The sequence below is a fragment of the Pseudomonas sp. BIGb0558 genome, from assembly GCF_024807515.1.
Classification (GTDB): domain Bacteria; phylum Pseudomonadota; class Gammaproteobacteria; order Pseudomonadales; family Pseudomonadaceae; genus Aquipseudomonas; species Aquipseudomonas yamanorum_A.
On the sequence record NZ_JANUEW010000034.1, the window covers coordinates 1 to 54,919 of the forward strand.

Sequence of the window (54,919 nt, forward strand, 5' to 3'; positions counted from 1 at the left end):
GCGGCGGCCCGCTTCGTGCTGCCTGCGTTCGGGCACACCGAGCATTAGCGAGGTGCCGAGTGGTGGGGCAAGAGCGTTTTGCTTACTTTTGCGCTCTTCAAAAGTGAGCCGCTGTAAGAGCGGAACCCATTTCAGCAACACCCGAAAAAACGGATATGTTCCCACTCCCCCGACAAAATCAAACCATACCTCTGATCAAGCCGGCCAACGACGGTGCAGATCATCAATAACATAATCATGCCCGTGCACCCCGCCATGGTGAAGTGCCAAATGCGGGTGCCCCACCGGCAGATCATCGTGGCGATGCGATACATGGACTTGCTCATGAGCCGGCCGCCACAAAACTACACAAGCCATCAGCGCCAACACCGCAATCACCGCCATCGCGCCAAACGACGCCACTAGCCCGACATTGGCACTCAACCAACCCACCAGCGGATACGTGACCAACCAGCACACATGTGACAGCGCAAATTGCGCAGCAAACAACGCCGGGCGATCCTGCGCATGAGCAGAACGACGCAACAAACGCCCTCCCGGGGTTTGCGCCAGCGAATAGCCAACCCCCAACACACCCCACACCACCAACAACTGGCCGTAACCCGACAGCTGGGTACCGGCACTCAACCCCAGGATCAACAGCCCGACACCCGCCAACATCGCAACCCGGTCACTGACGTTCTTCAGGAGCCCCGGCAACGCCAATGCCGCAATCATCGACCCCGCACCAAACGCCGCCAGCGCCATGGCCGTAAACCGTTGCGGCAAGGCAAAGCGCGACTGCACCAGCACCACGGTGTTGACGATGACCATGGAGCTCGCCGCCGCCACCGCCAGGTTCAACGCCAACAGGCCGCGCAAACGTGGTGTCGCAAGGAAGATCCGTACACCACGGGTGGTGCGCTCATAGATACTGCGGGGCACCGCCGCCCGCGCCTGGGGGAGCAGCACCGAAGACACCAACAGCGCCGACACCACAAACCCCACCGACGTACCGGCAAACAGGCTGTGGAAGCTGATCACCGTCAACAACGCGGCCGCCAGCATCGGGCTCACCACGCTTTCCATGTCGTACGCAAGGCGGGCCAGGGACAGTGCCTTGGTGTACTGCACTTCATCGGTGAGGATGTCCGGGATGGTGGCCTGGAACGTCGGGGTAAACGCCGCCGAGGCCGACTGCAGCACAAAGATCAGCAGATAGATCTCCCACACCTGCGTCACAAACGGCAACGCCAGCGCCACCAGCGCCCGGGTCAGGTCCAGGGTTACCAGCATCGCCCGACGCGGCAGGCGCTCGGCAAAGGCCGCGGCCACCGGGGCAACGCCGATATAGGCGGCCATCTTGATCGCCAGCGCCGTGCCCAATACCACACCCGCCTGGGCTCCCGCCAGGTCGAACGCCAACAAGCCCAGCGCAACCGTGGTCAAGCCGGTGCCGATCAGCGCGATGATCTGTGCCAGGAACAAATGGCGATAGGTTCTATTGCCGAGAACATCGAACATGGGAAGTTGCCTCGTGCGCACACACATAAGAAGTTGTTGCGGCATTGTGACTCCGCGTTATCCACCCAGTACAGATCATTTATCAATAAGTGCACTTGATACTAGAACTTCCCTCCCCCTTTTGTCTGAACGAACTCTGAACCGGTAACAAATTAAGTCATTAAACGTTGACATCCGGCAACTGCCTGAGTAGATTGCCCGTGCCTGCAACTCAGGGCCATTTTTTAACCTCACAAAAGAAGCCAATGGACACAGTATCTAGTCGCTGTCCGATCACCGTGAATGCGGCGAATCGGGCGCAAAACCCAGAGAATATGACGGGACTCGCCTTTCCGGCCGAGTAAGCTGCGCTAGAGCCTGACGCTCCAACGTAACTGCCTCACCGGATACCAGTCCGGTCCCGAGGTGTGTTATGACCTTTCAACTGATTGCTTTGCCTGATCTGCGTACGCTGGCTTCGGCCCTGCGTGCCAAATTGTGCCGCGAGCCCGTTGGCTTTTCGCCTACCCGCAGCGCTTTTGTTACCTCCTCGCCCCGCGCGTGCCCGGCGCCCCTGGCCCACTGGCGTATCTGCCCCACCACCGGCCACCTGGTCCAGCAATGGGACCATGCCGACCCTCAAGACCCGCAGAGACGGAACGTTTCCAGCCTGGTCGCGCAAGCGAGCCTGATGCTGAGCCTCTACGTGGACGCTCGCGCGGCGTAAGCCGGCTGGAAACAGCAACTTTCTGATAACTCGTTAATTATTCAGCTGGAGTTCTCAATGGACGAAGCCAGTAGTAGCCCGCTGCGCGCTAGTTAACTAATGCGCTGTTAGCGGGCCTGTAGAAAGTTACCCAACACTTTATTTAAACCGATCGCGAAGTCAGCGACTCGGCATGCTTTCGCTCGCCTGTCATCAGGTAAGTACCGGGTATGTTTTGTCGAAAAATTGGCGACAGGAGTACACACAATGAGCGCAGTAAAAAACCCGAAACTGCACAAGAAAAACGGCACCGACACCGACGCCAAACTGTCGATGCGTGCCGCCCGCGAAGCCCAGAACGGCCTCTCGGCAACCCTCGCCAATGTCCGGGCAACCAAGGATGGCCTGACCGAGCTGGATGCCCTTGCTCGCCTGCAACGTGAAGGCTACAACGAAGTGGCGCACGACAAGCCGCCTCACGCCATCGTGCAATTCCTACAGGCACTGAACAACCCGTTCATTTATGTGCTGCTGACCCTGGGCGGCATCAGTTTCGTCACCGATTACTGGCTGCCGCTGCAGGCCGGTGAAGAGGCCGACCTGACCAAGGTCATCATTATCATGACCATGGTCATGCTCAGCAGCCTGCTGCGGTTCTGGCAGGAACACCGTTCGGCCAAGTCCGCCGAAGCGTTGAAGGCCATGGTACGCACCACCGCCACGGTGCTGCGCCGTGAGCAAGTGGGCTCCAAGCCGACCCTGCGGGAAGTGCCGATGCGCGACCTGGTGGCCGGCGATATCGTGCAGCTGTCTGCCGGCGACATGATCCCGGCCGACATCCGCCTGATCGAATCCCGCGACCTATTCATCAGCCAGGCGGTGCTGACCGGCGAAGCCTTGCCGGTAGAGAAGTACGACACCTTGGGCGATGTGACGCAAAAGTCCGCCACCTCCACGGCGGCCGACCAGGGCAACCTGCTGGACCTGCCCAACATCTGCTTCATGGGCACCAACGTGGTCAGCGGCCGGGCGCAAGCCGTGGTGGTTGCCACCGGCCCGCGCACCTACTTTGGCTCCCTGGCCAAGGCGATTGTCGGCTCCCGGGTGCAAACCGCGTTTGACCGCGGGGTGAACAGCGTCAGCTGGCTGTTGATCCGTTTCATGCTGGTGATGACGCCGATCGTGTTCTTCCTCAACGGCTTCTCCAAAGGGGACTGGAGCGATGCCCTGCTGTTCGCCCTGGCGGTGGCGGTAGGCCTGACCCCGGAAATGCTGCCGATGATCGTCAGCGCCAACCTGGCCAAGGGTGCAACCGCCATGGCCAAGCGCAAAGTGGTGGTCAAGCGCCTCAACGCGATCCAGAACTTCGGTTCGATGGACGTGCTGTGCACCGACAAGACCGGCACCCTGACCCAGGACAAGATCATCCTCGAGCACCACGTCAACGCCTTCGGCAACCGTGATGACTCGGTGCTGACCCTGGCCTGGCTCAACAGCCATCACCAAAGCGGCATGAAGAACCTGATGGACCAGGCGGTCGTACAGTTCTCGGAACAGAATCCGAAGTTCCAGGTGCCGTTCGCCTACAGCAAGGTGGATGAGCTGCCGTTCGACTTCATCCGCCGTCGCCTGTCGATTGTGGTCAAGGACGCGCAGAACGATCACCTGCTGGTGTGCAAGGGCGCGGTCGAGGAGATGCTGAGCATTTCCACCCACGTGATGGAAGGTGACGTGGCCGTCGAGCTGGATGATCGTCGTCGCAACGAGTTGCTGGCGATTGCCCAGGACTACAACGAAGACGGCTTCCGGGTGCTGGTGCTGGCCACCCGCAACATTCCCCAGGCGCTTGCACGCAAGCAGTACACCACGGCGGATGAACGCAACCTGGTGATCCGCGGCTTCCTGACCTTCCTTGATCCACCAAAGGAAACCGCCGGCCCCGCGATTGCTGCCCTGCGCGAAATCGGCGTGGCGGTCAAAGTGCTTACCGGCGACAACGCCATCGTCACCAGCAAGATCTGCCGCCAGGTCGGCCTGGAGCCCGGCGTACCGTTGCTGGGCGTGGAAATCGAGGCGATGGACGACGCCACCCTCAAGCTGCGGGTTGAGGAACGCACGGTCTTCGCCAAACTGACGCCGCTGCAAAAGTCCCGGGTGCTCAAGACCTTGCAGTCCAACGGCCACACCGTGGGCTTCCTCGGCGACGGCATCAACGATGCACCGGCCCTGCGGGATGCCGACGTGGGTATCTCGGTGGACAGCGCGACGGACATTGCCAAGGAATCCGCCGACATCATCCTGCTGGAAAAGAGCCTGATGGTGCTGGAAGAAGGCGTGCTGAAAGGCCGTGAGACCTTCGGCAATATCATGAAGTACCTGAACATGACCGCCAGCTCCAACTTCGGCAACGTGTTCTCGGTGCTGGTGGCCAGTGCATTCATCCCGTTCCTGCCGATGCTGTCGATCCACCTGCTGCTGCAGAACCTGATGTACGACATCTCCCAGCTGGCCTTGCCGTGGGACAAGATGGACAAGGAATATCTGGCCAAGCCACGCAAGTGGGATGCAAAAAACATTGGCCGCTTCATGATCTGGATCGGGCCGACCTCGTCGATCTTCGACATGACCACCTTTGCCTTGATGTGGTACGTGTTCTCGGCCAACAGTGTGGAAATGCAGACCCTGTTCCAGTCCGGCTGGTTCATCGAAGGGCTGCTCTCGCAAACCCTGGTGGTGCATATGCTGCGCACCCGCAAGATCCCGTTCTTCCAGAGCAACGCCGCATGGCCGGTGATGATGATGACCTGCATCGTGATCGGGCTGGGCATCTACGTGCCGTTCTCGCCGCTGGGCGCGATGGTGGGCCTGGAGCCGCTGCCACTGGCGTACTTCCCATGGCTGGTGGGCACCCTGGTCGCCTACTGCTGCGTGGCACAACTGATGAAGACTATCTACATCCGCCGCTTCAAGCAGTGGTACTGATCAACCGCCCCTGAAAACGCTGGCTATCAGTGGATAGCCAGCGCTCGCGGAGACAGACAATGAAATCACTCATGAGCTACCTCGACAACGCCGCACGCGCGGCGCTGGTGTTCGGCCTTGCCCAGGCCGCCAAGACGGTGATGGTGCTGGGCGTGCGGCTTTACGCACGCAACGTGCTCAGCGCCGTGGAAATGCGCTTCATGCTGGGGCTCTCCAGCACCTTGAACAGCACCTGCATTCGCTTGCTGCGCCCGCGTCGATAAATCGCAATACGCAATACAAGGAACCCTCACCATGCGCGTCTTGATCTGTGCAGGTCGTCATTACGCCGATACAAAAATGTCCCGCCAGGTGCTGGATGCCTACCACCGCCTGCGCCCCGTGCAGGTATTGATCCACGGCGGCAGTCAATTCCTGGGCAGCGACGTGGAGGACTGGGCCCGGGAAACGGGAGTGGACGTGGTGCGTTACCCACCCAACTGGCAACGCCATGGCAAGCAGGCCGAGCGTCACCGCAACCAGTTCATGCTCACCGACAGCCGTCCCGACGTGATCATCGCGCTGCCCGGTGGCGACGACACCTCGGAACTGGTGAGCCAGGCCAAGGCCAGCGGCATCCATGTGCTGAGCGTAGACAGCTGAATCAACCCTTATTGGAGCATCCACACATGAAAGAAGAACCCAGTTGTAGCGGTACCCAACTGCACACCCTTTTTTATCTGAATCACGGCGCGTCCCTGCCAAATCCGACCGGGACGCGCCACCGGCTGTTGATCGAGGTTCACCATGTACAAGAAACACACCCCTGACGGTTTCACCAAATACCGCAACCGCAGCACTCACATTACCTTCCACCCCCTGCCCGCCTCCAAGCGACGCGCGGTGCGGCGCAACCTGATCTTCGTCGGCGTCACGCTGAGCGTGGTGCTGGTGTTGAGCCTGATGTCGAATGCCTTTGCGGCCGGCGGTTCCTATGTGGTCGACGACGGCGCGATCAACGCCCCGGGCGAATGCAATGTCGACGCCTGGTACACCGCCAATCGGCACGACGGCTCCACCCACAGTGAAACCCTCTCGCCCGCTTGCACCTTCACCGCGATTCCCTGGCTGCAATGGACCGCCGCAATGTCGCGGGCCAGCCATGATGGAGAGGGTGAAACCCAGGTTAACCCGCAGCTCAAGGCGCAGTTGTGGGCCAGGGAAGACCTGGGCCTGGAACTGGCCGCGTCGGCCGGTGTGCATTACGCGCTGAACCGTCAGCATTCGTTTGATGGTGCGGACTTGAATCTGCCGTTTACCTGGCAACCGATGGAAGCCCTGCGGTTGAATTTCAATGCGGGTTGGAGCCATGCCTATAACGACGGCGACCAGACCCATCGACCGACCTGGGGCACCGGTTTTGAATACACCCTGATGGACTCACTGACGCTGATTGCCGAACGCTACGGCCAGCAAGGCGGCGACCAGGCCTGGCAAGCCGGGCCGAGGGTACACGTTGGCAAAAATGTGGATGTAGACCTGGTGGTAGGACGCAGTTTGATCGGGGATCAGCATCAATGGCTCACGACGGGGGCCACACTGCGGTTCTAATCCGCAGACGATGATCACCTGTGGCGAGGGAGCTTGCTCCCGCTGGGGCGCGAAGCGGCCCTAAACCTACGACCGATGTCTATCTGAAAGCACACGGTCGATTGTTTTGGGTCTGCTGCGCAGCCCAGCGGGAGCAAGCTCCCTCGCCACAGGTTTGGTATGACCGTAAATAGCGATTTAAACCTGCCCCTTGGCCTGCTGCTCCAGATGCACTTGCAAGGCGGGATCAATCTTCAACTGCGCCGCCAGTTCATCCAGATAATTGCGCTCCGCGTCCTGCTGGTCATCCACCAGCAGCACGCTGACCAGGTACACCTCGGACGCCACCGCCGGGTCGCCGGCAAACTCGGCAAAATCCGCCGCATTCAGCGGCTTGGCCACCTCGGCATCCAGCCACGCCTGCAATTGCGGGTCATCGGTGTGCTTGCCGATCTCGGCCGAGATCATCTGCTGCTCCCGCTCATCAATCTCGCCATCGGCCTTCGCCGCCGCGATCAACGCGCGCAACACGGCGTGGCTGTGCTCTTCGACTTGCGCGCCAGACAGTTGATCCACCGTTTGCAACGCCTGCTGCGGCGCCGATGCCTGTTGGCGCTGCCAGGCCTGATACGCCTGGAACGCCATCATGCCCAACGACGCCAGCGCCGCGTAATTGGTGCCGCCAGTACGCCCCTGGGGCGCCGCCCGGGTTCCACCCAGCATGCCGCCCAGGCCGCCGAGCAAACCGCCCAGGCCGCCACCGCCGGAGGCAGAAGTACCACTGCCGCCCAGTAAACCACCGAGCAGCCCGCCCAAGCCACCGAGCCCACCCTGAGCCCCCGGTGCAGAGCCGCCCTGCTGGCTCGTCGAGGCCTGGCCAGCGCGCAGCAATTGTTCCAGTAGATCGCCAGTATTCATGGTGTCACCCTCCCAGGGCGCAGAGTTCCAGATCAACAACAATAGACCCGCTGCGCCAGAACACCATGACCGCCCGGCAGGCACGCTTTATCATGGCACCACCGCCCACGGAGGAAGCCCCGACATGACCCGTACCGAGCATATCGCCCTGATGGCGACCTACAACCAGTGGATGAACCGCAAGGTGTACGAGGCGGCCGGCGGCCTGAGCGATGAGGATTTGCTTGCCGACCGTGGCGCGTTTTTCGGCTCGATCCTGGGCACGCTGAACCACCTCGCCCTGGGCGACCGGGTCTGGCTCAAGCGCTTCGCCGAGCATCCGGCGGGATTTACCGCACTGGCGCCGTTAAGCGCTTTGGAGTTGCCGCCACGCCTGAATCAACTGGCCTTCGCCGACATTCGCGAACTGTCGGCCCACCGCGCCTGGCTCGACCGGCTCATGATCGACTGGGTGCAAACGATCACTGAAGCGGATCTGGATCAGCCCTTGCAGTACCGCAACATGTCAGGCACGGCCATGAACAAGAATTTTCATGCACTGCTCGTGCACTTCTTCAATCACCAGACCCACCACCGGGGCCAGGTGACGACGCTGCTGACACAGGCCGGGCGCGACGTGGGCGATACCGACCTGCTGGCCCTGATAGGTTGATTCAACCGGCGTTGAATTCGGCGTACGCCTGTATCAATGCCGGGAAATTCTCCCGCTCCGGGAGCTGCGCAAAGCTGTGCTGGGCCGGGGTCGTCGCCCATGGCAGCTTTTCACTGGTCCAGGTTTCAATGAACGGCACGTAATCGCTCACGTCATCCAGCATCGTCGGCCGCAGGTTGATCAAGTCTTCCACGCCATTGGGGCGGGAAAACATCCAGCTCATGCAATGGGGGCAGCAGTAATGGCGGTCTACGCCGTGCAGCCCGCCGATCACCGGGTTGCCCTGGGTGATGGTGAAGCCGCTGCTGGGGATCAGCGCGCTCAGGGAGAACGCGCTGGATGACATCTTCTGGCAGCCGGTGCAGTGGCACGCCATGGTGATCAGTGGTTTTTCCGTCACGATAAAACGTACCCGATCGCAACGGCAGCCGCCTTCCTGGGACTCTTGATTGCTCATCTTCCACTCCAGTCACATTGTGTGTGTGACCGGAGGATAAACGAGCGGGTGCGTCGCGAACAGCAGCAGGCGCTATGGGTGTCGGCGGGCGTGAAATACCCTCAAACGAACGCATGGGACAGCGAACTGTCATAAAAGACAGAGCGGTGAAATCAGCCCATGGCTGGCCGCCCTGCCCGCGCGCATCAGCAGATTACCGGTGCGACGCATCCCCCAAGAAGGAGACGCTTACATGGTCATTCACTTCAAGGTCGCCGGCCATCTTGCCTGCGGTCATCACGGCAACAACCTCCCTTCCAGCACCGAGCTGAAACGGGTCAAGTGCCGCACCTGCCGTAACACCGAAGTCTTCAAGGAAGCCCGCCGCACCCAACGCAACGCCGCCCGGCGCGCCGCGCGCAGGTCCAAAGCCGCCCATGCCGCCGGTGACTGGCGCAGTGCCTGGACCCAGCGCCTGACCGACCTGCCAGGCCGTCAGCGCCTGCCACGCGGATTCCACGGCCAGCCATTCGTCTAGGCTGTGCAGGGCAAACTGTGGCAAGGGAGCTTGCTTTGCCAGGGGAGCTTGCTGTGGCGAGGGAGCTTGCTCCCGCTGGAGTGCGCAGCGCTCCCAGGATTTTGGGGCCGCTACGCAGCCCAGCGGGAGCAAGCTCCCTCGCCACAGCAAGCTCCCCCCCACAGCAAGCTCTCTCCCCACAGGTACCCATTACCCAATCACCTCCCAATAAAAAGCCCCGGACGGACCGAGGCTGTTGAGGGTTCAAGCTTGATTGGCAGCCGGCCTCGACCGCGCCTTGTACCCCGGCAGTGCAGCAGCATACGCCAGTGCCTGCTCACGGGAGCCGAAGGATGCCAGCCGATCAGCTTTGGTACAGACCCGCCACGGCCCGCTGTTGACCTGCACGATGTCGTAGCCGTTGAGATGCAGCTTGTTCAGCATGGGAGTGCTCATAGTCACCTCTCTCTCCAGAGATAATCCAGGTGTTTGCCCGGTCTACCATACACCCACCAACAACGAGGCAACCTACCGAACGTCGAGTCAGCGGTAAGCCGGCAACCCCCATCTCTGCAAGTCAAACGCCTCCAGGCTAAGCAGCCGACCGTCTGCATGCAGGAACTTCTCTTGCGGCATCGCAGGGTCCGGGATCGCCACGGCGTACATCCCTGCCGCCTTGGCCGCCGTGATGCCGAATGGCGAATCCTCGAACACCAGACAGTCCGCAGGCGCCACCCCCAGCCGCTCGGCGGCCACCAGGAAGATATCCGGCGCCGGCTTGGCAGCGCCTACCTGTGGGTCATCGGCGGTGACGATCGCATCGAACAAGGCGAACCACTCACGGTGCAAGGTGGTTTTCAGCTCGAAATAATGCCGCGACGAACTGGTGCCCACCGCAATCGGCACACCGTGGTCCGACAAGTGCCGCACCAGCGCCTGGGCCCCAGCCATGGCCGCCGCCTGGGGAAATCGTGCATTCATCAACGGTGTGCGTTCCTGCAAGAACGCCTCGGGGCTCATCGGCAAACCCACCGCCTGCACGATGTAGCTCGCCAGCTCATAGGCCCCCAGGCCAATGGTGTTCTGCTTCATGCTCCAGTCAAACGTGCGGCCGTAGCGGTCGGCAATCAACTGGGTGACTTCGGTGTAGATGCCTTCGGTGTCCAGCAGCAGGCCGTCCATGTCAAAGATCACAGCCTTGATCGGCGCGGGTAGCGGTGCATTCATCAAGGTGTCCTCAGGTACGCCCGGCGTAATGGTCGATCAACCGGTTGAGCAGGATCGCCAGCACGATGATCACCCCGGTGATCGCCATCTGGTAAAACGAGCCCAGCCCCAGCAGGTTGAAGATATTGCGCAGCACCTGCAGCAGCATTACCGCCACCGCCGTGCCCACCACACTGCCGCGCCCGCCGAACAGGCTGGTGCCACCCAGCACCACGGCGGCAATCGCATCCAGCTCCAGGCCCTGGGCGGCGGTCGGTTGGCCGACGTGCAGGCGTGAGGTCATCAACAAACCGGCAAACGCCGCCAGGCCGCCGCAGATGGCGAACACTGCAATCGTCACCGCACGCACCGGTACTCCGGACAGCCGCGCAGCCTCCAGGTTGCCGCCGGTGGCCAGCACGTACTCGCCAAACACCGTGTAGCGCAGCACCAGCCAGGCGATGACGGTGATCAGGATAAAGATCAGCCCCAGCACCGGGAACGCAATGCCGGCGCTGGGCAAGATGTCGATCATGGCCGAGCCGAACGACGTAAAGCTGGCCGGCAGCCCGCCAATCGGCGCACCGTCGGACGCCAGGAACGTGGCCCCGCGCAGCGAAACCAGGCCGGCCAGGGTGATGATAAAACTCGGCACCTTGCCAAACACCGTCAGGCTGCCCATCAAGGTGCCGATGGCCAGGCCCACCAGCAAGGTGGCCGGCACCGCCAGCCAGCCGCTGACCTGCTGTTGCAGCAGCACCGCCACCAGGATCCCGCCGAAGGCACACAGGCTGCCCACCGAAAGATCGATATTGGCCGTGAGGATGACGAAGGTCATGCCGATGGCGATGATCCCGACAATCGCCCCTTGCTGGAACAGGTTGGCGATGTTGCCGAAGGTCAGGAAGTCATCCGACAGGAACGTCGCCACCCCCACGGCAAACAGGAAAATGAACACGAAGTTGTAGCGCATCACCCACTCCAGCACCGCACTGCGACGGCGGCTGGCGAGGGCGACAGGCTTATCGAAAACCGGGCTTGGATTGCTCGCAATAGTCATGGTTCTACACTCGTTTTACCGATAAGGATGGCCTGGTCGATCTGGTCGCGGCTGGCACTCAAGGGGTCGAAACACAGCGCATTGCGCCCCTCGTGCATCACCCAGATGCGGTCGCAATTGACGTACAACTCATCCAGCTCGCTGCTGGCCACCAGCACCGCAGCCCCTTCCTGCGCCAGGCTGCGGGCCAGGGCGTAGAGGTCGGCCTTGGCGCCGACATCCAGGCCACGGCTGGGCTCGTCCAGCAGCAACAGGCGCGCGCCGTCGATCACCCACTTGGCCATGACCACTTTCTGCTGATTGCCGCCGGAGAGCTGGCGCACCGGTTGCTCCAGGTTGTCGAGCTTGGTCTGCAAGCGTTGCAGCACTGGGCCGGCGCGGTCCTTGGCCTGGCGATGGGAAAACCAGTTCAGGTGCCGCGTGTGCACCAGGCAGGCGTTGCGGTAGATCGGCGCATCCAGCAGCAGGCCTTCGGTCTTGCGGTTTTCCGGCACCAAACCCACGCCCTGGCGGATGGCCTGGCGCGAGGTTTGCGGGTGATAGGGCTGGCCGAACAGCTCGACATCGCTGTCGTTGCGGCCCACGCCAAACAAGGCCTTGAGCAAGGTGCTGCGCCCCGCTCCGTTCAGCCCGGCAAGCCCGACGATTTCGCCCTGGCGCACTTCCAGCCCTTGTACATCCAGCCCCTGCTCGCCTTGCAGGCGACGAATGTTCAGCGCCAGGTTTTCCCGGGGCGCCTGGCGCGGGCTGCGCTCCAGCAGGTCGCGGTGTTCGCCGACCACGGCGGCGATCAGCGCCTGGTCATCGATCTGCGCCAGCTCATGGGTTTGCAACGTACGCCCGGCACGCAGCACCGTGACCCGGTCGCCGATCTCACGGATTTCATTCAGGCGATGGCTGACATACAGCACCGCCACCCCGGCCGCGGTGATCTCACGGATCACCTGGAACACCCGCTTGAGTTCGGTCTCGTTCAGCGCCGCCGAAGGCTCGTCCATCACCACCAGCCGGGCCTCACAGGTCAGCGCCCGAGCGATGGCCGCCAATTGCTGGTTGGCAATCGACAGGCTGCCCACCCGATCCGTACTCGAAAAATTCGCCCCTACCCGCAACAGCGCGGCCTTGGCCAAGGCACTGCGCTTGCCCCGGGAAATAATCCCGAAGCGCTGGGGCGCGTAACCGAGCATCAGGTTTTCTTCGACGGTCATCTGCGGGATCAGGTCGAGTTCCTGATAGATCATCGCGATCCCGGCCTGGCGTGCCTGTTGCGGGTTCTTCAACTCCACGCGCCGGCCCGCCACCGACATCTCGCCGCCATCCGGACGATGGGCACCGGCGACGATTTTCAACAAGGTACTTTTGCCCGCGCCATTGGCGCCCAGCAGGCAATGCACCTCCCCCGGCCGAACGTCGAGGGACGCGTCAGTCAGCGCCACCACATTGGGCGGAAAACGCTTGCTGACATGACGGATATCCAGGGCCAACTCACTCATGATCCTGCTCCAGCAAATAGCGGGCGGTGGCCGCGTCGGTGGCCAGCACATTGACGTAGCCGGCCTTGACGCTGGCGTGCACGATGCGGTGCTTCTGCGCGCCGACGCACACGGCAATGGACCAGGCCTTGTCGCGCAACGCGGCCAACGGCAGGCCCAGGGTGCGGGCGTCGAGTTCGGGCATCACCGGCTCGCCGTCCATGCCGATAAAGCGCCCCATGATGTCGCCGACGGCCCCCAGGCGCTCCAACTCTTCGAGCAATGGCCGGTCGATGTAACCCGACTCCATCAACACCGAATGATCAGACAACTCACCCAGGCTGAAACACGCCACCGGCGCCTGTTGGCCGAGGCGCAAGACCTGGGCGATCACCGGGTCCTGCTCCAGCGCTTCGCGGGTATGGGCATGCCCGAGAATCGCCGGTACCGGCAGCAACGTGGCCTGTCCACGGGCAGCCTGGGCGAAGCGCTCCGCGACGTTATGACTGGGCTCGCCCATCGAGCGCGTATTGATCGCGCCGTTCAGCAACACCACGTTGACCCCTTCGTTCCAGCGCGGCACCAGCCACTGGGCCATCTTGGTCAGGGTGCGGCCCCACGACACGCCAATCAGCGCCGGCATCGGCTGCAAATTGCACAGGTAGTGGGCGGCGGCCTGGGTCACGACGTTCAGTGCGGTGTCGGCATCCTCCACATCCAGCACCAGCGCTTCACGCAGGCCGAAACGCCGTTGCAAGGCCACTTCCAGCTGCGGCAGGCGCGCCGAGCGGGCGACGATATCGATGCGCACCACCCCGCAATCCCGTGCTTCGCGCAGCAGGCGGCTGACTTGCCAGCGGGTCAGCCCGGTTTCCCGGGAGATATCGCTTTGGGTCTTTTCCAGGTCGTAATACAGCTTGGCCACCTGGACCATCAGGTCATCGCGCTGGGAATCCGCCGACAAGCGCGTGGCGAACGATTCTTCAGGATGGGCGCTCATGCGGCTGGCCTTACGCCGAGCGTGCGGTTCGCCGGCGGCTTGCAGCTGATGGGCGCGACACTGTCGGTGGCGGCGCGGTAGCGGCCCAGCAGCTCGATGTATTGCTCGTGGGCGTAAGGGTCCGGTTCGATCAGCCGGCCGATGGTGGTGAAGTCGGTAGCGGCTTCCTGCAAGGTGCCGAACTCGCCCAGGGCGCAGGCGGCAGCGGCGGCAGTGCCGATCAGGGTGAGGTTGTCGTGGGGCACCATTTCGAACGGCACACCGGTGGCGTCCACCGTGGCCTGCAACCACAACGGGTTCTTCTGGAAACCACCGGCGGCGACCACACGGGTGATCTCGATACCTTCGGAGCGCCAGGTGTGAAAGATGTTCGCCGAGCCCAGGGCAATCGCTTCTACCGAGGCACGGTACAGGTCATGCCGGTCATGGTTCAGCGACAGGCCCATGATCGCCCCGCGCATGTCCGGCGAGCGGTACGGCGTGCGGTTGCCCATCCAGTAATCGAGCACCAGCAAGCCGGTGGAGCCTGGTTTGAGTTCTGCGGCCTGACGGATCAGGCGTTGGTGCCCGGCATCGTCGAGGCCGAACATTTTTTGTGCCAGCCAGTTGAGGATCGAGCCGGCGGAGACTTGCCCGCCTTCCATCAACCATTGGCCGTCGAGCAACGCACCTGGGTACGGTCCCCAGATGCCCGGGACATCAATGCGCTGCGGGGTGTGCATCAACTGCACCACCGAGGTGCCGCCGATGAACAACAACTCGCCGGCGCCGGTGGTGCCGGCACTGAGCATTGCCATGTGGGCATCGATACCGCCCTGGGCCACCAGTGTGTCGCGGCCCAGGCCCAAATGGTTGGCCGCATCGGCGCTCAACGGTCCAATGCGCCCGCCGACTTTGATCACTTCCTGAGGGAGTTTTTGCGCCAGTTCCGGCACGCCCAGTTCGGCATACAGTTCCACCGGAAAACGCTGCTGCAGGGTGTCGTAGTTCCACTTGCAGCTGGCATTCAATTGGGAGGCGACCCAGCGCCCGGTCAGTTGGAAGTTGATCCAGTCCACCGCTTCACAGATACGCTCGGCACGCTGGTACACCTGGGGCTCGTGCTCGGCCAGCCACATGGCCTTGGGCACCAGCCATTCCACCGCGTCACCGCCCTGGTTCATCATCGGGTGGCTGACGTGGGCGGTGCGCGCCGACTCGGCAGCGGCGCGGCAATCCATCCATAACAACGCCGGGGCCAGGGGTTGGCCGTCCGCCTGGGCGACCACCACCGTGGAGGCCGTGGTGGCGACGCACACTGCCGCCACCTGCGGGTGCCCGGCCTGGGCCATCAATTGCCGGCAGGCTTTGCCCAATGCCGTCCACCAATCCGCCGGCGCCTGTTCGGCCCAGCCCAACTGCGGGTATTGCGTGGCATACGGCGCCTCGGCGACGTGTACCAGTTTATGGCTGTGCAGGTCATACAACCCGGCCCGCACCCCACCTGTTCCGAAATCCAATCCCAACAACAAGGTCATCGGTAGTCCTCCTGCGTCTTGTCACGACGACGCTTTTTGTTTTAAGCCCGGCAACGCTCAGCGCTGTCGGGCTTGGCGACACACAATCAACGGCGTGGCTCAGGGGCGAAAAATCACCTTGGCCGCCACTTCACTGCGATCGGCATAACGCTTGAACATCGCTGGCAATTCGTCCAGCGGCAAGTCGTGGGTAATCATGAACTGCCACTGCAATTCGCCGGAAGCCAGCTTGTCGATGGAGGCCGTCCACTCGTCGCCCGGGAACGGTGCCGAGAACGAGTTCCAGGCGCCGTGCAGGGAGATTTCCTGGCGCAGGAAGTGCGAGAACGTCGCGGTGCTGAGGGCCACGTCGCTGGTGGGAATACCGATAAACACCACGTGCCCGCCGGCCTTGGTCAGTTGCACGGCCTGGTTGATCGAGCTTGGATGGCCTGCGGCTTCGATCACCAGTTGGCAACGCGGCAACTCGGCATCCGCCGCGCCGCTGAGCAAGGTGTGGGTAGCGCCGGCCTGGCGGGCCATGGCGAGTTTTTCTTCGGCGATGTCGATGGCAACGATGTCCTTGGCGCCCATGATCTTCAGCCATTGAATCGCAAACAGGCCGATCGGCCCGCAACCCACCACCGCCCCGCTCTGCCCGGCCTTGAAGTCGGCTTTCCAGATCGCATGCAGGGCAATCGCCGCCGGGTCTACCAGGGACGCGGCAATCGGGTCCATGCCTTGGGGCACCTTGATCAGGTTGCTCAGCGGCACGTTGACGTACTCGGCATACGCGCCGTCGCGGCGGCTGCCGAAGTAATCGTAGCGCTCCGAACGGGACGGAAAACCGCGGGCATATTGGTCGCTGCTGACGTCCGGGATCATCGGCGGCACGGTCACCAGCTCGCCGATGGCATAGCCTTCGACGCCGCTGCCGATCTCTTCGATGAAGCCTGCGAATTCATGGCCGCAGATCAGCGGCATCACGTGGGCGCCCTTGCTCAGCATGCGCGGGATATCCGAGCCGCACACGCCGCAGGCGGCGACCCGGACCAGCGCATGGCCGGCCTTGACCGCAGGTTTTGGAACATCTTCAACCCGGATATCGCCCGGTTGGTACATGACGGCAGCTTTCACAGTGAATTCCTCTGTTGAATGACGAGTGCGTTTGAACGGGCACCTCCCACAAGAGGTGCCGGCAAAAAAATCCTTAGGGTGGCGACGCAGATCCGTTAGAGCGCGCCAGGGCGGTATTCGCCGAAGGTAGAGTCATGCTTGACCTCGGCCACGTTGGCCTTGGTCACCACCTGGGTGCCGGCGTCGACAAAGTTCGGCACCGATTTGCCGGCGGCCAGGGCCCGCGCCGCCTCAATGGCGACCTCGCCCAGGTAACGCGGGTCGTTGAGGGCGGTGGCCACGTATTGATCGCCGTTCTGGATGGCATTCAACGCCTCGGACAAGCCGTCGATCCCGGCCACCAGCACGTCTTTCTTGCCGCTTTCGGTGAGCACTTGCAGCGCGCCCATGGCCATGTCGTCGTTATGCGCGATCACCGCCTTCAAGTCCGGGTGTGCTTGCAGCAAATCCTGCATCGCCGTGACCGCGTTGGCGCGCATGTATTCGCTGTAGGGGCCGTCGATGATCTTGAAATCGGTGCCGGCCAGGGCGGTGTGGAAGCCCTTGCGACGTTCTTTCATCACGGTGCCGCCGGCGTCGCCCTGGATCTCGATGATCTTGCCCTTGGTCACGCCGCGTTGCTTGAGGGCGGCGAGCAAGGCTTTGCCGGACAACTCGCCCATCTCGGCATTGTTGCGGCCGATAGTGGTGGCCACCGGGGCATTGATGGCGCGGTCGACGGCAATCACCGGCACCTTGGCGCGCTTGGCAGCGTCGAGGGCGGCGCCCACGGCGTCGGGGTTCACGGCATTGATGATGAGGATGTCGACCTTGCGGGTCAGCAGGTCCTGGATGTCGTTGTTCTGCTTGCTGATATCGCCGTTGGCGTCGAGGAAGATCAGCTCGTCGCCGCCCTTGGCCGCTGCGGCCTTGGCGCCATCGCGCAGTTGCACATAGAAGGGAGATTGCAGGGTGACCTGGCTGAAACCGATCTTCAGATCCTTGGCCTGGGCGTTCAGCGCCAGCGCCGAGGCCGCGACAGCCAGTGCAAGGGCCAGCACATGAACAGGTTTACGGGCTATCTGGAGCATGGTGATTCCTATTTTTATTGTTGTCAGGATTCGGGCGCGACCTTCAAGGAGGTTGCGCTCACAAATGTGAACCGCGATCACATTTGAAAAACTATGCCTTGCTCCCGAGGGTGTCAAGGCTAATTTGTTAAATTCCAAACAAATGAAATAAAAATCACAATACCGCTTGAATCAGATCAGCAGGATCGCCCCGCTGTCCTTGATCACTTGCTGCTGTGCCGCCTCAAGGCCGGCATCGCTGATCACCCGCTGGAAGTCCGACAGCTCGGCAAAGTGCGCGGCACGCACCTCGTCGAACTTGCTGTGGTCGGCCACCAGCACGCAGGTCTGCGCCCGCGCCATGACCCGGCGCTTGACCTCCACTTCATTGAGGTTGTAGCAGGTCACGCCGTGGGCCGCGCTGACGCCGGCCGCAGAAATAAACGCCCAGGCCACGCGGATGCCGTCGAGGATGCCCGCCTCGGCATGGCTCTCGAACACCATGTTGCGCCGGTGAAAGGTGCCGCCGCAGAGGATGATGGTGCAGTGGGGCTTTTGCTGAAGCTTGAGCAATACGTTGAGGGAATTGCACAGCGCGGTGAACTCCAGGTCATCCGGCAACGCCTCGATGATAAACGGCGTGGTGGTGCCGCAATCGATAAACACCGTGTCGCCCGGCCGCACCAGGCTGGCGGCGAGTGCGCCGATCTGACGCTTCTCGGCGACGTGGCGCTGATCCTGTTCGGCGACCTGGTAATCCGGCTCCGGCGGCCCGCTTCGGGTCACGTGGCCGCCCAGCAACCGCAGGCCTTGAGGGCTGTCTGCCAGGTCGCGGCGCAGGGTCATTTCCGATACGCCGAGCAACGCGGCCATGTCCCGCAGGTGAATCGCCGACTCGCCCTGCAAGGCCTTGTGCATGGCCCGAAATCTTTCGCTTTTCTTTGAATCCACTGCGTTCCAACCCTCGTTGAATGCGCGCCCTTGATCAGGGCAGTCACAAATTCCATTTACAATGTTATTTATTTCACATTTAATGCATCCAACTTAACACAAACCGGCTTTTCCCAGCACCTCATCCTTACAGGACACTTGCCATGCCGACTGACCCGTTGCCGCTCGCGGCCTATATCGACCACACCCTGCTGGCCGCCGATGCTTCCCAGGCGAGCATTCGCCAACTGTGCGCCGAGGCTCGCGAGCATGGCTTCAAGTCCGTGTGCGTCAACAGCGCCAATGTACCGCTGGCCGCCGAATGCGTGCACGGCGGCGCCCCTTTGGTCTGCGCGGTAGTCGGTTTCCCTCTGGGTGCGGGCTTGAGTGCGGCCAAGGCGTATGAAGCAAAGCTTGCGATCGAGGCCGGCGCTGGCGAGATCGACATGGTGCTGAACATCGGCTGGCTGAAGGACGGCCTGCTGGACCAGGTACGTGACGACATCGCCCAGGTGCTGGCGGCCTGCGGCGCGGTGCCGCTGAAAGTCATCCTCGAAACCGGCCTGCTTGATGATCAGCAGAAAACCGATGCCTGCACCCTGTGCCGCGAGCTGAACGTGGCGTTCGTCAAGACCTCCACCGGCTTTGGCCATGGCGGCGCGACATTGGCGGATGTGCGCCTGATGCGCGGTGTGGTGGGTGCCGAGATCGGGGTGAAGGCTTCCGGCGGCGTGCGCGACCTGGAGACAGCCCGGGCAATGATCGAGGCGGGAGCGACACGATTGGGCAGCAGTTCCGGGATCGCCATCGTCAGCGGTGCAAAGGCGGCAGCGGGCGCTTACTGAATTGAGTGCAGCGCTGGCGCCCTTTCACATCCCTTTCACAGTCGGGCGCCTATGGTCATCTCAGCTCCTGGTGAAAACCTTTAAGCCCGCGCTCCCCATCGCGGGCTTTTCTTTGCCCGGGATTTGCCCTCAGCGCGCGATGACGTTGTTGCTGGAGCTGCGTGGCGCCATGCCGGTGCATGTCTGATCCAGGCAGAATACAAAGGGCGCCACCACTTCAATTTCGCCTTTAAGCAGCATTGAGGGTGGAGGCGCTGGCACTGGCGATGCCGCCGGAACAAATTTCTCCACGGCCCCTACGAAAAGATCCGAGCCTGTGTGACTGACGATTTCGTGGCGTATCAGGTTGCCCTTGGCATCAACGACAAATTTAACCCTGACCATCCCGGCCAGCCCTTGCAGACGGGCTTCTTCAGGGTAGGACTTGAAATGGTTGAGGTGAGTGAGCAACTGGTATTCCCATAAGCGTTGCTCGGCCAGTTGTTCCCGGGAGGGGCCGCTTGTGCAGGCACAAAGCAGCAAGACAAGTGCGATCCAGCTGTATTTCATAAACGCAGTTCCGTTGACGTTCGTTTGCTGAGTGAGGCTAATCACCCGACGCTATGCTGCGTCTCAGGCGGTGGTGCTGACGATTGAACCGGTACTGCTTCCACCTTCGGCAGTGACGGCTTGCAACAACGCGGCAGACGCCGTCTGCAGCGCCGCTGACGTTGCGACAATCTGCGTCTGGGCAGCGGCCACGGCGGCCGCTTTGGCGTCGGCGTTTTGATTGCTGGCCTGAGCCTTCTGCATGTTCTGCTGCTGCTCTTGAAGTTGCTTTTGCAATTCTGCGATTTGCTTCTTCAACTCCTTGACCGTGTCGGACTCCTGCGAGGTAGAAGCCGCCTGGCCACCACCGGCAGCAGGTGCGCTCTTGGCATCTGCGCCCGGGCTTGCGCTCACGGTCGTGGAGGTTTGCGTCTTGGAGTCATCGCTAACGCTGGCGGGGCTTGGAGTGCTGGGTACTGAAGCGAGACTGCTGACGTTAGTGATCATGTTAAATCTCCAATTGCGGTAGAGGTCTTAATTCATCGGCGCATGAGCGGGTTACTTTAACGTGTTAACCACGCAAATGCCCGTGCTTGAGCCACTGCACGACTCATACAGGCCCCGATGACTTTGCCAGACAGTCTTTCCAGATGTCGCGCATCAGCGCCTTGAGCATCAACGCTTCAGCCCAGCGATCAGTGATATCGCGGCCGTCGGCACCGGTGATGGCATACGGTGGAGGGCCGAGTTCGCAGGTAAAGGACAGGCTTGCCGGCGTGTTGGGGCGGGCCAGCCAGTCTTCGATCCCGTAGCGCCACCAGCCCAGGAAACGCTCCAGCCAAGGGCGATGCTGGGCGAAGCTCAAGGGCACCTGAACCTGTTCGCCGTTGCTGACCCGGCCATGAAACCCCCAGCTGTGGCGCAGGACGGTATGGATCTGCTCATCGTCTTCCATGGCGGCTGACCCGGGCAATTCGCGCCCAACGACATAGTGAGACACGTCGGCCAAGAGTTTGAGGTCCGGCATTTCTGCGAGCAGGTCGAGGGTGAACGGCAGGTCGCTGGTGAGGCGATAACGATGGGTTTCCAGCAGGATGGGAAAGTCCACCTGTTCGGCCAGTCGCTGCCAACCTTCGATCAGTGTCATCGCTTGGGACAACGTCCGCGGCCGCACGTCTGCCTGAAGCGTAAGGTGATGACAGCCATAGCGGGCGACAGCGTCGAGCGCCATCGCGAGATCGTCCACGGTCTGCGGAAACACCTGCCCCTCGATATGCAGGCCCCGGGCGTTGGCGGCGGCATGCAACCGCTTGGCCTGGGGTGCGAGCCAGAAATGGTCGGTGACCCCGTCGAAGCCTGCGGCGGCGATTTTCTCAAGCAGCGCTTCAATCGTGAGATCGCACTGGCCGCGGTGATCTTGCATCGCCCACAGTGACTGGAATACCAGGAAATCGCGCATGTCAGTTCCTCAATAACTGTTTGAGCGGCACACCGGCATCTGCCAGGGCGTGCACCGGCAGCGGGTTCTGATTGGCGATCAGCCGTTCGCACAGCTTGATGTCCTTGGCAATGCTGTTGCCCTGCCCCCAGCCGCACGCACCTTGCAGGCGTTGATCGGCATCAAGGTAGAACAGCAGGAAACCGCCTCCCGGCGTTGCCCGACTGGCCGACGGTTCTGCGGGGTTGATCACCCCCACGGTTTGCAGTCCCCAGTCGTACTGATCGGACCAGAACCCCGGAATCACCTCGAAGGGCAACTCACCTCCCAGCATGTTCAGGGCGGCGTGACGGCCTTGGGTTTCTGCGTTGCGCCAGGTTTCCTGGCGCTGGAACACGCCCTCGGGGTGCAGCCGAAACTCGCACACATCGCCCGCAGCAAAGATGTCCGGCGCGCTGGTGCGCAACTGCGCATCGACACGAATGCCCTGCCCCACCTCCAACCCGGCCGCCGCGGCCAACTCGATATTGGGTTGCATGCCGATGCCGACGACGAGCAGGTCGCAAGGCAGCACTTCACCGTCAACCAGCTGTACCGACTCCGCCTGCCACTCGCCTTGCACCGACTCAATGCCCACGTTCAAACGTACGTCCACGCCCTGCCTGCGATGCAGCTCCAGCAGCGCACTGGAAACCCGTTCCGGCAGGACTCGCCCGGCCAGCCGTGGCCCGGCTTCCAGCAACGTCACCACGCAACCCAGGGCACTGGCGGTGGCGGCGACTTCAAGCCCGATGAAGCCACCGCCGATGATCACCACCCGCGCGCCGGGTTGCAACGACGCACGCAGTGCCAATGCCTCATCATGGGTTCGCAAATAAAACACATTGGCCAGGTGCACCGGCACACCGGGCAACCGTCGCGCCCTGCCCCCGGTCGCCAGCAACAGGCGGGCGTACTGCAACCCGCTGCCATCGGCGAACCGCAGGCGATGCTGCTGCGGATCGAGGCCTGTCACCGGGTTGCCCGCCAGGTGTTCGACCTCCAGTTCGGCGAGCCGGGCGGGGTCGCACAAACTGCAACTCGCCAGTTCAACCGTGCCCTGCAACAGCCCCTTGGACAGTGGCGGGCGCTCGTAGGGCAGATGAGGCTCATCGCCGATCAGGATCACGCGACCGCAATAGCCTTCGGCACGCAAGGTCAACGCCGCGCGGCCGCCGGCGTGTCCGGCGCCCACAATAACCAGTGGAGCATTGGCAGGGTTCATGGCACAGCCTCCGGGCAGTTAAACCGCAATCGCGAGCAAGACGCGCCCCGTCTCGACCCGGACCGGATAGGTCTTGAGGTTGACGCACACCGGCGCCCCCAGGGCTTTGCCGGTGCGGAAATCGAACCGCCCGTTGTGCTTGGGACACTCGATCACATGGTCCATCACCAGGCCATCGGCGAGGTGGATGGACTCGTGCGTGCACAGGCCCGCCGTGGCAAAAAACCGGTCCTCGGCAGAGCGGTAGACAGCGTAGGTCTGCTGGCCATGGTCAAAACGAATGACGTCTTCTTCGTCTATATCGCCCACGGCACAGACATCGATCCATTGATCGGTCATGGCAGTTTTCTCTCTTGTAGGGGGGTTGAAACCGAAAGCCGTCAGGCGGGTTCTGCCTGAGTGGCAGCGGCAGTTTCTGCGCGCTCGGGCAGAGGGCGACGGATGAAGTACGTCGGGTCTTTACGCTGCTTCCAGATCGCCGGAAAGATTTCCTTCAAGGCCTCGAACAGGCCGTTATAGGGCGGCGGGCAGTCATCACGAATCTCCTCATGCAGCTGCGCCAGGGCATGGAACGGCACCATCGGGTACATGTGATGTTCGAGGTGATAGTTCATGTCGAGGTACAGAAAACGCAGCAGCGGACTCATGTAGATAGTGCGGCAGTTACTGCGGTGGTCGAGCACATCCTCGGCCAGGCCCACATGCTGCGTCAGGCCGAACAGGTACGAAAGCCAGCCGCCGTAGAGCGTCGGCAGGCCGATAAACATCAGCGGCAACCAGCTGTGCAAGTACAGCGCGGTGCCCACCGTCAGCCCGTAGATCAACAGCCAGATACGCGCCGCCGTGAAGATCTTCGGCCACTCGGACTCCGGGATAAACGTGCTCTCTTCTTCCGCCATCCGCCCAGTGGCGTGCCGGCAGACCGACCACATCGTGGTGAACACATAGGGCATCCTGAACAGGCTCAGCACCATGTTGACCAGCCTCGGTGGACGCGGCTCGACGATCTCCGGATCACGCCCGACGATGATGGTGTCGGTGTGGTGCCGGGCGTGGCTCCAGCGCCACACATGAGGCTCGAACATGAACATGAAGCTCGACAGCTGGTAGATCCCGTCATTCAGCCAACGGGTTTTGAACGCCGTGCCATGGCCGGTCTCGTGCCACCTGGCATTGGAGGCCGTGCCATACAGCAAGCCGTAGACAAAGAAGAACGGCACACAGGCCCAGGAACCCCAGAACCAATAACCACCAAACCCGGTAACGACCAATGCCAGCAACCAGAGGGCGGTGTCCACCAAGGCTGGGCCATCACGGCGCTGCATCAATTCTTTCAGGCGTTTACGCGGGATGGGAGATTGATACCAGGTGGCCGAGGCCAGCCCCTTTTGCACCGCACGGGCAGCTTCCGGGCCGGTCAACCGATAATCCCGAGGCGCGGGGCTACCGGGATGTTCATAGGCTGCGTGTTGTTCAGGCATTTTATTGTTCTCCGCAAGCTGGGTGGTTTCAGGCACTTGCTTCGATGCGAGGTCGCATCGTTGAGAGAAACGATAGAGAGCCCACTGATTGCCCTCAAGCCCTTGAATACATTCCCTATCAAGCTATCATCCAGCCCCATTGAAGCTTGATAGTTTTCTATCAAGGCATTCGCAGGGGCTCGCCATGAACAACAATAAACGCCCAACCATTGCCACCGTTGCCGCGCACGCCGGCTTGAGTGTCGCCACCGTAGACCGGGTGCTCAACGCCCGGGCGCCGGTCAACCCGGACACCGCCGAGCAGGTGTTCCAGGCGGCCGAAGCCGTCGGGTATTTTGCCGCACGGCTGATCGGCCAGCGGATCCGCGAGCGGCGCCCCAGCTACCGCTTCGGCATCCTCCTGCTCGGTACCGCCCAGGCGTTCTATGGCAACGTTGCCACCGCCATCACCGAGGCGGCGCAGCGTGAGTCGGGCGCCAACCTGAGCGTTCAATTCGACTACGTGCTTGACCGCTCCCCCACCGCCATCATTGCCCAGATCGAACAGTTGGCCGTGCAGTGCGACGGCCTCGCCGTGGTCAGCTTTGCCCACCCGCTGATCAATGCCGCCATCGCCCAGATCAGGCACGCCGGTGTGCCGGTGATCGCCCTGCTGTCGGACATCGATGAGGCGGCGCAGGAACCTTACGTGGGCCAGGACAACCATGAGGTCGGCCGCACCATGGGCTGGCTGGTGGCGCACACGGCCAGCGCCCGCAAGGGCAGCATTGGCGTGCTGCTGGGCGGGCACCGTTTTCTGGGGCATCAGGCGCGGCTCGAGGGGCTGCGCGGCTATCTGGAGGAGCACGCCCCGGGGCTGCGATTGCTGGAAGCGGTGATCAACCTGGACAATTGCGACATCACCGAAGAGGCGACCCTGGAACTGTTGGCCCGCCATGAAGACTTGCGCGCTTTGTGCGTGGTCGGCGGTGGCGGCGACGGCGTCATCAGCGCCCTGTCACAGCTGCCGAAACGCCCGTCACTGTGCTGCATCCTCCAGGAGTCAACCGAGCTGTCGCGCAAGGCGCTGGCCGAAGGGTTGGTCAGCCTGGTCATCGATTCCCAGCCACGACTGCTGGGCACCGCCATCGTCGACTTGCTGATCGAATTGCAGTCGTCTCCAGACTTCGATCCGGCCCGGCATCGCCACTACATTCCCTTGCAGATCCTGACCTCAGAGAACGCCCGGCCCTGAGCGAAACGCATCGGCACTCAGCCCGAACCGGTTCATCTTGTTGTACAGCCCGCCACGGGAAACGTTGAGCTGTTGCGCGGCCAGCCGGATGTTGCCGCGCGTGGCTTTGAGGGCGGCAATGATCGCGTTCATTTCATGGGCTCCGAGGTCGAGGGTCGTTCGGGGCTCTGTGGCATTTGCCGAGGTGGCGGCCGGCTGTCGCGGCTGGATTTCCAGTGGCAGATCACCCGGTAAAAGCTGGTCGCTCACGGCCAGGTTGGTGGCTCGCTCAATGGCGTTTTCCAGTTCACGAACGTTGCCGGGCCAGTGGTATGCCGACAGAATATCCAGCGCATCAGGCGAGATGCCCTGCACCGACTTGCGTAGCGACCGCGCGCAACGGCCGAGAAAGTGAAGCGCCAGCAGCGGTATATCTTCACGTCGCATCCGCAGCGGCGGCACCGTCAAGTTCAATACGTTGAGCCGGTAGTAAAGGTCCTCGCGGAACGCGCCATCGGCCACCGCCTGGCTCAGGTTCCGGTGGGTCGCGGCAATGATGCGCACGTTCACCTGCCGGGACTGCTTGGCGCCGACCCGTGTCACCTCGCCCTCTTGCAAGACCCGCAACAGGCTGACCTGGGCGTCGAATGACATGTCACCGATTTCATCGAGGAAGATCGTGCCGCCATCGGCCAGTTCGAACTTGCCGGCCGACCCGCCGCGGGCCGATCCGGTGAAGGCCCCCTCAACGTGCCCGAACAATTCACTCTGCACCAGGTCCCGCGGAATGGCCCCGCAATTGACCGCGACAAACGGCCCGTTGCAGCGGTCACTGGCGTTGTGGATCGCCTGGGCAAACAGCTCCTTGCCGGTGCCGCTTTCCCCCAGGACCAGGGTCGTCGAATCACTGCGACTGGCGATCCGCCCCAGGTGCAAAGCGTCCTGAATCGCCCGGGAACTGCCCTGGATGGTGTCGAAGGTGTAGCTGGCCTGGGTACCGATGATGCGCCGGGTAATTTCCCGGATGCGCCGGTTCTCGCGCAACGATACCACTCGCCCGCCCTGCTCCAGCGGGCACACGGAAACCAGGCAGGCCAGGTGGCTGCGATCATGCAGCTCAAAGGTGCAGTCCAGGTCCCGCAGCCCTTCCCCACCACGCAGCAAAATCTCATCGGTCAGTTCGCTTTGGCCCAGGCGCTGGAACGGGCTGCCCAGCAGGTCGCGGCCCACGCGAAACAATTGCCGGGCATAGCGGTTGAGCGCCTTGATGCAGCCGCGCTCATCCAGCACTACCAGGCCTTCGTTGAGCACTTCCAGCACGGTTTGCTGTTCTTCCAGCAAGGCCTGCAGCGCCATCTGCCGCGAGACCGCTTCCGCCGCTGCCTGCACGGTGCCCAGTGTATGAAAGTGGAACCAGCCCGGCTCTGCGGTCAGCGTCAGCATCGCCAGCGTGCGGCCCTGGGCATCCCGGATCGGGGCGGCGGCGCAATGCATGCGCCGTTGACGCAAGCCGCGCGCGAAATTCTCTTCGGCCAGCACGTACACCAGTCGGTCTTCGGCCAACGCCAGCCCGGTGCAGTTGGTGCCCTGCACCGATTCCAGCAACCGGCTGCCCACCGGCGTGAGGTCCAGGCCGCAAAAATACAGGGTGGTGCCGTGAGCGTCGGTGAGGTTGATATGACCCCGGGGGTTGTAGGCCAGCAATCCGCGCATGACCTGCGCCGCCGCCGCAATCAACACCCGGTTGGCCGCCAGCGTCGCGGCCAGATCGTCGGGGGCGACGAACCGGTAGTCACCGTCGGCGGGATCGATCCCGGCGCTGACACTGCGCCGCCAGGAATCCCAAATCACCTGCCTGACCCCGGCAGGCCGATCGACACCGCCCTTCAGGCACGCTTGCCAGGCCTGCTCCAGTTGCGCAATCGGTCCCTCGCTCAACTGCGCCGGGCCAAGCGCGGTGATGTAGTCGAGGTCTTGTTCGCTGAAGGCCATTGGCTGTGGGATCACGCGCCGCTCCTGTGTTCAGGTTTTAGACATGTAAGCATAGACATGTTTAAAATATGAACAGTATTTTTAAACAAATCATATTAAATCGTTATATATCAAACGCTTAAATATTGGCACAGCCTTTGCTCCCTGACTTGCACCCGCAGGAAACCCCTGCGCAACAACAATAAAAGGGAGTCACCTCATGAACACATCCAAGACTATTCGCCTCGGCCTCATCGGCGCCGGCCGCATGGGCAGCTTTCACGGCCTGACGGCCGCCCGGCATATTCCCGGTGCCTGCCTGGCCGCGATTGCCGACCCCACACCCGGTCAGGCCGCTCGCCTGGCGGCAGAGCTGGGCGTGCAACGGGTCTACACCGATCCCCAGCAACTGCTCGACGACCCGGACATCGACGGCGTGCTGATCGCCGCCCCGGCCCGCAGCCACGCCGAACTGGTAATCAGCGCCGCCCGCGCCGGCAAAGGGGTGTTCTGCGAAAAACCCATGGCCATCACCCTCGACGAAGCCGACCGTGCCATCGCCGCCGCTGCAGATGCGCGGGTGACGCTGCAAGTGGGCTTCAACCGCCGCTTCGCCAAAAGCTTTCGCACCGCCCACCTGGACGTGGTGGCCGGCCGTATCGGCACGCCGCAGCTGCTGCGCTCGCTGACCCGCGACCCGGCGCTGAACAATCCCGCCGCCTCACCGCAATGGGTGATCTTCCTCGAAACCCTGATCCATGACTTCGACACCCTGCGCTACCTGAACCCCGGCGCCGAAGCCGTCGACGTGTTTGTCATGGCCGATGCGCTGATTGCACCGGACTACAAAAGCAAAGGCTTCCTGGACACTGCCGTGGTCACGATACGCTTCGACAACGGCGCCATCGCCACCGCCGAGGCGAACTTCCAGGCAGTGTATGGCTACGATGTTCGCGGGGAAGTGTTCGGCAGCGCGGGCATGTTGACCATGGGCGGCGTCCATGACTCTGACCTGGTCCGCTACGTGGCCGGCGGCATCCAGGCCGATACCCAGCGCCTGGACACCGATCTGCTGCGGGACGCCTACGTGGCCGAACTCAATCACTTCGTCGAGTGCCTGCGCAGCGGCGAAAAACCCCTCGCCAGCGGCGAAGATGCCCGCGCCGCACTGGCCATTGCCCGCGCCTGCATCGAGTCGTTCCAGCAGGGCAAAGTCGTGCGTGTGCAAGGTGGCCGCCCATGAGCTTCGTGCCCTTCAAGCTGGCCGTCAGCGCCGAAATGGTCTTCCTCGACCTGCCCTTCACCGAACGCGTCAAACGCATTCATGCCCTGGGCTTCAGCGCCGAAATCTGGGGCTGGACCACCAAAGACATCCCGGCCCTGGCCGCCACCGGTGCAGACTTCACCTCGATGACGGGCTACATCTCGGGCAACCTGACCGACCCCGACGAGATTGCGCAGTTGCTCGACAGCGCGCGGGAATCCCTGGCCATCGCCGCCCAGCTCAATTGCCCCAATCTCAACCTGCATGGCACCGGCCTGGGTGACCGGGGGTTGCCGGTAAAACCGGTGGCCCACACCAGCGGACGCATGTGGCTGAGCGCCTGCAAGACCCTGGAAAAAATCGCGCGCCTGGGCGAAGACGCCGGCCGGGTGTTCCTGCTGGAAAACCTCAATACCGAGGTGGACCACCCCGGCACGCCCTTCGCCCGCGCCGACGACACCCTGGCACTGATCGAAGCGGTGGGCAGCCCTCATTTGAAAATGAACCTGGACCTCTACCACGCGCAGATCGGCGAAGGAAACCTGATCGAACTGATCCAGCGTGCCGGCAGCGCCATCGGTGAAATCCAGGTGGCCGACGTGCCGGGACGCAAGGAACCGGGCACGGGCGAGATCCACTACCCCGCCATTGCCAGGGCCCTTTACGACATGGGTTACACCGGTGTCGTGGGCCTTGAAGGCTGGGCCAGCGGCGACAGCGAACTGGCGCTGGCGCGCTTTCGGCAAGCCTTCACCCTGTCTTGATGAATTTCAACTCATAACAACAAAAGGAAAACCATCATGCGTCGCAGCACATTACTTTTTGCCACGTTGTTACTCGTTTTCAGCCAGTGGGCTACCGCCAGTTATCGCATCGGCGTGAGCATTGCCAGGGTTGACGACAACTTCATGACCTACGTGCGCAGCGGCCTGGAAGACGCGGCCAAACAGGCAGGCGTCCAGATCCAGTTCGAAGACGCCCAGGGCGACGTGGTGCGCCAGCTCAATCAGGTCCAGGGGTTTATCAATCAGAAGGTCGACGCCGTGATTGTCTTGCCGGTGGACACCGCCGCCACCGCCAACATGACCCGCGCCGCCGTCGAGGCGAAGACGCCGCTGGTCTACGTCAACCGCCACCCCGACGAGCGCGTACTGCCCAAGGGCGTCGTCACTGTGGCGTCCAACGACATCGAGGCCGGGCAATTGCAGATGCGCTACCTCGCCGAGAAGCTCCACGGCAAAGGTAGCGTCGCGATCATCATGGGCGACCTGGCGCAAAACGCCACGCACGACCGCACCGAAGGCGTCAAACAAGTACTCAAGGACTTTCCCGAGATCAAGATCGTCGAACAGCAATCGGCGGAATGGCAGCGCAGCAAAGGCATGGACCTGACCAGCAACTGGCTGCTAGCGGGCACCCACTTCGATGCGATCGTGGCCAACAACGACGAAATGGCGATTGGTGCCGCGATGGCGTTGCAGCAAGCTGGCAAAGCCAAGGGCGAAATCGCAATCGTCGGCATCGACGGCCTGCCCGACGGGCTGGCCGCGATCAAGCGCGGAATGCTGGTGGCATCGGTCTTCCAGGACCCCAAGGCCCAGGCCACTGCCGCCCTGCAGGCCGCCCTGAAAATGATCAAGGGCGAGCCGGTCGAGACGGATGTGTGGGTTCCGTTTCAGCTGATTAAACCGGAGCAAGTCGCCGTGTTTGAGCAGCATTACAAGTAGCGTCGACCGCCGCTGTTGCCAATCGGGGAACAGCGGCGCTTGCACGAAGACGGCGGCGATTGAAGGAGCGTACTATTACACCCGACGTTACCCACAAATCCCGCGCGAAAAGTCGTGCGCTGTTTGTGGCCTATGGATGCCGGGAAATCACGGAATGAATATGCAAACAAATAAAGATCTGAAGGGGCTGGGTGGCTGGCTGATATTAATCGCGCTGGGGTTGATTGTTACGCCCCTGCGCGTGGCATTCGCCTTCGGGCCCTTGTATTACGGCATCTTCACAGACGGCACCTTCACGCATGTCATAACCCCGGGTTCAGAGCTGTATAACCCGGCATGGGCCGCACTGGTGGTGTTTGAGGCGCTCTTCAACTCCCTGTTGATCCTGACGTTCGTCTACCTGATCTATCTGTTTTTCTCCAGGCACTATCTATTCCCGAAAGTGTATATAGCCACACTTATTGTCTCTTTTGCTTTTGTGCCTGTGGACTCGTGGATTGTCTCGCTTATCGTCCCTGACGAGCCAATATTCGACCCCAGCACTACAAAGGAATTTGTACGGGGATTGATTTCCGTTGTCGTATGGGTGCCTTACATTCTGGTGTCCAAGAGAGTAAAGGCAACGTTTGTCGAACACAGGCCTGACGCAGAACCGAAGCCGCGCGCTTCGCTTATTGAGCCGGGCTGATTGCCGGGTTCCAAATGATAGCCTGCGCCACCACGACATACTCACCGTTGAAAGTGGCCGCTGGCGAGCCATAAAGCTGGTAGCCCAGTGCGAGGGCTTCTGAGACTCGGTGACAGAAGGAGGCATCGTCCTTGCCGGTCAGAATCCGATAGACAGGCAAGCCGTCAGGAGGAGAACTTTGCATACGGGGCACCTGCTGGAAAGGTTGGAAAAAACCACTTGGCTATCTGGCGACGCCCGTTGGTTCCTGATCATATCAATCGATGATGACATCGCGACCCTCGGCCTTCAAACGGGCGAGATTGTCCCTCATCTGCTGCAACCGCTCAGGCGGATGCCCTTGCCATTTCGTCAGTTCGGCCACGACCCACAACGGGTCGGTTGAACGATAGGAAAGCGTGGGGTTGCCGGGGAATTTCTTATCCGTCACGTTGGGGTCATCGATGATTGACCCCGTTGGCTCCACCACATAGATCCGTTCCCGCCCACTGCCAAGCGCCAGTTCAGCGCCCCAGATGGCCGCATCCAGCGTGCCCGCGAAATACACCCAGGAAAGTGGTTTGCCTTCGGTGAAATTGGACGGGTAGCCGACGCGGATCAGATCGCCGGGCTCCAGATCGGCACGGGTGCCATGAAAGAACTGACGCGTAAACAGGCCAGCAGTAATCGACATAGGCTCGCGACTCCGTGGTTTTATGAATACTGCAACGACGGCGAGCTGGCCCGGCGCATGATTGCCGGGCCAGAGGGCTGAGTTAAAGCAATACAGTGGACAGCATGCCCAGGGCGCCCAGGACGAACCCAATCAGTGCGCCACGTCCTGGTGCTTCATGAAACAGAGACCAGACCACCACCGGCTCAAGCAGCAGCAAAGAGGTGACCGAGACCACGGTGACAACCCAGATATCACCGACAGCCATATACCCCAGCCAATACGCTCCCAGCAGGCAAAGCCCTGCAAAACACATCAGCACAACGGGCAGTACGAACGCCTCCCATGAACCATGCCCTGTCTGGGCAAGCCTGGCGGTTACCACCTCACTGTAGATTGCACAAAACTCACCGACCACCATCAACCCTAGAGCAGAAACTCCGAGTAATTCTTTGGACATATCAAAAACTCCTTCGTATTCAGCGCAATATTTTTCAGCTCCCAGCGCGCGATGCCGCGGCCCAGGAGTTCGTTGCAGTGATACGAAGCAGCCTTGAACAGGCCTGAATTACCGAAGTGCTTTTCCATGCTCATGTCCTTCAAAGGGGGTGAGTCTCAGCGCCCGAATAAGGTGCTGTTGCGATCATACGTGCCGCTGCCCCTGGCGAACAACCCGCGCAATCGCGCCTCATGAAGGGTTAATGAGCCTTGAACCAGTCGGGGTGCAGAACCGGAAAATGCTTTTTCAGCCAATCCACGAATGCATCTACCTGGGGTGCAAGATGGGTTCTGCTTGGATACAGCACAGAAACCCGGCGCGGCTTTGGACGAAATGCGCCGAGGACTTCAACCAGTTCTCCGCTGTCGAGAAATGCACCGACGGTAATGCCCGGCGCCTGGATGATGCCGAAGCCTGCAACACCGCATTGAACGTAGGCATTGGACTCGTTCACGGTGATACCGCCACGTGGCGTGTGGGGACGATCTTCGTCCTCCACCGAGAAGTGCCAGGGCAGCGGCCGGTTGTTTTGGCCGGACAGGAAGCCAACACATCGGTGGCCTGCAAGCGCTTGCAGGGTTTGCGGTACCCCGCAGGCCTGGAGATAACCTGCCGATGCACAGGTCACCATGGTCGCGCTGCCAATGTCCCTGGCCACCAGGCTGGAGTCCGGGAGATCACCGATTCGCAATACACAATCGATGCCTTCGGCCACGAGGTCTACCGTACGATCAGTCACGCCGAGTGCCAGCTCGATCTCGGGATATGCCTGGGTAAATCGCCGGAGGCTTTCCATGAACCCCTGCTGGGAAAAGGCCGTGGGAATATCGATCCGCAACCGTCCCCGCAACGTCGAACCACTGCGGTCGAACATGGAGGTGGTTTGCGCGATGGTGGCCAAAATCTCTTTGACGCGCTCGTAAAATCGCTCGCCCTCAGCCGTCAGTCTGACTTTGCGCGTGGTGCGCTGGAACAGCCTCACACCCAGCGAAGCCTCTAGTTCCTGAATCGTGCGAGTGACATACGGGCGGCCTGTCTGCATCGCTTCCGCGACTTTGGTGAAGCTCCCCAACTCCGCCAGTTTGGCGAATACCTGCATCGACTGTAGAAGCGCCATGCGTCTGTTCCTCGGGAAGCCTGCGAAGGGATGATTGTTACCACTCAGGATAACAATCCTGTTGGGTTCTGCCCATTTATGCTGCGTGGTGAAAACTAAATAATGGCCCAGGCACACAGGAGGCGCTTGCCTCCCCTACCCCTTCACCGTTGCTGGAGACAGAAAATGAAAGCGTGGCTTCTGAAAGATTTCGGTTTGGACAACCTGGTGCAAGGCGATACCGAGACTCCCGTACCCAAGGCCGGAGAGCTGCTGGTAAAGGTGGGGGCCGTATCCCTCAACTTCCGGGACAAGGCCATCGTTGACGGCATCTACGAGCCCCACAAGGTGCCCAAGCCGCTGATTCCCGTCAGCGATGCAGCCGGTACTGTGGTTGCGGTGGGTGACGGCGTCAGCCGCTTCGCCATCGGGGACCGGGTCAACTCGCATCTCTACTCCCGCTGGCTGGACGGCATGCCTGGCCCGGATGAACCCGACTACTGCTTCGGGTCGCCATTACCGGGCGGCCTGGCGCAATACATGATCATCCACGAAGACAGCGCAGTACGTGCCCCCGACAACATGTCCGATGAAGAGGCCGCGACCCTTCCGATTGCCGCGTTGACGGCCTGGTACGCGCTGGTTGATTTCGGCCAGGTCGAGCCCGGCCAGACGGTTCTGGTCCAGGGCACTGGCGGGGTGTCTGTTTTCGCTGCGCAAATTGCAACGGCCCTTGGCGCCAAGGTCATTGTCACCTCCAGTCGCGATGAGAACCTGGATGCGATGAAAAAACTGGGTGCGGTTGCCGGTGTGAATTACCGCAAGCATCCCGCTTGGGCAGGAGAAGTATTGAAACTCACCGACGGCAAGGGCGTGGACCTGCTGCTGGATGTGGCAGGCGGCGACGGCATCAACCAATCCATCGCCGCGACAAAAGCCGGAGGGCGTATCGCCCAGATCGGCTTCCTGACTGGCCAGACCTCTGCACTGAACCTGATGCCGATGATCTTCCGCCAAACCACGATTCGCGGCATTGCCGTAGCGCCGCGCTCGTCGTTTGACCGCATGAACGCATTCTTGAATGAGCACAGGATTCGCCCGGTGATCGACCGTGTGTACCCCTTCGACCAAGCGCGCCAGGCATACGAACACCTGGCCAGGGGCGCGTTTGGCAAGGTGGTGATCAAGATTGCGTAAGATGGGGATGGTGGCGCCACACGGGAGTTTCACACTCAACGCTTGAGCGCGTTGAGTGTGATCCGGGCGGCGAAAACACTGATCCCCTGGGCGCCTTAATCAAAGGCGCCATTGAGAACCTCATAAATAATGCCGGAAGCGATTGCGACCAGTATCAGATCAGTGCCTGCCTGTTGCCATTCATAACCGTCGTAATGGGGCAGCCTGCCCAGCAACCGGCCATCCAGCTTCTTGGCGATGCCAGGAGGAAGCGGTTTCCCCCTGGCCGGATTCTTTTGTATTCCGGGTGGCAGTGAGGGACCTGGACGCCAATAGTCACGGTAGCCGCCGACCACGCCCAATACGCCGCCCCGGTCAACGCTGGGCCCGCGCTGCCAATCATCTGCGCTGGAACCTTTGCCCTTGTTGCCCTTGTTGCCCTTGTTGCCCTTGTTGCCCTTGTTGCCGTGGTCCTGGTCGCCTTGGGAGTTGTCTTTTCCATTGCCCTGCCCCTTCCCGTTACCGGGGTCGGCCAAGGCTGTGATTGAGCTCATTGCCAAAGCAAGGCAGGTAACAGCCGCTACAAGCGAGCGAGATTTAAACATCACCGTCTTCTCCAAAGGGGTTGCCCTTGAAATGTAGACGGTATTGGCGGCTTTAGCGCCGATGCAACCGTAGCCAAACCACCCCGACCAGCCCCAACGGCATCCCCAGGCTTAGCCATGACAGCAGGTCATAGACGCCATTACCGATCAGTGCCGAGAGCAATCCGAACAGGCTCAAAAAAAACAGCAACAGCGGCCAGCGAAAGATCATCCATAGTCCGCGCCTCATGATCGGCCCTCCATTTGCGGCCCACTGGCATTCAACTCATCCAAACGCTTTTGCAACGGTACCTTGCGACGGCTCAGCCAGAGGTAGAGCCCGCTGCCAAGGATTACGATGCTGATGAGATCGAGCAGTGTCCAGATGATCTTCAGCGGCAAGCCGCCGTAATCACCAAAATGCAGCGGCTGCGAAACCAGCAAGGTTTTCACGTAGAGCGGCATCTCACGCATGTCAGTCAGCTCGCCGGTACTCGCATCCACCAGGGCCGGCTTGAGCAATCGCGCGGTGAGCGGTGTGGTGCCGCGCATGAACACTGCGTAATGGTGCTGGCTGCTGAACTGAGTACCGGGAAAGGCGATAAAGCTGGGTTCCATGTCTGGCGCCGCCTTGCGCGCGGTATCCAGCGCTTTTTGCAACGACCCGAGGCGTTCCAGCGGCGGCGCATCCTTGTAGGGCGCGGTCATCTGCGCCAACTGGTCACTCTGCCAGAAGTCAAAAATGGGCAGTGCCAGCGTATTGATCACGCCTGTCGCGCCCACCACCAACACCCAGGCCAGCGTGGCAATGCCGAGCACGTTGTGCAGGTCCAGCCATTTCAAGCGCGAACTGCGCCCACTGCGCACGGTGGCGAAGTCCAGCTTGCGCATGAACGGTGTGTACACCACCACGCCGGACACCAGCGCCGCGACCATTAGTAAACCCATGAAGCCGAGGAACAGATAACCCGGCAACCCCATGAACAAATCGGTATGCAGCCGCAACATCAGGTTCATGAACCCATCGTCCGGCGGCGCCGAAGGAAATAGCTCCCCGGTGCGCGTATCGAACGATTGCGAATGACCCTCGATCGGTGGCGGCATAATGCTGGTTGCCGTGTACACCGTGCCGAGCGGACTTTCCGGATCGAAGCCGACAAAACGCACGACCTCGCCCGGTTGTGCCGCCAGTGCCCTGGCAATGACTGTGTCGTAGTTGATTCGTGGCGTATCGGCGGTCAGCACACGCAGGGGCGGAGGCGGTTCGACGTAGTGCTCAATCTCCTCATGAAAGATCAGTGGCAGCCCCGTCAGGCACAGCAGCAACAGGAAAACGGTAGCGATCAGGCTGGTCCATTTGTGGACCAGAAACCAGATACGCAGGGTTCGTGCAGTCATGCGCAGAAATTTTCCTTAAAGAACCAAGCTTGCAGCGCGCTAAGGGGCCCGGTGACGGCGTGAGGGGTAAACACACCGAGCCCTCAGGCGGTATCAGTATTTCCAGGTAACGGAAGCGACCAGGTTACGTGGGGCACCGTAGCTGGCGGTGGTGGCACTGTTGTAAAGCGATAGCAGGTATTTGCGATCGGTGACGTTGTTCAGGTTCAGCGACGTGCTCCAGTTGCTGTCGATGTCATAGCTGGCCATGAAATCGAGCAAGGCGTAGGCGTTCTGGTGGATAGCACTGTTGGTGTCGTTTTCCACTGCACTCTGCCAGCTTACCCGTGTACCCACCCTGGCTTGGGGCAAGCTCGGCAAGCGATAGGTGAGCATGCCGCGCACGCTGTGGGTCGGCACATATTTACGTGCCTTGTCGCCGTCGTCGTTGTCGATGCGCACGTAGGTATAGCCGGCGAGCAGGTCCAGCCCAGGTAGCGCCTCGCCGGAGGCTTGCAGCTCTACGCCGTGACTCTTGTAATCCATGGGGTCGTAGACGGACCGGCCATCGACCAAGCCGACGTACTCCGCGACATTATGCTGTTCGGTCTTGAACGCCGCCGCGGTGACGTTGAGGCGCTCATCCAACAAGCTGCCCTTCACACCCGCTTCCATGCTTTTGCCTTCAAGCGGAGCCAGCAATTTGCCGTCTCTGCCCAGGTTGTACTGTGCGCTATAGATTTTCGTCCAACTGCCGTACACGCTCCACTGCTTGTCCAGATCGTAGACCAGGCCGGTGTAAGGCGTCACCTTGCCATGGGCACGGGTGTAGTAGTCGGAACCATAGCTGTCGCCGGAAGCGTCCAGGCTGATCATCCGCGCGCCGGCGATCCAGTGCAGATCATCGGCCAGACTGAATCGTGCACCGGCGTACACGCTCTTCTGGGTGTCCGTAAAATTCTGAGTATTGGCGTCGCTGGTAAACAGGAACGATGGATGCGCCAAATTACCCGCCAGCACATCCGAGAATGACGCGTCGTAATAGCCATCTGCAGCCGCATCGTATTCGCGGGCTTTTTGATGGGTGCGGCCATAGGCGGCGCCGAAGGTCAATTCATGCTCTCGGCCAAACAGGCTGAACGGGCCGGAGACCTTGGCCTCGCCCAGCAATTGATGAGCCTCGCTGGTGGTGTTGGCGGCAAATACTGAGGCGTCATCACCGCTGACCCCGGCGACATACATCATGTTGGTATCTTGCTTTTCGGTGATGCCAGTGGCCGTGACCGTAGCGTTCCAGCCATTGCCAAAATCATGTTTGAGCTCAGCGAATGTACGCTGGGTACGCAGGTTCCAATAGGTCCACGGCTGGCCGATGCTTGAACTGCGGCTGCCATAGTGAATGGCGTTGCCGTCGTTATCCACCAGCGGCAAGTTGCCCCAGGTGCTACCGTTTGAATCGCTGTCGTGCTGGGAGAAGCCCACGGTCACGGTGTCGGCATCGGACACATCGAACGCCAACAGACCGGCAGCGACGTTGCGCTCATGGCTGTATCGATCCATCCATGAGTTGCCCTTGTCGTGGGAATAAATAAAGCGCCCACGTACGTTGCCGGTATCCGTCAACGGGCCGGAAACGTCCACGGCCACACGACGACCATCCCAGGAGCTGACGCTGGTATCGATTTGCGCCTGGAAGGTCTCGGTCGGGCGCTTGCGTACGAAATTGACCGTGGCCGACGGGTTGCCAGCGCCACTCATCAAGCCATTGGCACCATGCAGGACGTCGATCTGTTCGAACTCGGCCAAGTCCTGATCACCGACCAACACAGTTCCCACGAATGGCATGCCCACGCCGTCGTATTCAAAGTTGTTGATATCGAAGCCCCGCGAGGTGAATTCCGTGCGATCGGTTTCGGTTTGCTCCACGGTCACCGAGGGTGCGGAGCGCAGCGCGTCCTTGATACCAGTGATCTTGAAGTCGTCCATGGCTTGCCGGGTGATGGTGGTCACGGCTTGCGGGGTTTGCTTGTCTGTCAGCCCCAGACGAGTAGTGCTGGACGACGGGTTGCTCTTGTAGCCCACGGTTGGACCGTCAATAGGTTCACTACTCGCTTCGATCTGGGTAGTCGGCAACGTCAAGTCTTCGGCGGCATAAACCAGGGACGCAGCGCTGCAAGCGCCCGCAAGCAACAGACTGGCGGAAAGGTGATGTTTCAAAACGGGAATTCCTACGACAAGTGAGTCAAGCGCGTTAATACTTGAGAACGCTAATAGGAATCTAACTCAATTACCAAATTGAGTTGGACATTTTTCTCACATTTCGAAACATTTACCCTCGTGTACATTTGGCTACATTTGGGTGCTGCGAAAGGAGGAGATGCGCAAGGTGCAAAAATTTGCCCTTGAGCAGATTTCAGCCGGGTACGAGGGAGATTTGACGCAGCGCGGAAAGCCGCCGGCGCAGGAGTTGAAATTGCGGAGCGCAAACAAAAAGGACCTGCATGATAAATCATGCAGGTCCTTGAATATGATGGTGCCCGAAGCCGGAATCGAACCGGCACGCCCTTACGAGCGGGGGATTTTAAGTCCCATGCGTCTACCAGTTTCGCCATTCGGGCGGTAGCGCTATGCAGCAAGCCAGGCAGCGTTATAAGCCCTTGCGCGTTGCAGCAGGCTAGGGAATATATAGATCCAGCCCCCTCGATGCAAGGTCGAGAACAGGCTTTTTCAAACAAACAAGCGATGCGCCGGCCAACAAAAAAGCTCGCCAGATCAGTGATCTACAGATTTCGACGGCGGTCGTGAGTCACGACCAGGCACGCCCCGTCGGCAGGCACGACCCCTGCCCCCGGGCGCACTAAGAAAAATAAGTCATTACCGCAATCACCACTGAGACCCAAACCAGGGTCATCAAAAACGACAGCGCAGCCAACGTTTTGCCCATTTGCCTACTCGCCCCGTTGAAAACACGTCAAGGAACCCACTCCAGCGCCGCTTGAGAATAGCCATCCCCACTGCGCTTTGCCTTCAATTGCGCTGCAAAATCGTGGATACGATACTCAGCGCAAAAGGTTAGTTCCTTGACCGGGCCTTGGGGCGCTCACCATTGCGCTGGAAACGTCACTGAGCTGCTGTTTATTGCCTGATACCCGAAAATCATCATCCCCGGTTTTACGGCTCCTGCGGCACCCGAGGACATCTGATACGCTTTTTTCTTTTGCATCTGCCCCTGTATCGAAACCCGCCCGGCCCTGACAATACAGCCACTCCCGACACGCCCGGGGAGCCCGACAGGAAACGTCCTGCCGGCCCGTTCATTTCGGAGGCCTTATGGCTAAGATGGCATTTTTCCTGTTCGGTTTTCTTGCGCTGACCATCGCGATTGGTCTGCTTGCCACCATCTCACCGGTCTAGGGTTCACAGCCCGCTGACGCCCCCGGCGCCTGCGCTCAGGGGGGCGTTTCAGCCCACGAAAAACATCGGATACAACGACAGCACCAACAACCCCGCCATCGACCAGTTGAACACCCGCAACCAGCGCGGCTCGCGCAGCACATTGCGCAAGCTGCTGCCGCAGCCCACCCATACGCAAACGCTGGGCAGGTTCACCAGGGCAAACACCGCCGCAATCAACAGCACATTGCCGACATACCCTTGCGCAGGCGTGTAGGTGGTGATCGCGCCCAGCGCCATGACCCAGGCCTTGGGATTCACCCACTGGAACGCCGCCGCGCCGAGGAAGGTCATGGGTTTGCGCTTGCCATCGGTGTCATCGGACATCCCGCTGGACGTTGCGATCTTCCAGGCCAGGTACAGCAAATACGCCGCCCCCACATAACGCAATACGGTGTAAGCCCACGGCAGCGCCTTGAACACCTCGCCGAGCCCCAGGCCCACCGCGATCACCAACAACATAAAGCCAATGCTGATGCCCAGTGCGTGGGGAATCGAACGGATAAAACCGAAGTTCACCCCGGACGCCAGCAACATCGTGTTATTGGGGCCGGGGGTGATCGAGGACACAAAGGCGAACAGCGCGAAGGCTGACAAGAGGCTTGAAGACATGAGCATGGCGCGAGATCCGAACGAAGTACTGTGGCCACGACAGTAGACCGTTATGCCGGCGTGTGCCCCGTACAGCTACGGGGAGATGCAGGCATACACTTCATTCGCGATAGCGCGCCGCACTTGCGGCTGCGTGCTGCAAAGAGCGTTACAGCCTGCCTATCGTCGGCGCACGAAGCCAAACATAGGCGGCACACAATCGGCCTTTACGAGCGGCACGCCGTTATGGCGAAGGATGCTATGAGCGGTCATCAGGTGAATGTAGAACTGTGGAATGCTCACGATTCAGCCGGCTACCCTGCAAGCTTCATCCAGCTTCACGTGACGTGGGCAAGGAGTAGTTCTAACGTGGCGGCCCATGCCCTTTTCTGGTGTAGAGCGTGATCAAGATCGCTACCCTTGCCGCCGGCGTTTTCTACCTGTTAATGCTGCCTGCTGCCCACGCGGGCGATGGTTTCTACGCCAATCCGCAGTCCAGCGCGGCACAATGGGTGCAGCACAATCCCGATACGCCGGCCACAGCAAGGATCCGCTCAGCGATTGCAAACGTACCCAGCGCCCTGTGGCTGACCGGCACCAGCCAGACTGCCGACAGACTCACCGACCGAGTCAGTCGCTACGTCTCGGCCGCCGCCAGCACCGATAAAATCCCGATCCTGGTGGCCTACAACCTGCCTCACCGTGATTGCAGCGGCGGCGCCTCGAAGGGTGGCGCGCCGGATGCGACAGCGTACCGAACCTGGATCGACCATTTGATCACCGGTATTGGAAGCAACCCGGCGGTGGTCATTCTGGAGCCGGATGCGTTGGCCGACATGCAGTGCCTGGGCAGCGACAAACGCGCCGAACGGCTGACGCTGCTCAACTATGCCGTGTCGGGGCTCAAGCAGCGCGCGCCACACACCGATGTTTATCTGGACGCCGGCAATCCAGGCTGGAAATCCCCAGCCGCCATGGCCGAGGCGTTGAATGCAGCCGGTGTAAAACAGGCCCGCGGGTTTGCCCTGAATATTGCCAACTTCTACACCCTCGCCCAGGTGCGCAGTTACGGGGATGCAATCAACAGCAGGTTGTTAAGCGAATTCAGCTATACAAAGGCCATCGCGGTGGACACCAGCCGCAACGGCAATGGTGCGATTCCTGGCGACTGGTGCAACCCGCCAGGCCGCAGGCTCGGCATTGCGCCGCAAGTGCTTTCGCCTCAGTTGGTTGCCTTGTGGATCAAACTGCCCGGTAATTCAGACGGCGCATCGTCGCCAAAAACAGAGTGTCATGGCGGGCCAATAGCAGGCACTTTCAGCGCCGATCTCGCGCTTCGATTGATTGATGGGAACTAAGGGCGAATGAGCCTTGCATCGCCCGGCCTCATTGCTCAGGATAACGCTCTTGAGCTCAACACCGGCAAGGAAGCAGCAGGTTACCGAGGCCGACCCCAGATGACGCTCCATGAACAAAATCCGTTGGAGGTAGAGGCGTGCCAGCGTCAGAGGCCTCTCTGGTTCTGGCTCCCTATTGGGTTTTTGATTGTTTTTTTAACGACAACCTCGATGATATTCCTGGGCACAAACCCAGCTGAGTGGATGTTTGTGGCACTCAACTTTGGCTGGGCAATCGTGGCATTGACGCTGCTGGCGAGACTATCGGGCGTCCCCAAACACCGTTGAACACCACCCGATTTTTTAAAGGCCAGCAAGGCAAATCGCTTTAACTTGCGTGACGTTTCCTAGAGAATCTTTCGGCCTTGTGCCCGCTGGAACCACTGGCTAGTCTTCGCTCCGTCGCTGCATATCAGCGATCGGGTGTGAGAACCTGGAACCAGTAGGCGCCAAGCGCCACTACCGTCTGTAGCATGCTCTATGGCGGCTGTGTGCGGGCAGACTTCGGTCTGGCCGGAGTCCTACTGTCCGGTTTTCTCACCCTGCACATAGCTGCCACCTTTTGTCGAGTGAGACCGACACGAGGATGGCTCCCCATCAGTAGGAGCTTATGCATGAACAAGATCGTCCCCGACCCGCCCCGCGTCACCCGTGACCGCGAAGCCTTTGAGCGCGCCCTGAGTCATTACCTGCAACCCGATCCCGTTACCCATCCAATATTCACCGTTCACCAGGACGTCAGCTTTGAAGACGCCATTGCCCAACTCTCCGAACTACTGCGCTGCGCAGCCGCAACGGCTGAGGGCACCGCTCAGAATGCAACTGAGGAAAGCCGCGACATGGCGCGCTCCACCCTGCACCTGATCGGCATGGCCAGGACCTTGGCGGATCAGGCGCTGGATTGCTTGAAACCGCACTAACCCACTCCCTCAGGCGTGGCGTCAGGCACCCACAATGTGCACGACGTCGCAGCCTGGGCGACCAGCCAGTCATGAGCAACGTCTGACAAACAACGTGAAACAACGCACACTTATCGAATCCCGGCGTTGAAGGTCAAAAGTCGCCCCCCTATATTTCGCTGCACCCGGGCGCCACCTCTATACGGATATTGTTCTGCGCCGGCTCGGGTTCCCCTCTGTGCGCAGGCAATAAAACATTGAGGTTTGCCATGCGTCTTTCCAAACTCGCACCTGCCGCCGCCCTGTTCAGCCTGCTCACCCTGCCCGTCCATGCTGCCGACCTGTCCGCCCTCACAGGCGCCCTGTCGTCTGCCTTGGGTGGCGCCAGCAACAGCAACAACACTGTCAACGCCAATAACGCCTCCTGCCAGCAACAGGTCCGTGACCTGCAGGCGAATATCAATGCTGCCAATGCCAAGGGCGATACCTTGCGCGCGACGGCGTTCCAAGCGGCACTGACACAAACCAACAAAAGTTGCAGTAACAGCAACTACAACGCCCAGGCGCAAGTGAGCAACAACCCCCAAAACCAGCAAAACGTGAACAAGGCTGCGGATGCGATCAACGCAATTGGCGGCCTGTTCAAGTAAGTCGCCATACGCTGTGAGAAAGGCCCGTACTCGCGGGCCTTTTTTCTGCCACGCCTATCGATGATAGGTCTTTCAGTAAGTTGTGAATTACCCGCTGACGAGTAAAGCCCCAGGTTGGCTACACACAACCCTTTCGATACCGATTTACACGGCGTCAGTTGCGTTCTGGATGTTCACCGCCCACATATCGTCACTGCGCAGTTACAGGATTACGAAACCGCCAGATGATAGCGCGGAGGTCGCAAAGGCATGATTCGGGAGCCGGGGATGGCAGATTGAGGCTTACTTCGTTTTGGTCGATTGAGTGGCCATCCAGCCGAATACGACGATCATCACTATCGGCATGATCATCTTGGTGGGAGGCACCGAGCCCGAATAGGCCTGGAAGCCGAGCAACAGCAACTGCAAGACGTTGCAGATCACGCAAACAAGAAACACCCATCGCAAATACCTTGGAAACATCTGTCCATCCCTAGAGTAAAAGCGCGATGGTAGTCGGATTGGGAGTGGAAGCCAACGCTGCGAGGGCGGTTTGAAGCGCACCACTACGACGCCTTTCCCAGAGGCAATAAAAAACCCCGTAGACGTTAATCTACGGGGCTTTTAAGAGTGGAGGCCGAGGTCGGAATCGAACCGGCGTAGGCGGATTTGCAATCCGCTGCATAACCATTTTGCTACTCGGCCTCAAACGATCAATGCCTTACAACCGACATTCACCGCATACAAACTTGAGTGGGCTGTGTGAAGCTTGCCTCTACTCTATCTCATTGAAAACATTGAAGTTTTTAATGCTTCAGTGCGTTCGATGGGCGCAATTATGTACTCATTTGCCAGGGCTTGCAACCCCTTGATTTCAAAAAATATTCTCTCAAGGGGCATCGATTCCCGTGGGCTACCCTACCGCCCGGCCTCTTCCTTGTCACGGATAACCTGCAATTGGTACTGCGGGTCCGCCTTGATCTGCTCTTCGGTAAACGGCAGCGGGCTGAGCTTTTTCTCGGAGAACGCCTGGGTCTGGTCCTTGAAGTATTTCGACGCCGGGTCGCTGGACAAGGAGAACGCCAGTACGCCCTCGGCCTTCGGGCCCTTCTCGTCGAACGTCACGATCTGCAGGTAGCTGCTGCCGCTGACCACCTCGCGTTTACCATCCGCCCGGGGCACGCTTTGCATGGCGTTGTACACGCCCAGCTCTTGCGGGCCGCCATGGATCGGCGTTTGGCCCGAGACCTGGATATCACCCCAGCGGCTGTCGGCGGTCAGCCCGCGTTTGGCCACGTCGGCGGCTGAGGCCAGCATCGCGTCATGCAGTGCCTTGGCCACGTTTGCTCGCTCGACCGCCAGCCCACGCGGCGTGGTCAGCGGTTGCGCAGGGTCGAAGCCCACCTTCCACGCATCGGGCGCCTGGGCCAGTTGCTCCGCCAGGTTCATGAAGTGCACCAGGCCCAGGCCGCTGTCGAGGTTGGCCCGCTGGTCCCAGCTTTTCAGGCTGTCGCACACTGATTTCACGCCGGCGTCTGCACCCGCGCAGAATTTCAGCAAGTCAGGCATGACCTGGCCGGCGAGGTACACCTGGTTGTCCATGACCATGTTCTGCAAGTCGACGACCTTGATCGGCTGCTTATCGAGTTCCTGCAAGCGCTGCAAGGCGAAACGGGCACGTGGGCCCAGGCCGATTTTTTCCTGGCTGATCACCGGTGAGAAACCGGTCAACGGAGCCTTGGGGTTGACCAGCCATGCCGAGTCGTTGGAGTGCTGCACATAGTCAGTGCGCTCAAGTTGCGGCAGTTGATCGGCCGGGAAGATCCCGGCCTGGGCGGCGCGCGGGTCTATGTCCCAGGCGCAGGCGCTGCGGGAGCCGTCGAGCATGATGAACTGCAGGCCGACGCGCGGGTCGCTGCACTGCGCGAGTTTTTTCGCGCTGACGTTCGGCACCACCGACAGGTTCATGTACAGGCTCTGGCCCTGGTCATCCGCCGCCACGGTGTTGACCCACGGGATGCCTTGCAGGGTGTGCACCGAGGCTTGCAGGTCCTTGAGGTTCGCGGCGCGGTTCATCGCGTACCACTGTTGCAGCACCCGGTCGTTGCCCAGGTTGGCGTCCCGCAGGCTGAAGGCATATTTGTTGTCCCAGTCCAGCTTGCCCGGCCATTGCACCACCGGGCCGAACTGCGAGCTGTAGACGGTGCGGGACTGTTGCTTGGTAGTGCCGTCGGCGGCTTTCACCGTCACCTTGATAGTGGCTTTGTCCATGGGCACGGATTTGCCGTCCAGCAGGTAGCGGGTCGGGTCTTTCGGGTCCAGGGTCAGGCGGTACAGGGTGAAGTGTTTGGAGGTATCGACCGTGTGGGTCCAGGCCACGTGCTGGTTGAAGCCGATGTTGATCACCGGCAGCCCCGGCAAGGCAGCGCCCATCACATCCAGTTGGCCGGGAATGGTCAGGTGCATCTCGTAGAAACGCATGCCGCCCACCCAAGGGAAATGCGGATTGGCCAGCAGCATGCCGCGGCCGTTGAACGAGCGGTCGCGGCCCACGGCAACAGCGTTGCTGCCGCGGTCCAGGGCGAAGCGTTGCTGGTTGGCGGCGGCCACCTCAAACGCCTTGGCGTCCATTTGGGCGACGGCATTCGGCGGCGTGGCGCCCACCAAGGCCTCGGCAAACTGCCCGACGCCACCTTCCACCAGCAGCCGGCGGGTCACCTTGACCAGGTCTTCAGCCGTGATCGGCCGTACCCATGCCGCCTGGCACTGCGCCGGCAAACCCTGGGCGGTACGCTCCTTGAGGTAACGGTTGTAGCCGGCGACATACCCTTCGATGCGCTGCTGCATCGCCGGGGTCTGTGCCTTCCAGAACGCCGCAACGGCCTCGGGCGTGTTCAGCCAGGTGAAGAACACGTCGTTGGTGAGGTTGTTGCGCCCTTCCAGGGTGGCCTGCTCAGGGCCAAAGTACCTGGCGCGCTCGCCGTTGACCGTCACCACCTCATTGGCCAACAGGCAGAGGTTGTCCTGGGCATAGGCGTAACCGATGCCATAACCCAGCCCGCGCTCGTCGCTGGCCCGGATATGCGGGACACCAAAACCGGTACGGCGAATCTCGGCCGAGGCCTGTTGCTCCTGCACCCGCGCCGTGGCGCAAAGACTCAGCCCCAGCAACGCCCCAGCCACGCACACCCTGAACAACCCGTTGGAAATAATCACGCAGACTCCACAGCCAAATTAAACACCGTGACGAGGGACAGCTTCGCCAACACCTCAGTAAAGACGTAAACACCCGGAAAAATTTAGAAGATCCACGGCGTGAGCCAACGGTATTTATGTCTCCAGGATGTTACCGACAAAATTTCTACATCCTGCACTTCATGATTTCGGCTGCTCGTACGTCTTATTAGGTAAGAGCACCATCATTTTCCTGATCAGGCTCTGATAAGGAGTTTTTGCATGTACAACCCGCAACTGCCCACGGAAGGACACTCATCCATGCATGACGGCGCGTTTGGCTCCGGCAACCAGGCGTTCGGCAAGGCGCCGGAACACGGCAACCAGCGCATTCGTCATTTGCTCAAATGTTTTGGCTTGCGCACCAGCCTGATCCGGCTGAAAGTCATCGACGCCCTGCTGACCGCCGCCGACAACCAGCGCACCCTCGGCGTGCGGGGCGTGCACAGCCATTTGCTGGAGCTGGGCATCCCGCTGTCGTTTCTCAGCGTGCGCGAGGTGCTCAAGCGCCTGTGCACCGAAGGCGTGATCACCCTGAACGCCGACAAGAGCTACAGCCTGCACGAGCAGGCTGCCAAAGTCCTGGAGGGCCGGGCCTGACTTACAGGTTAGGCTTGACCTTGCGGCGCATCACACCGTTGATCACCACCACGGTCACCGCCACGGCAATGGCGATGTACTGGAACGTTTTCTCGCTGATGACCCCGTTGGTCTGCAGGTAGGACAGGCCAAACATCGTCCCCAGCACCACCAGGGAAATCAGAATCGAATATTTCAGACGTTGCTTTTGGGTCATGACGGGTTCCTGAAGCTGAAAAATTGTATCCACTTTGTATCGACGGCCACACCAAGCACATACCCATTGCCGGGGATGGACTGGGGTCGGCGGGGTCTCATGTTACAGGCGATGAAAAACTTTGGCTTGCACAACGCCTGATTGAACCTGTGAGCACCCTAGAGGATTTTGAAATGCTTCGTCGAATCACACTGCTGATTCCCTTGCTGATCATGCTGAGCATGAGTGGCTGCATCATATTCCCCCACGGCGGTGGCGGTTGGCACGACCATCGCTACAGCGAAGGCGGACCTGGGTATTACCATCGCTGATCGCGCCGCATAAACAACAAACCCGACATCTCGTCGGGTTTGTTGTGAAAGGCCAGGCCTAACTGTTTGCACCATGCACCCAACGCTGATGCAACCACCGCGCAAACGCGTCCAGGGCAAACCCCAACAGGCCGATCAGCAGCACCATCGCCATCAGCTCCGAGTAAGCCAGCCGGTCGCGGGTGTCGAGGATGTAATAACCCAGCCCGGCACTCACCCCGAGCATCTCGCACGGCACCAGCACGATCCACAGAATGCCGATGGCCAGGCGCACACCCGTCAGCACATGCCCCATTACCCCGGGAATAATCACCCGGCGCAAGGTTTCCCAGCGCGTGGCGCTCAGGCTTTTGCTCAGTTGCAGCCAGCGCGGGTCAAGCTGACGCACGCCCGCCGCCGTATTAAGCAGAATCGGCCACACCGCCGCGAACGCCAGCAGGAAGTAGATCGGCTGGTCGCCCACCCCCATCAACATCACCACGATGGGCATCCACGACAGCGGCGAGATCATCCGCAGAAACTGGAAGGCCGGCGTGGTCGCCGCCTCCAGCTTGCGCGAACTGCCCACCAGCAAGCCCAACGGCACGCCAATCAGCAACGCCAGGAACAGCCCGACGAAAATCCGCTTGAGGCTCACCGCAATGTTCAGGTACAGCTCGCTGCGCCCCAACAATTCCCACAGGCTGGCGAAGGTCGCCGACAGCGAAAACCGCGCAGACAAACCGTCTGCACTGCCAAACACCTTCACTCCCAGCCACCAGAGCAACAACAAGCCAGCCAGCCCGCTCAAGCCGAGCAGCCAGCCCGGCAACGCCAAGGTTTTGCCGTGGTTCAAACGCCAATCTCCTCGTTTCGCTCGAAGCCTTCCGGCAGGCCGAAGGTCTTCATGCCGCCGACTGCCGCGATGGCGTTACGCACGAAGCGGTCATCCACCAGGTCTTTGGCGACGAAGGCAGGGTCGAGGTCGGCGAGGAATTTCTTGTCGCCCTCGATCAGCGTGTCTTTCAGGCGGCGTACCAGTTCTTCGGTGTAGCTCGGGAATGGGTACGGTTGGAAGTCGATGCGGTGTTCGTCCCAGTTGGCGTGCTGGATCGCGCCGTCGGCGAGGTACGCCGCCCGGTCGCTGGCAGCCGGCGCCAGGACTTTGCGCAGCACCGGTTCGGCGTGCGGGGTGTAGCGGTTCTCGCCGTCCTTGGACAGCAGCTTCACCGCTTCTTCGCGGTTGTCGCGGGTCCAGACCTGGGCCTTGACGATGGCATTCACCACCTTCTGCGACCATTCCGGGCGGTTGGTCAGGTCGTGCTCGTGCATGAACACCACGCAGCAGGCGTGGTTGCGCCACACATCGCCGGTAAAGCGCTGCACACGACCCACATTGAGGTTTTCCGCCAGGGCGTTGAACGGCTCGGCGACGATGTAGCCGTCGATGCGCTTGCTGGCCAGGGCTGGCGGCATGTCCGAGGGCGGCAATACGATCAGGTTGACCTCGTTGGCGGCAATCGCGCTGCCGGCGGCGCGGGCCACCGGGGTCAGGCCGTTGTCGCGGAACAGCTGCTGCACCACCACATTGTGGATCGAGTACCAGAACGGAATCGCCACCGACTTGCCGCCCAGTTGCTTCACGTCGGTAATCCCCGGGGACACGGTCAAGCCCGAGCCGCCCACGTGGTTCCAGGCCACGACCTTGGCCGGCACCTTGCTGCCATAACGGGCCCACACGGTCATCGGCGACAGCAGGTGAATCACGTTGACCTGTCCCGAGATAAACGCCTCGATCACCTGGGCCCAACTGCGCAACAGCACCGGGCGCTCGGCCTTGATGCCTTCGGCTTCGAACAGGCCATTGTTGTGGGCCACCAGCAGCGGCGTGGCGTCGGTGATCGGCAGGTAGCCGATGCGCACCGGTGCGTCCGGCTCACTGGCCGCTCGGGCCTGCAAGCTGCTGAGCAGTGGCAAGGCCCCGGCGGCACTGAGCACGGCCGAGAGTTTGAGAAAGTCACGGCGCGAGTGAGTGAGGTCATCCAGACACATGGCAAGGCTCCAGCAGTTCATTGGGTTGGGGGTTAGTGCGGCTCGCCTGCCGTAGGGTTTTGAGAATCTCGATGCGCAGGATGCCGATGGCTTCCACCTGTTCTTCCCGCGGTTGCGGCAGGTCGATGCGCCATTCGCCGAGGGTCCGCGCCGGGCGGTTACCCAGTAGCAGAATCCGGTCGGACAGCAGCAGCGCTTCGTCGATGTCATGGGTGATCAGCACCGCCGCCGAGCCTTGCTCGCGATTGACCTTGAGCAGCAAGTGCTGCATGTCGGCACGGGTCACTTCATCCAGGGCGCCGAAGGGTTCGTCCAGCAGCAACACCTGCGGCTGGCGGGCCAGGCAGCGGGCCAACGCGGTGCGCTGGGCCATGCCGCCGGACAGCGCCGCCGGGAATTGCTGGCGAGCGTGTTCAAGGCCCACGGCGTGGATCGCGTGGTCGATCCGGCTGCGTCGCTCTTCAGGGCTGAGGTGCGGTTGGCGGGCGAAGTCCAGGCCGAAGGCCACGTTCTTTTCCAGGCTCAGCCATGGCAGCAGGCTGGGGTCCTGGAATGCCACCGCCACTCGCGGATGCGGGCCGTCCAGCGGCTCGCCCAGCAGGCTGATGCTGCCGCCCTGGGGCGCCTGCAAACCGGCCAGCACCCGCAGCAGGCTGGACTTGCCAACGCCGCTGGGGCCGAGGATCGACACCACCTCACCCGGCTGCAGTTGCAGGTCAAAACCTTCCAGCACCGAATTGCCCGCGTACCCCAGGCAAATCCCCTGGGCGTGCAATACCGCCTGGCTCATAGATTGGCCTGACGGTTCAACTCGGTGCGCAACTGCACCAGGCTCGGGGTCACGATCGGCACAAATGCTGACTCGCGCCAGCGCCGGGCAAAGCCGCTGCCGTGGGCGGTCAGGTAGGCCTTGCCGCCGCTGGCTTGCAGTTCAAGTTGAACCGCGCTGGCGGCAATTTCGGCGAGGGCAATGCGCAGGCGGAACAATGGCACCGGCTCAGTACCGAAGCGGCCACTCAGCAGGCCTTTCTTGAGGTCGTTGACTGCCTGTTCCAGCGAGGTACGCAGCACTTCCAGTTCTTCGCGCAATACGGTGCGGCTGGAGCCCAAGTGATTGGCCACCTCGGCCAGCGAACGCCGGGCCAGGCCGATGGACATGCCGCATTGCAAACCGAGAAACGCCGGGCGTACGGCCGGCAGGAACTTGCGTGCGTCCTCGTGCAGCAGCCAGTCGCGGCTCAGTTCCACGGCTTCAAAGCCAAGGGCTGCGGTGTTGCTCGATTGCAGGCCCAACAGCTCCAGGTCGCGGGAGCGTTGCAGGCCACTCACTGAATCCGGAATCGCCAGGATAAACGGCGCGCCGCCCTGGGCATGCTCGATGGCCGCCGCCACCACAAACCCGTTCTTGCGCAGGTTGGTCACCCAGTGCAGCCGGCCATTGAGGTTCCAGCCGTCATCCGTCGGCTCGGCGCTGATTTGCAGCGTCTCGATACCAGACAAAAACTTCATCGCGTTGGACAGCCCGGTCGCCCCGGCCAGCTTGCCGCTCAGCAGGTCCGGCAGCAATTGCTCACGCAGCCGCTGGTTAGGGCTTTGCAGCAGATATTCGATAAACGAGCGTTGGCCCCAGCACACAAACGCCGAGGCCAGGGAATGGCTGGCCACATCGGCGATGGCTTCCACCGCGCCGGTGACATCGCCGCCCAGGCCGCCGAGGTCCTTGGGCACACCGATACGTAATACATTGGCCTCTGCCAGCCGTGGCAGCACTTCCTGCGGATCGCAACTGCCCACATCCAGGGCCTGCGCTTGAACATCGAGCCAACGGCTCAAGATTGGGTCAAGCATTCATGTTTCTCCTTGTTACAGCATGTTTACCATCGCGAACGCTTGCGCGCCTTCAGCTTGCCGGTTTTTCCCAACGGTATTGCGCCAGCTCCGGGTTCAGCGGGGTGCGGGCAAACACGTTGGCGAAATTGCACAGGGTGGCCAGGCTCACCCCCAGGATAACTTCCAGCGCATTACCGTCGGTGTAGCCCGCCTCACGGAACGCGGCAAAGCCGGCATCGCTGACATCACCGCGGGTGGCGATCACTTCCCGGGTGAACTCGGCGAGTGTCTCATAACGCGCGTTGGGCAGTTCACCACGCTGGCGCAGGGCGTCGATCACGTCTTCCGGCAGCTTGGCCTTGTTGCGCGCTACGGCAGTGTGCCCGGCGACGCAGAAATCGCAACCGTGGGTGGTGGCGGCAATCAGCTGCACCACCTCACGGTCGGCCAGGCTCAGGTCAGACTTGGCGTTCAGGCCGGACACGGTGATGTAGGTTTCCAGTGCCGCCGGGGCATTGGCCAGCACCGCCAGCAGATTGGGGATGAACCCGGAACCCTTCAGGGCATTTTCCAGAAAGGGCTTGGCCGCCTCAGGAGCGGTTTCCAGGGTTAGCATCGGTACGCGGGACATGGAGTGGTCTCCTCATGGATTCGTGTACCAAGTCTGTTGGTTATAAAAAATCCGCTCAATAGTCTAAAGTAGCGATTACTTGCTCTAGAGTCTTTCCGTTAGATGAATTCGTCCAGTGCGCTTGTCGATTGGTTATTAGATAGCCTTGAACTCAACACCAGCCTGTTTCACGTCGGGCGCTACTGCGGCGACTGGCACGCCAGCACCCACGGTTTGGCCAGCGCGAGTTTTCATCTGGTGGTGCAAGGCCAATGCTGGATGCACATCGACGGCGACTTGACGCCCTACCCGCTGAACAATGGCGACGCGGTTTTCCTGCTGCGGGACCTGGCGTACCGCTTGTCCAGCGATGGCACCGCCGCCGGCGCCCAGGAATGCCCGCGCCAACCGATGGTGGCGCTGGACAGCCAGGCGAGCGATGGTGTGGGCCTGGTGTGCGGGTTCTTTCATTTCCAGTCCGGGTTGTCGGCGATGATCGTCGACAGCCTGCCCGCCTGGATCATCCTGCGGGCCGGCGACCCTTCGTTGACCGCCGCGCGTAACCTGTTCGAACTGATCCTGCAGGAATGCGAGCGCACACCGGCGCCCTCGCCCGCGCTGCTGGAGCGCCTTTGCCACCTGCTGTTTCTGTATGTGCTGCGCCAACAGGTGCTGGACAACACCGAACTCGGCGGCCTCGCGGCGCTGGCCCGGCAACCGGCATTTGCCGGCCTGCTGGAGCAGTTGATCGCCCGCCCCGCCGATCCCTGGACCCTGGAAAGCATGGCGGCCTGCACCGGCTTGTCGCGCTCGGCGTTCTTCAAGCGCTTCAATGAGCTGTGCGGCCAGTCGCCGGGGCAAGTGCTGCTGATGATGCGCGTGCGCCACGCCTGCCAATTGTTCAAGCAGGACCAGACCGTGGCCGACGTAGCCCTGGCCGTGGGCTATCAGTCGGTGGCGGCCTTTACCCGGGCCTTCCACAAAGTCACCGGGTTTCAGCCCGGTGCCTATCGCAAGGCTCAAGGCTGACGCTGCAACCCGTTGTCCGGTCGGGCGCAAAGCTCCACCAGCCAATCGACAAAGACCCGCACCCGTTGTGACAACTGGCGGTGCGGCGGGTACAGCGCGGTCAATGGCAACTTCGGCGGTTGCAGGTCCGCCAACACCTCCACCAACGTGCCCGCTTCCAGCTGGCGAACGGCGTGATAGTAAGGCGTCTGCACCAAGCCATAACCCGCTTCACAGGCCGCCAGGTAGCCGTCGGCGCTGTTCACTGCGACTTGCTTGGGCAAGTCCACCAACCGTATGTCATTGCCCATCTGGAACTCCAGGCCATAGCGCTTGCCGCTGGTGCTGGAGAAATATTCGACCACCAGATGGCCGGTCAAATCATCCAGTGTCGACGGCATGCCGAACTGCTGCACGTAGCCGGGACTGGCGCAGGTCACCTGGTCCATCATTGCCAGCGGCCGCGCCACCAGTGACTCGTCCAGCGCCAGGCCACCGCGCAACACGCAGTCCACACCTTCGCGGATGAGGTCTACCGGGCGGTCGTTAAGGCCGATTTCCAGGTCGATCTGCGGGTAGCGCGCGGTGAACTCCGGCAGCGCCGGAATCACCAGGAACCGGCCGATCCCCGACGGCATATCAATGCGCAACGTACCGCGCGGGTTGCGGCGGCTGGTGGAGAACACCGCCTCGGTTTCCTCAAGGTCGGCCAGCAGGCTCACACAACGCTGATAGTAGGCGGCGCCGTCGAGGGTCGGGCTGACCTGGCGCGTGGTGCGCTGCAACAACTGCACGCCCAGGTGCGCTTCCAGTTGCTTGATCAGGATCGTTACCGAGGCGCGCGGCAGTTGCAGGCTGTCGGCCGCCTTGGCAAAGCCGCCCAATTCGACAATCCGCACGAACACACGCATCGCATTAAAACGGTCCACGGGCGGGCTTCCTTCAGGGATTGTTTAGAATTTCATAATAGTGATAGTGGTTTTATCCGGTTTATCCCGCTTTTGTCGAGGGCAACAATGGCGCCCTTCCCTACACAGGAGCTGGACCCATGCACACTCGTCAACTCGGCAAAAACGGTCCCCAGGTTTCCGCCATCGGCCTCGGCTGCATGGGCATGACCGATTTCTACACCACCGGCACCGACACCACCGAAGCCATATATACCCTGCACCGCGCCCTGGAGCTGGGGATCAACCTGCTGGACACCGCCGACATGTACGGCCCCCACACCAACGAAGCGCTGATCGGCAAGGCCATCGCCGGCAAGCGCGATCAGGTGTTTCTCGCCAGCAAGTTTGGCATCGTGCGCGACCCGTCGAACCCGGCGTTGCGTGGCGTGAATGGCCGGCCAGAGTACATCCGCAGCGCCATCGACGGCACCTTGAAACGCCTTGGCGTAGAAACCCTCGACCTGTATTACCAGCACCGCATCGACCCGGAAGTGGCGATTGAGGAAACCGTCGGCGCCATGGCTGAACTGGTCAAGCAAGGCAAGGTGCGTTACCTGGGCTTGAGTGAAGCTTCGGCCGCCACCCTGGAGCGCGCCCACAACGTGCACCCCATCAGCGCCCTGCAAAGCGAATATTCCCTATGGAGCCGCGACCAGGAAGACAACGGCTGCCTCGCCGCCTGCCAGCGCCTGGGCATTGCGTTTGTGCCTTATAGCCCGCTGGGCCGAGGCTTCCTGACCGGCGCCCTGAAAAGCCCGGACGATT

Annotated in this window: 61 protein-coding genes and 2 tRNA genes (1 of these 63 cut by a window edge); 22 read left to right on the plus strand and 41 right to left on the minus strand. The window is 61.3% G+C overall.

The genetic code is table 11. The features are described from left to right. Positions 1-195: 195 nt before the first annotated feature. Positions 196-1,503 (minus strand): MFS transporter, encoded by a 1,308-nt coding sequence (locus M2400_RS26925; protein ID WP_259199036.1) that lies wholly within the window; start codon positions 1,501-1,503, stop codon positions 196-198. Between the two features lie 412 nt (positions 1,504-1,915). On the opposite strand from M2400_RS26925, the gene M2400_RS26930 reads away from it, so the two are divergent. The 5 genes from M2400_RS26930 (at position 1,916) to M2400_RS26950 (ending at position 6,760) form a co-directional block, all read left to right on the plus strand. After that, complete coding sequence (locus M2400_RS26930) at positions 1,916-2,209, plus strand: hypothetical protein (RefSeq protein WP_259199035.1); 294 nt, start codon at positions 1,916-1,918, stop codon at positions 2,207-2,209. 246 nt (positions 2,210-2,455) lie between these two features. Next, complete coding sequence (mgtA, locus tag M2400_RS26935) at positions 2,456-5,170, plus strand: magnesium-translocating P-type ATPase (RefSeq protein ID WP_177114725.1); 2,715 nt, start codon at positions 2,456-2,458, stop codon at positions 5,168-5,170. A 59-nt stretch (positions 5,171-5,229) separates the two neighbouring features. Continuing rightward, the gene (locus tag M2400_RS26940; RefSeq protein ID WP_259199034.1) at positions 5,230-5,433 is read left to right on the plus strand and encodes a hypothetical protein; all 204 of its coding nucleotides are present in this window, start codon (positions 5,230-5,232) and stop codon (positions 5,431-5,433) included. Between the two features lie 31 nt (positions 5,434-5,464). Continuing rightward, complete coding sequence (locus tag M2400_RS26945; protein ID WP_177041945.1) at positions 5,465-5,812, plus strand: DUF2493 domain-containing protein; 348 nt, start codon at positions 5,465-5,467, stop codon at positions 5,810-5,812. A gap of 144 nt (positions 5,813-5,956) precedes the next feature. Further along, the gene (locus tag M2400_RS26950) at positions 5,957-6,760 is read left to right on the plus strand and encodes a hypothetical protein (protein WP_177121527.1); all 804 of its coding nucleotides are present in this window, start codon (positions 5,957-5,959) and stop codon (positions 6,758-6,760) included. A gap of 177 nt (positions 6,761-6,937) precedes the next feature. Here the strand turns inward: M2400_RS26950 and M2400_RS26955 are convergent, their stop codons facing one another. Beyond that, on the minus strand, positions 6,938-7,657 hold the full coding sequence (locus M2400_RS26955) for a tellurite resistance TerB family protein (protein WP_259199033.1): 720 nt from the start codon (positions 7,655-7,657) through the stop codon (positions 6,938-6,940). 124 nt (positions 7,658-7,781) lie between these two features. Between M2400_RS26955 and M2400_RS26960 the strand changes: the two genes are divergently transcribed. Beyond that, positions 7,782-8,309: a DinB family protein gene (locus tag M2400_RS26960; protein ID WP_177114717.1), complete on the plus strand. Its 528-nt coding sequence runs from the start codon at positions 7,782-7,784 to the stop codon at positions 8,307-8,309. A gap of 1 nt (position 8,310) precedes the next feature. Here M2400_RS26960 and M2400_RS26965 read toward each other — a convergent pair whose 3' ends face one another. After that, complete coding sequence (locus tag M2400_RS26965) at positions 8,311-8,766, minus strand: GFA family protein (RefSeq protein WP_177129047.1); 456 nt, start codon at positions 8,764-8,766, stop codon at positions 8,311-8,313. A gap of 232 nt (positions 8,767-8,998) precedes the next feature. On the opposite strand from M2400_RS26965, the gene M2400_RS26970 reads away from it, so the two are divergent. After that, the gene (locus M2400_RS26970) at positions 8,999-9,283 is read left to right on the plus strand and encodes a hypothetical protein (RefSeq protein ID WP_177076331.1); all 285 of its coding nucleotides are present in this window, start codon (positions 8,999-9,001) and stop codon (positions 9,281-9,283) included. 243 nt (positions 9,284-9,526) lie between these two features. Here M2400_RS26970 and M2400_RS26975 read toward each other — a convergent pair whose 3' ends face one another. The 9 genes from M2400_RS26975 to deoR all read right to left on the minus strand — a co-directional run bounded on the left by M2400_RS26975 (position 9,527) and on the right by deoR (position 18,633). Beyond that, positions 9,527-9,718, minus strand: a complete 192-nt coding sequence (locus M2400_RS26975; protein ID WP_259199032.1) for a DUF2188 domain-containing protein — start codon at positions 9,716-9,718, stop codon at positions 9,527-9,529. 87 nt (positions 9,719-9,805) lie between these two features. Beyond that, positions 9,806-10,489 (minus strand): HAD-IA family hydrolase, encoded by a 684-nt coding sequence (locus tag M2400_RS26980; protein ID WP_177121530.1) that lies wholly within the window; start codon positions 10,487-10,489, stop codon positions 9,806-9,808. Positions 10,490-10,499: 10 nt separating this feature from the next. Then, positions 10,500-11,528 carry an ABC transporter permease gene (locus M2400_RS26985; protein ID WP_177041930.1) on the minus strand — a complete coding sequence of 343 codons (1,029 nt, stop codon included), beginning with the start codon at positions 11,526-11,528 and terminating at the stop codon, positions 10,500-10,502. After that, positions 11,525-13,021, minus strand: a complete 1,497-nt coding sequence (locus M2400_RS26990) for a sugar ABC transporter ATP-binding protein (RefSeq protein WP_177076335.1) — start codon at positions 13,019-13,021, stop codon at positions 11,525-11,527. The genes M2400_RS26985 and M2400_RS26990 overlap by 4 nt, the downstream gene beginning before the upstream one ends. Then, a complete protein-coding gene (locus tag M2400_RS26995; RefSeq protein ID WP_259199031.1) occupies positions 13,014-14,000 on the minus strand; it encodes a sugar-binding transcriptional regulator in 987 nt (328 codons plus the stop codon). The genes M2400_RS26990 and M2400_RS26995 overlap by 8 nt, the downstream gene beginning before the upstream one ends. Continuing rightward, positions 13,997-15,517 (minus strand): ribulokinase, encoded by a 1,521-nt coding sequence (locus M2400_RS27000; RefSeq protein WP_177076339.1) that lies wholly within the window; start codon positions 15,515-15,517, stop codon positions 13,997-13,999. Before M2400_RS27000 ends, M2400_RS26995 begins: the two co-directional genes overlap by 4 nt. Positions 15,518-15,616: 99 nt before the next feature. Further along, entirely contained in the window at positions 15,617-16,633 is a 1,017-nt protein-coding gene (locus tag M2400_RS27005; RefSeq protein WP_256390366.1) for a galactitol-1-phosphate 5-dehydrogenase, read from the minus strand. Positions 16,634-16,728: 95 nt separating this feature from the next. Further along, a complete protein-coding gene (locus tag M2400_RS27010; RefSeq protein ID WP_177041922.1) occupies positions 16,729-17,703 on the minus strand; it encodes a substrate-binding domain-containing protein in 975 nt (324 codons plus the stop codon). Positions 17,704-17,874: 171 nt separating this feature from the next. Continuing rightward, positions 17,875-18,633, minus strand: a complete 759-nt coding sequence (gene deoR, locus M2400_RS27015) for a DNA-binding transcriptional repressor DeoR (RefSeq protein ID WP_177041920.1) — start codon at positions 18,631-18,633, stop codon at positions 17,875-17,877. A gap of 143 nt (positions 18,634-18,776) precedes the next feature. Here deoR and deoC point away from each other — a divergent pair, with 143 nt between their 5' ends. Further along, a complete protein-coding gene (gene deoC / locus M2400_RS27020) occupies positions 18,777-19,457 on the plus strand; it encodes a deoxyribose-phosphate aldolase (protein WP_259199030.1) in 681 nt (226 codons plus the stop codon). Between the two features lie 129 nt (positions 19,458-19,586). Here the strand turns inward: deoC and M2400_RS27025 are convergent, their stop codons facing one another. The 6 genes from M2400_RS27025 to M2400_RS27050 form a co-directional block, all read right to left on the minus strand. Further along, positions 19,587-20,006, minus strand: coding sequence for a TonB family protein (locus M2400_RS27025; RefSeq protein WP_177041916.1), 420 nt, complete (start codon positions 20,004-20,006; stop codon positions 19,587-19,589). A gap of 63 nt (positions 20,007-20,069) precedes the next feature. Beyond that, positions 20,070-20,492, minus strand: coding sequence for a hypothetical protein (locus tag M2400_RS27030; protein WP_259199029.1), 423 nt, complete (start codon positions 20,490-20,492; stop codon positions 20,070-20,072). Positions 20,493-20,595: 103 nt separating this feature from the next. After that, a complete protein-coding gene (locus M2400_RS27035) occupies positions 20,596-21,444 on the minus strand; it encodes a sugar phosphate isomerase/epimerase (protein WP_259199028.1) in 849 nt (282 codons plus the stop codon). A 1-nt stretch (position 21,445) separates the two neighbouring features. Further along, positions 21,446-22,687, minus strand: a complete 1,242-nt coding sequence (locus tag M2400_RS27040; protein WP_259199027.1) for an NAD(P)/FAD-dependent oxidoreductase — start codon at positions 22,685-22,687, stop codon at positions 21,446-21,448. An 18-nt stretch (positions 22,688-22,705) separates the two neighbouring features. Next, positions 22,706-23,026 carry a MocE family 2Fe-2S type ferredoxin gene (locus M2400_RS27045; protein WP_259199026.1) on the minus strand — a complete coding sequence of 107 codons (321 nt, stop codon included), beginning with the start codon at positions 23,024-23,026 and terminating at the stop codon, positions 22,706-22,708. A gap of 41 nt (positions 23,027-23,067) precedes the next feature. Then, positions 23,068-24,168 (minus strand): fatty acid desaturase family protein, encoded by a 1,101-nt coding sequence (locus tag M2400_RS27050; RefSeq protein ID WP_259199025.1) that lies wholly within the window; start codon positions 24,166-24,168, stop codon positions 23,068-23,070. 184 nt (positions 24,169-24,352) lie between these two features. On the opposite strand from M2400_RS27050, the gene M2400_RS27055 reads away from it, so the two are divergent. Beyond that, positions 24,353-25,402 carry a LacI family DNA-binding transcriptional regulator gene (locus M2400_RS27055; protein WP_177041902.1) on the plus strand — a complete coding sequence of 350 codons (1,050 nt, stop codon included), beginning with the start codon at positions 24,353-24,355 and terminating at the stop codon, positions 25,400-25,402. Here the strand turns inward: M2400_RS27055 and M2400_RS27060 are convergent. Next, the gene (locus tag M2400_RS27060; RefSeq protein ID WP_259199038.1) at positions 25,382-27,373 is read right to left on the minus strand and encodes a sigma-54-dependent Fis family transcriptional regulator; all 1,992 of its coding nucleotides are present in this window, start codon (positions 27,371-27,373) and stop codon (positions 25,382-25,384) included. The two genes, M2400_RS27055 and M2400_RS27060, sit on opposite strands and share 21 nt — an antisense overlap. A 199-nt stretch (positions 27,374-27,572) precedes the next feature. Here M2400_RS27060 and M2400_RS27065 point away from each other — a divergent pair, with 199 nt between their 5' ends. From M2400_RS27065 to M2400_RS27080, 4 genes are all read left to right on the plus strand, one after another. Continuing rightward, positions 27,573-28,595 carry a Gfo/Idh/MocA family oxidoreductase gene (locus M2400_RS27065; protein ID WP_177114696.1) on the plus strand — a complete coding sequence of 341 codons (1,023 nt, stop codon included), beginning with the start codon at positions 27,573-27,575 and terminating at the stop codon, positions 28,593-28,595. After that, positions 28,592-29,380: a TIM barrel protein gene (locus M2400_RS27070; RefSeq protein ID WP_259199024.1), complete on the plus strand. Its 789-nt coding sequence runs from the start codon at positions 28,592-28,594 to the stop codon at positions 29,378-29,380. The genes M2400_RS27065 and M2400_RS27070 overlap by 4 nt, the downstream gene beginning before the upstream one ends. A gap of 36 nt (positions 29,381-29,416) precedes the next feature. Next, positions 29,417-30,343, plus strand: coding sequence for a sugar ABC transporter substrate-binding protein (locus tag M2400_RS27075; RefSeq protein ID WP_177041896.1), 927 nt, complete (start codon positions 29,417-29,419; stop codon positions 30,341-30,343). Positions 30,344-30,497: 154 nt separating this feature from the next. Next, the gene (locus M2400_RS27080) at positions 30,498-31,031 is read left to right on the plus strand and encodes a DUF2569 domain-containing protein (protein ID WP_310503569.1); all 534 of its coding nucleotides are present in this window, start codon (positions 30,498-30,500) and stop codon (positions 31,029-31,031) included. On the opposite strand, the gene M2400_RS27085 is transcribed toward M2400_RS27080, so the two are convergent. The 5 genes from M2400_RS27085 to M2400_RS27105 form a co-directional block, all read right to left on the minus strand. Continuing rightward, entirely contained in the window at positions 31,015-31,215 is a 201-nt protein-coding gene (locus tag M2400_RS27085) for a DUF1737 domain-containing protein (RefSeq protein ID WP_177041894.1), read from the minus strand. The two genes, M2400_RS27080 and M2400_RS27085, sit on opposite strands and share 17 nt — an antisense overlap. A gap of 72 nt (positions 31,216-31,287) precedes the next feature. After that, complete coding sequence (gene arr / locus M2400_RS27090) at positions 31,288-31,704, minus strand: NAD(+)--rifampin ADP-ribosyltransferase (protein WP_259199023.1); 417 nt, start codon at positions 31,702-31,704, stop codon at positions 31,288-31,290. A gap of 82 nt (positions 31,705-31,786) precedes the next feature. After that, positions 31,787-32,104 (minus strand): hypothetical protein, encoded by a 318-nt coding sequence (locus tag M2400_RS27095; protein ID WP_177114748.1) that lies wholly within the window; start codon positions 32,102-32,104, stop codon positions 31,787-31,789. Between the two features lie 5 nt (positions 32,105-32,109). Continuing rightward, complete coding sequence (locus tag M2400_RS27100) at positions 32,110-32,271, minus strand: hypothetical protein (RefSeq protein WP_259199022.1); 162 nt, start codon at positions 32,269-32,271, stop codon at positions 32,110-32,112. Positions 32,272-32,381: 110 nt separating this feature from the next. Next, a complete protein-coding gene (locus tag M2400_RS27105; protein ID WP_177076648.1) occupies positions 32,382-33,281 on the minus strand; it encodes a LysR family transcriptional regulator in 900 nt (299 codons plus the stop codon). A gap of 183 nt (positions 33,282-33,464) precedes the next feature. On the opposite strand from M2400_RS27105, the gene M2400_RS27110 reads away from it, so the two are divergent. Further along, positions 33,465-34,475: an NAD(P)-dependent alcohol dehydrogenase gene (locus M2400_RS27110; RefSeq protein ID WP_177114690.1), complete on the plus strand. Its 1,011-nt coding sequence runs from the start codon at positions 33,465-33,467 to the stop codon at positions 34,473-34,475. A gap of 95 nt (positions 34,476-34,570) precedes the next feature. Here M2400_RS27110 and M2400_RS27115 read toward each other — a convergent pair whose 3' ends face one another. The 7 genes from M2400_RS27115 to M2400_RS27145 form a co-directional block, all read right to left on the minus strand. Then, positions 34,571-35,059 carry an RcnB family protein gene (locus M2400_RS27115; RefSeq protein WP_259199021.1) on the minus strand — a complete coding sequence of 163 codons (489 nt, stop codon included), beginning with the start codon at positions 35,057-35,059 and terminating at the stop codon, positions 34,571-34,573. 52 nt (positions 35,060-35,111) lie between these two features. Continuing rightward, complete coding sequence (locus M2400_RS27120; protein ID WP_259199020.1) at positions 35,112-35,288, minus strand: hypothetical protein; 177 nt, start codon at positions 35,286-35,288, stop codon at positions 35,112-35,114. Then, positions 35,285-36,436, minus strand: a complete 1,152-nt coding sequence (locus M2400_RS27125; RefSeq protein ID WP_259199019.1) for a PepSY domain-containing protein — start codon at positions 36,434-36,436, stop codon at positions 35,285-35,287. Before M2400_RS27125 ends, M2400_RS27120 begins: the two co-directional genes overlap by 4 nt. Positions 36,437-36,529: 93 nt before the next feature. Beyond that, positions 36,530-38,632, minus strand: a complete 2,103-nt coding sequence (locus M2400_RS27130) for a TonB-dependent siderophore receptor (protein WP_256348031.1) — start codon at positions 38,630-38,632, stop codon at positions 36,530-36,532. 314 nt (positions 38,633-38,946) lie between these two features. Beyond that, positions 38,947-39,033 (minus strand) — tRNA-Leu (locus M2400_RS27135). Between the two features lie 844 nt (positions 39,034-39,877). After that, positions 39,878-40,486: a LysE family translocator gene (locus tag M2400_RS27140; protein ID WP_177114686.1), complete on the minus strand. Its 609-nt coding sequence runs from the start codon at positions 40,484-40,486 to the stop codon at positions 39,878-39,880. Between the two features lie 153 nt (positions 40,487-40,639). Beyond that, the gene (locus tag M2400_RS27145) at positions 40,640-40,762 is read right to left on the minus strand and encodes a DUF1993 family protein (RefSeq protein WP_256390365.1); all 123 of its coding nucleotides are present in this window, start codon (positions 40,760-40,762) and stop codon (positions 40,640-40,642) included. Positions 40,763-40,860: 98 nt separating this feature from the next. Between M2400_RS27145 and M2400_RS27150 the strand changes: the two genes are divergently transcribed. The 4 genes from M2400_RS27150 to M2400_RS27165 all read left to right on the plus strand — a co-directional run bounded on the left by M2400_RS27150 (position 40,861) and on the right by M2400_RS27165 (position 43,405). Then, positions 40,861-41,817 (plus strand): glycoside hydrolase family 6 protein, encoded by a 957-nt coding sequence (locus M2400_RS27150; RefSeq protein ID WP_259199018.1) that lies wholly within the window; start codon positions 40,861-40,863, stop codon positions 41,815-41,817. 6 nt (positions 41,818-41,823) lie between these two features. Then, complete coding sequence (locus tag M2400_RS27155; protein ID WP_259199017.1) at positions 41,824-42,144, plus strand: hypothetical protein; 321 nt, start codon at positions 41,824-41,826, stop codon at positions 42,142-42,144. A 326-nt stretch (positions 42,145-42,470) separates the two neighbouring features. After that, complete coding sequence (locus tag M2400_RS27160) at positions 42,471-42,776, plus strand: DUF6124 family protein (protein WP_177041877.1); 306 nt, start codon at positions 42,471-42,473, stop codon at positions 42,774-42,776. Between the two features lie 248 nt (positions 42,777-43,024). Next, positions 43,025-43,405, plus strand: coding sequence for a DUF1090 family protein (locus M2400_RS27165; protein WP_177041875.1), 381 nt, complete (start codon positions 43,025-43,027; stop codon positions 43,403-43,405). 282 nt (positions 43,406-43,687) lie between these two features. On the opposite strand, the gene M2400_RS27170 is transcribed toward M2400_RS27165, so the two are convergent. The 3 genes from M2400_RS27170 to M2400_RS27180 all read right to left on the minus strand — a co-directional run bounded on the left by M2400_RS27170 (position 43,688) and on the right by M2400_RS27180 (position 46,600). Beyond that, positions 43,688-43,867 carry a hypothetical protein gene (locus M2400_RS27170; RefSeq protein ID WP_177041873.1) on the minus strand — a complete coding sequence of 60 codons (180 nt, stop codon included), beginning with the start codon at positions 43,865-43,867 and terminating at the stop codon, positions 43,688-43,690. A gap of 148 nt (positions 43,868-44,015) precedes the next feature. Beyond that, a tRNA-Cys gene (locus M2400_RS27175) sits at positions 44,016-44,089 on the minus strand. A 213-nt stretch (positions 44,090-44,302) separates the two neighbouring features. Next, the gene (locus M2400_RS27180) at positions 44,303-46,600 is read right to left on the minus strand and encodes an acylase (RefSeq protein WP_259199016.1); all 2,298 of its coding nucleotides are present in this window, start codon (positions 46,598-46,600) and stop codon (positions 44,303-44,305) included. 240 nt (positions 46,601-46,840) lie between these two features. Between M2400_RS27180 and M2400_RS27185 the strand changes: the two genes are divergently transcribed. After that, complete coding sequence (locus M2400_RS27185; protein WP_177129007.1) at positions 46,841-47,218, plus strand: fe2+ zn2+ uptake regulation protein; 378 nt, start codon at positions 46,841-46,843, stop codon at positions 47,216-47,218. A 1-nt stretch (position 47,219) separates the two neighbouring features. Here M2400_RS27185 and M2400_RS27190 read toward each other — a convergent pair whose 3' ends face one another. Beyond that, positions 47,220-47,414 (minus strand): hypothetical protein, encoded by a 195-nt coding sequence (locus M2400_RS27190; RefSeq protein WP_177041777.1) that lies wholly within the window; start codon positions 47,412-47,414, stop codon positions 47,220-47,222. A gap of 173 nt (positions 47,415-47,587) precedes the next feature. Here M2400_RS27190 and M2400_RS27195 point away from each other — a divergent pair, with 173 nt between their 5' ends. Further along, positions 47,588-47,725, plus strand: a complete 138-nt coding sequence (locus tag M2400_RS27195; RefSeq protein WP_003207572.1) for a hypothetical protein — start codon at positions 47,588-47,590, stop codon at positions 47,723-47,725. A 58-nt stretch (positions 47,726-47,783) separates the two neighbouring features. On the opposite strand, the gene M2400_RS27200 is transcribed toward M2400_RS27195, so the two are convergent. The 5 genes from M2400_RS27200 to M2400_RS27220 are packed head-to-tail and all read right to left on the minus strand — an operon-like array spanning position 47,784 to position 52,217. Further along, on the minus strand, positions 47,784-48,542 hold the full coding sequence (locus M2400_RS27200) for an ABC transporter permease (protein ID WP_177041958.1): 759 nt from the start codon (positions 48,540-48,542) through the stop codon (positions 47,784-47,786). Positions 48,543-48,556: 14 nt separating this feature from the next. Beyond that, positions 48,557-49,756 (minus strand): ABC transporter substrate-binding protein, encoded by a 1,200-nt coding sequence (locus tag M2400_RS27205; RefSeq protein WP_010171568.1) that lies wholly within the window; start codon positions 49,754-49,756, stop codon positions 48,557-48,559. Continuing rightward, positions 49,743-50,546, minus strand: a complete 804-nt coding sequence (locus M2400_RS27210) for an ABC transporter ATP-binding protein (protein ID WP_177041773.1) — start codon at positions 50,544-50,546, stop codon at positions 49,743-49,745. Before M2400_RS27210 ends, M2400_RS27205 begins: the two co-directional genes overlap by 14 nt. Further along, the gene (locus M2400_RS27215) at positions 50,543-51,604 is read right to left on the minus strand and encodes an acyl-CoA dehydrogenase family protein (RefSeq protein ID WP_177041772.1); all 1,062 of its coding nucleotides are present in this window, start codon (positions 51,602-51,604) and stop codon (positions 50,543-50,545) included. The genes M2400_RS27210 and M2400_RS27215 overlap by 4 nt, the downstream gene beginning before the upstream one ends. A 52-nt stretch (positions 51,605-51,656) precedes the next feature. Next, a complete protein-coding gene (locus M2400_RS27220) occupies positions 51,657-52,217 on the minus strand; it encodes a carboxymuconolactone decarboxylase family protein (protein WP_177041770.1) in 561 nt (186 codons plus the stop codon). Between the two features lie 102 nt (positions 52,218-52,319). Here M2400_RS27220 and M2400_RS27225 point away from each other — a divergent pair, with 102 nt between their 5' ends. Next, positions 52,320-53,225, plus strand: a complete 906-nt coding sequence (locus tag M2400_RS27225) for an AraC family transcriptional regulator (protein ID WP_177114663.1) — start codon at positions 52,320-52,322, stop codon at positions 53,223-53,225. Here M2400_RS27225 and M2400_RS27230 read toward each other — a convergent pair. Further along, a complete protein-coding gene (locus M2400_RS27230; RefSeq protein WP_177114661.1) occupies positions 53,216-54,133 on the minus strand; it encodes a LysR family transcriptional regulator in 918 nt (305 codons plus the stop codon). The genes M2400_RS27225 and M2400_RS27230 overlap by 10 nt on opposite strands. Positions 54,134-54,252: 119 nt before the next feature. Here M2400_RS27230 and M2400_RS27235 point away from each other — a divergent pair, with 119 nt between their 5' ends. Continuing rightward, positions 54,253-54,919 carry the 5' portion of an aldo/keto reductase gene (locus M2400_RS27235; protein WP_259199015.1) on the plus strand. It continues 329 nt past the right edge of the window, so 667 of the gene's 996 nt are visible here — the first part of the coding sequence; it begins with the start codon at positions 54,253-54,255; its stop codon lies off the right edge, out of view.

Bases quoted from the DNA above. Each gene is read 5' to 3' on its own strand.
- M2400_RS27205 (WP_010171568.1), bottom strand. From the start codon at position 49,756: ATGTGTCTGGATGACCTCACTCACTCGCGCCGTGACTTTCTCAAACTC.
- M2400_RS27065 (WP_177114696.1), top strand. From the start codon at position 27,573: ATGAACACATCCAAGACTATTCGCCTCGGCCTCATCGGCGCCGGCCGC.
- M2400_RS26985 (WP_177041930.1), bottom strand. From the start codon at position 11,528: ATGACTATTGCGAGCAATCCAAGCCCGGTTTTCGATAAGCCTGTCGCC.
- M2400_RS27055 (WP_177041902.1), top strand. From the start codon at position 24,353: ATGAACAACAATAAACGCCCAACCATTGCCACCGTTGCCGCGCACGCC.
- deoC (WP_259199030.1), top strand. From the start codon at position 18,777: ATGCCGACTGACCCGTTGCCGCTCGCGGCCTATATCGACCACACCCTG.
- M2400_RS26945 (WP_177041945.1), top strand. From the start codon at position 5,465: ATGCGCGTCTTGATCTGTGCAGGTCGTCATTACGCCGATACAAAAATG.
- M2400_RS27195 (WP_003207572.1), top strand. From the start codon at position 47,588: ATGCTTCGTCGAATCACACTGCTGATTCCCTTGCTGATCATGCTGAGC.
- M2400_RS26995 (WP_259199031.1), bottom strand. From the start codon at position 14,000: ATGAGCGCCCATCCTGAAGAATCGTTCGCCACGCGCTTGTCGGCGGAT.
- M2400_RS27170 (WP_177041873.1), bottom strand. From the start codon at position 43,867: ATGTTTCCAAGGTATTTGCGATGGGTGTTTCTTGTTTGCGTGATCTGC.
- M2400_RS26960 (WP_177114717.1), top strand. From the start codon at position 7,782: ATGACCCGTACCGAGCATATCGCCCTGATGGCGACCTACAACCAGTGG.
- M2400_RS27050 (WP_259199025.1), bottom strand. From the start codon at position 24,168: ATGCCTGAACAACACGCAGCCTATGAACATCCCGGTAGCCCCGCGCCT.
- M2400_RS27035 (WP_259199028.1), bottom strand. From the start codon at position 21,444: ATGCGCGATTTCCTGGTATTCCAGTCACTGTGGGCGATGCAAGATCAC.
- M2400_RS26965 (WP_177129047.1), bottom strand. From the start codon at position 8,766: ATGAGCAATCAAGAGTCCCAGGAAGGCGGCTGCCGTTGCGATCGGGTA.
- arr (WP_259199023.1), bottom strand. From the start codon at position 31,704: ATGTCGATTACTGCTGGCCTGTTTACGCGTCAGTTCTTTCATGGCACC.
- M2400_RS26925 (WP_259199036.1), bottom strand. From the start codon at position 1,503: ATGTTCGATGTTCTCGGCAATAGAACCTATCGCCATTTGTTCCTGGCA.
- M2400_RS26980 (WP_177121530.1), bottom strand. From the start codon at position 10,489: ATGAATGCACCGCTACCCGCGCCGATCAAGGCTGTGATCTTTGACATG.
- M2400_RS27060 (WP_259199038.1), bottom strand. From the start codon at position 27,373: ATGGCCTTCAGCGAACAAGACCTCGACTACATCACCGCGCTTGGCCCG.
- M2400_RS27120 (WP_259199020.1), bottom strand. From the start codon at position 35,288: ATGAGGCGCGGACTATGGATGATCTTTCGCTGGCCGCTGTTGCTGTTT.
- M2400_RS27000 (WP_177076339.1), bottom strand. From the start codon at position 15,517: ATGACCTTGTTGTTGGGATTGGATTTCGGAACAGGTGGGGTGCGGGCC.
- M2400_RS27095 (WP_177114748.1), bottom strand. From the start codon at position 32,104: ATGGTGGTCGGTGAGTTTTGTGCAATCTACAGTGAGGTGGTAACCGCC.
- M2400_RS26940 (WP_259199034.1), top strand. From the start codon at position 5,230: ATGAAATCACTCATGAGCTACCTCGACAACGCCGCACGCGCGGCGCTG.
- M2400_RS26990 (WP_177076335.1), bottom strand. From the start codon at position 13,021: ATGAGTGAGTTGGCCCTGGATATCCGTCATGTCAGCAAGCGTTTTCCG.
- M2400_RS27115 (WP_259199021.1), bottom strand. From the start codon at position 35,059: ATGTTTAAATCTCGCTCGCTTGTAGCGGCTGTTACCTGCCTTGCTTTG.
- M2400_RS27225 (WP_177114663.1), top strand. From the start codon at position 52,320: ATGAATTCGTCCAGTGCGCTTGTCGATTGGTTATTAGATAGCCTTGAA.
- M2400_RS27155 (WP_259199017.1), top strand. From the start codon at position 41,824: ATGAGCCTTGCATCGCCCGGCCTCATTGCTCAGGATAACGCTCTTGAG.
- M2400_RS26955 (WP_259199033.1), bottom strand. From the start codon at position 7,657: ATGAATACTGGCGATCTACTGGAACAATTGCTGCGCGCTGGCCAGGCC.
- M2400_RS26930 (WP_259199035.1), top strand. From the start codon at position 1,916: ATGACCTTTCAACTGATTGCTTTGCCTGATCTGCGTACGCTGGCTTCG.
- M2400_RS27125 (WP_259199019.1), bottom strand. From the start codon at position 36,436: ATGACTGCACGAACCCTGCGTATCTGGTTTCTGGTCCACAAATGGACC.
- M2400_RS27075 (WP_177041896.1), top strand. From the start codon at position 29,417: ATGCGTCGCAGCACATTACTTTTTGCCACGTTGTTACTCGTTTTCAGC.
- M2400_RS27140 (WP_177114686.1), bottom strand. From the start codon at position 40,486: ATGCTCATGTCTTCAAGCCTCTTGTCAGCCTTCGCGCTGTTCGCCTTT.
- mgtA (WP_177114725.1), top strand. From the start codon at position 2,456: ATGAGCGCAGTAAAAAACCCGAAACTGCACAAGAAAAACGGCACCGAC.
- M2400_RS27185 (WP_177129007.1), top strand. From the start codon at position 46,841: ATGTACAACCCGCAACTGCCCACGGAAGGACACTCATCCATGCATGAC.
- M2400_RS27210 (WP_177041773.1), bottom strand. From the start codon at position 50,546: ATGAGCCAGGCGGTATTGCACGCCCAGGGGATTTGCCTGGGGTACGCG.
- M2400_RS26970 (WP_177076331.1), top strand. From the start codon at position 8,999: ATGGTCATTCACTTCAAGGTCGCCGGCCATCTTGCCTGCGGTCATCAC.
- M2400_RS27190 (WP_177041777.1), bottom strand. From the start codon at position 47,414: ATGACCCAAAAGCAACGTCTGAAATATTCGATTCTGATTTCCCTGGTG.
- M2400_RS26950 (WP_177121527.1), top strand. From the start codon at position 5,957: ATGTACAAGAAACACACCCCTGACGGTTTCACCAAATACCGCAACCGC.
- M2400_RS27085 (WP_177041894.1), bottom strand. From the start codon at position 31,215: ATGCAAAGTTCTCCTCCTGACGGCTTGCCTGTCTATCGGATTCTGACC.
- M2400_RS27080 (WP_310503569.1), top strand. From the start codon at position 30,498: ATGAATATGCAAACAAATAAAGATCTGAAGGGGCTGGGTGGCTGGCTG.
- M2400_RS27030 (WP_259199029.1), bottom strand. From the start codon at position 20,492: ATGATCACTAACGTCAGCAGTCTCGCTTCAGTACCCAGCACTCCAAGC.
- M2400_RS27160 (WP_177041877.1), top strand. From the start codon at position 42,471: ATGAACAAGATCGTCCCCGACCCGCCCCGCGTCACCCGTGACCGCGAA.
- M2400_RS26975 (WP_259199032.1), bottom strand. From the start codon at position 9,718: ATGAGCACTCCCATGCTGAACAAGCTGCATCTCAACGGCTACGACATC.
- M2400_RS27110 (WP_177114690.1), top strand. From the start codon at position 33,465: ATGAAAGCGTGGCTTCTGAAAGATTTCGGTTTGGACAACCTGGTGCAA.
- M2400_RS27215 (WP_177041772.1), bottom strand. From the start codon at position 51,604: ATGCTTGACCCAATCTTGAGCCGTTGGCTCGATGTTCAAGCGCAGGCC.
- M2400_RS27105 (WP_177076648.1), bottom strand. From the start codon at position 33,281: ATGCAGGTATTCGCCAAACTGGCGGAGTTGGGGAGCTTCACCAAAGTC.
- M2400_RS27025 (WP_177041916.1), bottom strand. From the start codon at position 20,006: ATGAAATACAGCTGGATCGCACTTGTCTTGCTGCTTTGTGCCTGCACA.
- M2400_RS27045 (WP_259199026.1), bottom strand. From the start codon at position 23,026: ATGACCGATCAATGGATCGATGTCTGTGCCGTGGGCGATATAGACGAA.
- M2400_RS27040 (WP_259199027.1), bottom strand. From the start codon at position 22,687: ATGAACCCTGCCAATGCTCCACTGGTTATTGTGGGCGCCGGACACGCC.
- M2400_RS27220 (WP_177041770.1), bottom strand. From the start codon at position 52,217: ATGTCCCGCGTACCGATGCTAACCCTGGAAACCGCTCCTGAGGCGGCC.
- M2400_RS27100 (WP_259199022.1), bottom strand. From the start codon at position 32,271: ATGGAAAAGCACTTCGGTAATTCAGGCCTGTTCAAGGCTGCTTCGTAT.
- M2400_RS27070 (WP_259199024.1), top strand. From the start codon at position 28,592: ATGAGCTTCGTGCCCTTCAAGCTGGCCGTCAGCGCCGAAATGGTCTTC.
- M2400_RS27010 (WP_177041922.1), bottom strand. From the start codon at position 17,703: ATGCTCCAGATAGCCCGTAAACCTGTTCATGTGCTGGCCCTTGCACTG.
- M2400_RS27165 (WP_177041875.1), top strand. From the start codon at position 43,025: ATGCGTCTTTCCAAACTCGCACCTGCCGCCGCCCTGTTCAGCCTGCTC.